Here is a 57,385-nt window from a genome sequence, read left to right on the forward strand (position 1 = left end):
CCGCTGTCCCGCACGGTGCCGACATAGTCGCGCTGCTCGGTGCTCAGGTCGGTGTCCAGCAGCAGGCCGGTCATGCCGATCACGGCGTTCATCGGGGTGCGGATCTCGTGGCTCATGGTGGCCAGGAAGGTCGTCTGCGCCGCGGTCGCCGCGATCAGCGCCTCGGTCGAGGCGTTCACCGCCTCCGCCATCCTGGCCAGCTCGGCCGGGCCGCGCACCGGCGCCCGGGTGGCCAGCTCGCCCGCGCTGATCCGGGTGGCCGCCGTGGTCACCGCGCGGATCGGCCGGGTGACCCGGCGGGTGATCCACCACGCGCCGCCCGCCGCCAGCACCGCCGCGGCCAGCGCGCCCCACGCGATGAACGACCGGGTGCGGTCGGCCGCGCCCAGGGTCGCCCGCTGGTGCTCGGCCAGCAGCCGCGCCTCCTCGTGCTGCATCGCGTTGAGCAGGCCCTCGATCTCGGCCATGTAGCTCGCGCCGACATCGGTCGCCACGACCAGCTCGGCCGCGGCGAAACCGGTCTGCCTGCGCAGGTCCACGGTCTCGGCGAGCTCGTCCAGCTTCTGGTGGACCGGCTCGCGCAGGCGGGTCAAAATGCGTTGCTGCGCCGGGTCGTCGAAGGTAGTTTCGGTGAGGGTGGTCAGGGTGCGCGGGATGGTGGTGAGCGCGCGCTCGTACGGCGCGAGGTAGTGCTCGTCGCCGGTGATCACGAATCCGCGCTGCCCGCGTTCGGCGTCCTGCAGCTGCGACCACAGGTCCCCGATCGACTCCAGCACGTGGTGGCTGCGGTCCACCGGCGCGTACTCGTCCAGGAGTGTCCCGATCCGCACGTACGCGGCGGCACCGATGGCCACCAGTGCGCCGATCGCCAGCACGTACCCGGCCGCGAGCAGCCTGCCGACAGTCCACAGTGGGACTCGGCGCGGGGTTCGGACTGGGCTGCTCACCGTCACGGTATCGGCACCACACACGCCTGGGTGAGTGGCGTCCGCGTTGCGGTCCGGTGGCCGGTGCCGCCGGCACGCCTCGGTTGCCGGGGCGGGCGGGGATGAGGGGCTGGGTGGCGGGACGAATCCACACTAGGATCCTGCGCGTGGACCGGTGCGAGGAATGCGGCTACGAGTACGACCCCGTGTGGACACCCGGGGCGGCCCGATCGATCGCGGAGGTGGCGGCCTCGGTCGCCGCGATCCTGCGCGGTGACGCGGACCTGCGGACGCGGCCCGCCGCCGAGGTGTGGTCCCCGCTGGAATACGGCTGCCACCTCCGGGACGTGCTGCTCGTCCAGCGTGAACGCCTGCTGGCCGCGCGCCGGGGTGAGCAGAGCGACATCGTCCCGATGGGACGCGACGAGCGAGTGGACCACGACGGGTACGGGGAGCAGGAACCGGAGGACGTCGCGCGCCAGCTGACGGACGCGGCGGCGTTGCTGGCCCGAGTGATCGACCGCCTGGAACCGGAAGACCTCGAACGAGTAGTGCGGTATCCCTACCCGGCGCCGGTAGAGCGAACGGTGGAGTGGGTCGTGCTGCACACACTGCACGAGGGCCGCCACCACGAACTCGACATCAAGCGTCAGCTGACCTAGAAGACACCCGCGCCACCTCGTCGAGAATCGCGACCGAGACCTCCGGATCGTCCATGAACGCAGGCGCGACCACATCCAGGTGACCGCATCGTAGGGCGGCCATCAGCAACTCATGTCGGTGGTCGGCGGACGCTGTGCGCGCGAGGTCGACCAGTGCTGCGGCGCGATCGTAGCTGTCGTCGATGCGGTCGACCAGGTTCATCGCGTCGTCGTACCAGCCCACGTCCCGAGCGCCCTGCGCGACTACGGCAATAACGCGGCCTCGGCCCGCTGAGCCTGCGGCCAAGTGGGCGGCGGTCACGCCTAGATGCAGGAAGTGTCTCGCGCGCCGGTCATCGCCTGCCCGCGCAGCCGCGCGCATCAGGGCCACCGTGGCACGCCCCCGGGTGAACGGGTCATCGATCTGCGCGGCGGTGGCCTCACCCTCGCTGAACAGTCCTGCTGTGGCTTCCAAGCGGACCTTGCCGTAGCGGACATCATCGACTTCAACCGGGCTCAGTGTCTTCGCCATCAAGTCATCTGTCTCGGCGAGGAGCGCCGAGAAGTCTTCGACACCCGCTCGCTTGCGGAGATCACCAAGGTGGGCGAGGGTATCCATCCGGGTGGCGGTGGAGACGATCTGGCGGCTGGCCAGCAGCGCCTCGACTGGGTCGAGTCGGTTCGCCGCGACGACCAAGTCCACGACATGGCGATCACTTGGCAAACCAGGGGTCCGATCGTAGAGGTTGCGAGCCTCGGCCAGCAGGCGCAGGGCGAACTGGCGATCGGCACATGACTCGGCAAGGACACCGATGGTGGCGGTCCGCAGGATGAATCCGCTCAGCACTCCCACCTGTTCGAGGAGGCGCACCATCCAACCAGGCCCGCCGACGGCGAGTATCGCTTTGATCAAGGTGGGCAGCCATGCGTTCGACCTCTGTGACAGCAGCTCCGCAGGTAGCGCGTCGGCCCCGGGAAACGTGCGAACCGTCGCGCACACCAGCGAGTACAGTTCGTTCGGCCTCGACTGGCCGGTTACGGTTGGCGGCTTTGCGAGGCCCGCTACTACTGTCGCCAGGAACCCGGCCGGGCCGGCGGGATGCGCGACAGCGGTGATCGCCTGTTCGAGTTCCTCGACCAGGGCAGCCGCTTGGTCGGCGGCCACATTGCGACAGGCCACCTCGACTACCGCGATGATCGCGGACAAGCGACGCGCATGGTCGAGCCCCGTGTCGACCAACGTCCAAGCCTCGTCCACCGACTTTACCTCGGCGACCAGTCTGACCAGGTCGACACTCCACGGTGGGTGTGCGCACAGGGCAGTGACCACCGGGCGCATCCAGTTGCGTAGCTCGGGCGCGGCGGTCAGGACCGCACTCAACTCGGCCGCCACATCCACGGCCAAGGGGTCGGATGAGATCGAACTGTCGAGGAACTTCGCGAGCTCCTCGGCTAGGTCTCGCGCCTGATCGGTCAGACCGATTGCACACAGGATGCCGGTCGCGGAGATGAGAATCTTTACGTGCGTCGCCGACGACCGCTCGTCATCCTGGTCGCCTACGACACGCAGGATGATCGTGTGCGCAAGACGGCGCTCATCGCGCGCCGCATGGATCCGGGCAATGGCGACCAGCGCTTCGGCACGAAGGCTGCTCGAAGTGATCTGTTCGCACATTGCCTCGGCTCGGGCCGGATCCGTACTGGTGGTTGCCAACGCCAGTCCTGCACGTCGACCTTCACCCGATAGAGGCAACCGGGACAGTAGTCCCTCCACATACTGTGCCTGGCCGGTGCGCATGGCGTGTTCGATCAGCTCTAGCACTACCGGTAGCCGCAAGTTGTCGTGCTGGATACTTCGGCAGACCCACATCGCACGCGGCAACGTGTCACATCGCCGGATCACCCCCGTCACGTGAGATAGCAGCCGTGCCTGGTCGTAAGGGCCGAGCGAACGTGCGCATATCGAGACCACCTCATTGACCGCGTCAAGCTCGGGCGCCACGGTGATCATGCTTGCCAAAGCCTCGGCCCGAAGCAGCGGCGTGTCGAAACCTGCCAACAGGTTGTCCGCGTGGTCTCGCCTGCCCACAGCCAGCCACAGACCGGCGAGTTCTGGCGGGATCTGGTCGCGGCGTTCGAGCAGGAGACCAGTGTGCAGCGCGAGCCTGGCCATCCGGGGCAGGTCGTTGACAAGAGCCTTGGCCAGGTTGATATCGGCCAGCGCGGCCGCACTGACGGCGATGCGGTGCAGCCATTCGTGGCGGAACTGATCGGTGGCCAGGCATACAAGGCGGTCCACGTCGTTCGTCTCCATCAACAGACGCGGGTAGCCCTCGGCCAGATAGTCCGGGGTGCTATCTGGCCATTCCGCCTCGCGGTACCGGTCGGCCCAGGTTTGCAAGCAGTGGAAGTACCCGGTCAGGGCGGCAGCGCCGATGAAGTCTTCGGCGCTGGCTTGGAGTGCTTCGTGTCCGAGGATGTAGGCCTTGTTGCCGCGCACCGAGCGTGGCATGAAGGTGCGACCCGCGACGCTGTCCAGGAGCTTTGTCGTGGTGCGGTGAGACCAGCCCGTCAACTCGACCAGGTCCGACACGGTAAGGCCGCTTCGAGCAGCGGTCAGCAGACCCAGCAGTTCCCGTTCCTGATCGGTTCCGCAGAGCAAGCGGTCCAGTTCGCGCTCCATGTCGCGGCGCACCACCTGGGCGCGTCGGGAAGGGAGCAGGTCATGGATGTCGCGACGTCTGCGCAGTGGGTGAAGGTCTGGGACATCGCCGGGAGTGGTCGGGTTGGGGCGGGTCGACACGATAACCCGCAGGTCCCCGGGTGGGGTGCTCGGCAGCAGAGCGGCGATGCTGTGTGCGCCGGGGTCGGTGGTGACCCCACGATCCTCGTCGAGGCCATCGACCACGAGTACCGCGCGATCACCCATTTCGGTGCACTTCTCGACGGCATCCGAGAGCATGCCCAGGAAATGTGCTTCCTGGGTGTACGGAGACAACGACTGCGGCAGTGGGCGCTCCAGGAAGTCGGCGAGTTGTTCGAGCAGGACGTGCAGGAAGCCGTCACGGTTGTCATGTCCGGCGAAGCGCCCGACGAAGAACGAGAATATTCGGGTGTGCGCGGGCGGACTCAGCACGAACGCTGCTAGCAGTGCCGTTTTGCCTGCCCAGGCAGGCGCTCTCCAGACCAGGTAAGGGCATGCCACCGGCTCCTGGCAGTGCGCTCGGAGCAGCCTGAGTTCGTTGTCGCGGTCCTGGAGCGGTTCTCGCGCCGCGATTTCGTCCACCCGCTCGGCATAGCGTGAGCGGGCGTTTCCTGGTGCGCCCACGTTGATGCCGCCGTGGACGCTGTCGGCCCGGATAGCGGTGGCGTGGACCGCGCCGACGATGGATTGACCATGGGTGCCCTGCTCTACCATCGCCTTCGCGTTCTCACGGGTCTGTGTCGGGTCAGAACAGCATCGGGTTTCCCCAGGCCAGTTCGGGAAGGCCCGCGGAGCGAACACCGGTTTCACCGGAACCCGGGCGTAGCGTACCGGGGCGGTGCATCTCCAGCCGCAGTCGTCGGATGCCCGCCAGTCGAACCTCGACGGTTCGCGGTTCGCCCGCGATGGCGCGGATTTCGGTGTGCCTGCCGCCGTCCAGGAAGACCTGGAAATGGCCGACCTGGAAGCTTTGCCGCGCGTCGTCGAGGACGCCGACCACGGCGGTCAGTCCGCGGTAGGCGTGCCCCAGGTCGACTTCCACGAAGCCGTGTTCCGGGGTTTTCGGGCGTAGCACCAGGCTGTTGTCGAGGGTGACGCCGTCGAGCACCGCCGCGGCGGCCGCCACCGAGGGACTGTGCGTCAACCAGGGCAGGGACGCGAGTGGCGTTCGGGTATCGGCGGGTGGGGTTTCCAATCCCTGCCGCCATTGTGCGCGCGGTGGACGGGGGTTGAGCGGTTTCCCGGTGATCGCCGAGATGAGGCCGGAGACACCGATCTCGGTGAAGGAGTCGATGTGGTAACGGGTGGTGGAGTAGGCGTTGAGGAAGTCGGGAATGTCCTCGACCGAGCCGCCCGGCAGGATGACCGGGAGAAACCTGCGGGTTCCCGCGTGCAGGTTCCTGGTCAGCTGGTCGCGGATTCTCGCCGCCTCGTATTGCGCGCCGTTGCCCACGTTCCACGGTGCCCGGCCCTCGGCCCGCCGCTTGTACTGCGGTGAGGCGATCACCAGGACGAAATCGGCCTCGCGCAGGTGGTCGCCCGCCCAGAGCGACCAGTCGATGCGGTGGCCGTCGGCCCACTGGTCGAGTTCGACCTCCAGGCCGATCGAGGCGTGCAGGTAGGTGGCGAACGCCAGCACCTGTTCGGTGTGGGCGGCGGACTCCTGGGCGTAGGTGATGAACACGCGCGGATCCGGGATGTCAGACATGGGCGTTCCTGGGGTGTGCGGGGAGCGGTTCGCCTCGCATTGTCGGGGAGGTGTGGCATCCCGCGCCCGCGTGTCAGGTTTCTGTCGCCCTTTTCCGCTCCACTGTGGAAGTGGACGGGCAACTGTCCAGGTTCTGTCGTATCCACGGCCTTTCCGGGTCGGGACGGCCGACTTACGATCGGCCCACCCGGGCGCTGGTTCGTGAGGGGAGCGATGGCACGCGTGTACGAGTACGACGTGTTCATCAGCTATTGCCGCCGAGGGTCGGTGATCGGGCAGTGGGTGCACACCCATTTCCACCCGCGGCTGTCGGAGTTGTTGGACGTCACGGTGGTGGAGGCGGTCAGCGTCTTCACCGACGACATGGTGGGCGGCGGCCAGTCCTGGCCGGAGCGGTCGCGCAGCGCCCTGCAGCGCAGCCGGATCCTCGTCCCGGTGTGCTCCCCGAAGTACTTCCGGGACGAGTGGTGCCTGGCCGAGTGGCACACCATGGCCGAACGCGAGCAGCTGTCCGGTCCGGCCACCCTGATCTACCCGGTGATCTTCAACGACTCGGAGAGCTTCCCGCCGTGGGCGGGTCTGCGGCGCATGCAGGACCTGCGCGACTACGCGCAACCGTACCCACAGTTCCAGGAGTCCCCGGCATACCTGGGGTTCCACAAGGAGATGGGGCGGATCGCCGACGAGGTCGCGGACCTGATCAAGCTCGCGCCCGAGTGGCGGTCGGACTGGCCGGTGCTCACCCCGCAACCCGGACCGCCGCCGATCGCACGGAAGCCGAGGTTGTGACCATGCCCGGGACGGTGCTCACCTTCTACTCGTACAAGGGCGGGGTCGGGCGCAGCTTCGCGCTGGCCAACATCGCCGTGCTGCTGGCCCGGTGGGGCCACAAGGTGCTGTGCGTCGACTGGGACCTGGAGGCGCCGGGTCTGCACGACTACTTCCGGCCGCTGATGAACGCCGAACCGGCCGGTGGCGTCATCGACCTGGTCGACGACTTCCGCGCGGGCCGGGCCGATCCGCCGAGTCACACCACCCGGCTGACCGGTGACGGCACCCTGGACCTGATCGTGGCGGGCCAGCATGATCCCGACTACACCAAGCGGGTCCAGGACATCGAGTGGGACTCTCTCTACGATCAGGGGTTCGGCGAATACCTGGAGCGATGCCGGGAGCGGTGGACGGCGGAGTACGACTTCGTACTGCTCGACAGCCGTACCGGTATCTCCGACGTCGGCGGGATCTGCACCGCGCAGCTGCCGGACCGGTTAGTCGTTCTCTTTACTCCCAACGTGCAGAGTATGCGCGGCGCAGTGGATGTTGCCCGTCGCGCCGATGCTGCCCGGGACAAGTTGCCGTTCGATCGCCCGCGACTGGTAGTGCTACCGGTGCTGTCCCGCTTTGACGCGCGTGAGGAGTACGCGCAAGCCGAGCGCTGGCGGTCGGACTGCGTCAACGAGACCAAGGGCCTCTACCACAACTGGCTGCACCAAGAGGTGTCGGTCGAGGTGATGTCGCGACACCTGACCGTGCCTTACGTCTCGTACTGGGCCTTCGGCGAGCAACTGGCGGTCAACGCCGAACGCGAGCCGACCGTGGACCAAATCAGCTACGCACTGGAGACCATCGCGGCCGTCATCGCCCAGGATCTCGACCGCACGGCACTGCTGGCCGAGAACCGGGACGCCTATGTCGCGGCCGTGCGTTCGGCGAAGCGGGAGTTCACCCACGACATCGTGGTCAGCGCGGCCCGGCCCGCGATGCACATCGCGGACGACCTGGTCGCCGCGCTCACCGAGCTCGGCCTGACGGTGCGACGTTCGTTGTCGGGCGACCGCGCGCGGCTGGCCACGACCGAGGACACCGCCCGGCACCTGTGCCTGCTCGTCGACGGGCGGCCCACGGCGTGGCAGTCCGCCGAGGCGGAGCTGTTCCTCTACCGCACCCTCGGCCAGGACCGCCGCGTCATCCCGGTGCTCACCTCGGGCACCCTCGTGCTCGCCCTGCCCGGCTACCTGGCCAACCTGCGCCACCTGCGGCTCGCCCCCGGGCACGGCCCGGCGGAGGTCGCCAGGTCGCTCGCCGACCAGGTCCGGGGCATCACGTCGATCGTCGACACCGACGGCCTCGATCCGGTCGCCCTGCTGCGCCAGGCCGCGCGCGCCGTGCTGCGCCCGGAACGATGGCAGCTCGTGGACGACACCGTGCACGACCTGCGCGACGCCGCAGCGGCCGGAGACAGCGCACGGTTGCGGGACTTCGCCGCCGACCTCGCCCTGGCGACCCGACCGCGTGCCCGGCAGGGGAAGCACGACCAGCGCGTGCCCGCGCCGGGTCGGATTCTGGCCGACATCGAGTTCACCATCGGCGTGCTGAACGCGCGCATCGGCGCCACCGGAACGCCACCGGTCGACAAGTGACCACGAAAGGACCCGCACATGCCCGATCGACTGAGCCACAAGCAAACTGCCACCATGTTAGCCCTCATGGCGCTCAACCGTCGGCTGTCCAACCCGGAATTGCACGATCTCCTCGGTTTCACACTTGTCGGTGACGACCGCACGGGACTCGTAGCGGCTGGGCTGATCACGAGCAAGCCGGAGGGTCGCCCATACGTGCATGAGCTGACCGATCGGGGGTGGGCGTGGTGCGGCGGCGAGATGGAGGCCGGCACACCGCCACCGCCCAGGCCGCGCAGCACACTCGTCCCGGCGCTCTACCTTCTTCTCGCCAGGTTCGGGCAGCTGATGCGGCGGGAGAAGCTGGTCCTGGCCGACCTTGTCACGGAGGACGTCGACATCGAGAGTCGGATCCGTGCCGCCTACCGGGAACTCGCGAGCTCGCCGCGTGGTTGGGTCGGGCTGGTCGAGCTGCGGCCGCTGCTCGGGGACGCGCCCACCGACGAGGTGGACGCCGTGCTGACCGAGCTGAGCCGGACCGGGCAGGCGCACCTGGTTCCCGAGTCCAACCGGAAGGCGCTCACCGAGGCCGCACGGGCGGCCGCCGTGCGGATCGGCGGCGAGGACAACCACCTGATCTCCCTGGTGGCGTCGTGATCGAGGACCTGGCCGCGCTCGCCACATTGCGCCTGGACTGGGCCGACACACCCGATCACATCTGGCGCGACTCGCCCTACCACGTGGACGGTCTGCACCTGGAGGCGCTGGGTGCCGTCGATGTCGGCATCCGCGATGCCACCGCCAGCGACGGGCCCAGCCCGATCGGGTTGGTGCTGCAGGGGCAGAAGGGGGTCGGCAAGACCCACCTGCTCGGACTGGTACGACGGCAGGTGTACCGGGCCGGTGGCTACTTCTTCCTCGACGACATCACGGCCGGGGACTCGTTCTGGGAGAACACCGCCGAGGCCCTGCGCACCGGTCTGTCCCAAATGGACGAGTCCGGCGAGCAGCAGGTGACGATGTTCGTGCGCCGGGTCTGCGAGCGTGGCACAATCGACCCTGGCGTGGCGAAGCGGATCGTCACCGGCCACGGGGTGGCGAGGAGCGACCTGGACGCGTTCGACGCCGGGCTGCGGGCGCTCGACCGTCAGCTGGGTCGCGAATGCGCGGACACGGCCCGCGCTCTCGTCCTCTACGCCAGCGAGGAACGGGACACCGGCAGTGTCGGGGACGACTACCTGGTGGGCGCGATCGAGCAGGCGGATCGACGGAAGTGGGGGATCGGCCGCCCCAAGTCCGCCGACAAGCTGGTCCGCGAGATCACCCGGCTGCTGGCCTTGACCGGGCCGATCGTCATCGCGGTCGACCAGATCGACACGCTGCTGGCCCGGTCCCAGCGCACCACCCAGGAGATCGGCCGCGACGGCGACGACGGTGTGCTGGTCGCCCGGATCGCGGACGGGCTGATGCGGCTGCGCGAGGTCACCCGCCGGACGGTGACCCTGTTGGCGTGCCTACCCGGCACCTGGGAGCAGATCCGCACCCAGGCGACGGATACGGTGGGGGACCGGTTCCGGGAGTCGTTGATCCTGGGGCGCGTCACCGACGCGGATGTCGGCCGTGCCCTGGTGGCCAAGCGGCTCGGGGTGGCGTACGCGGCGATGGGGTTCGTGCCACCGCATCCGACCTGGCCGGTGTCGCCTGCCGCGTTCGATGGCGCGTGGCACCAGTCCACGCCACGTGAGCTGTTGAAGCGCATCGGCGCGCACATCGACGTCTGCCTGCGCGCGGGCGCGGTCCGCGAGCTGACCACCTTCGACGCCCCCGAGCCCAGGCACACCCCGGTCCCGATCCCGGTGGCCGATCCGAAGCCGGACCGGTTCGCCGAGTTGGACGAGCTGTTCGCCCAGGAGTACGCGGCTGTCGATGTGCGGGCGCTGCTCGATCCGGACAACGAGGACGAGCTGATGCCGCGCCTGCTCGCGGCGGCCCTGCGCGGGTGGATCTTCGAGGTCGGCGACGACGATATGGAGTGGACCATCCACGCGCGTGCCGAGGGTGGCGGTCTGCACGCGTCGCTGACCCGCACGATCGACGAGGCCTCCGATCTGGAGGAGCACTGGGCGTTCCGGGCCATCGCGGCGACGCATCACCTGGCCGCGTTGAACCGCTTCCGCAAGGCGCGCGCGGCGGCCGGTCTACGCCCCGGTGCCGACAACTGCACGCTGGTGGTGCTGCGCAACACTGATTGGTCGCGCGGGACCAAGACACAGGCGGAGCTGAAGGCGTTCGAGGAGATGGGCGGGCAACAGCGGAAGCTGGCCGAATCCGATCTCCGCACGTTCTGGGCGCTGCACCGCCTGTTCGCATTGGGACCGGCCGACCTGCAGGACTGGCTGGTGCGCCGCACTCCCGCGACCCGGTCGGAGCTGCTGTCGAAGGTCTTGCCCGCGCCCGAGACCGAGTCGGGGACCCACCCGCCGCCCGAGGATGATCGGATACCGCTGGGCATCGAGATCGCCTCGGGCGAGCCGGTGCGGGTCGGGCTGCCGACGTTGCGCAAGCACGTCGCGCTGTTCGCAGGCTCGGGGTCCGGCAAGACTGTCCTATTGCGACGGATAGTGGAAGAGTGCGCGCTGCGTGGTGTATCGTCGATCGTGTTGGACCCCAACAACGACCTCGCGCGTCTCGGTGATGCCTGGCCGGAGCGACCGGACGCGTGGGGAGCGGGGGACGCGGACCTGGCCGAGCGGTACCTGGCCGACACGGATGTGGTGGTGTGGACGCCGGGGCGTGCGGCGGGCCGACCACTGGCGTTTCAGCCGTTGCCGGACTTCGCGGGCGTGCTCGACGACGAGGACGAGTTCGCCGCCGCCGTGGAGGTCGCGGTCGCCGCGCTGGCACCGCAGGCGCGGCTGACGGGGGCGACGGCGAAGGCGAGCATCGGCTTGGCCGTGTTGCGCGAGGCGGTCGGTCACCATGCCCGGACGGGGTCGCGCAGCCTGCCCGCGCTCATCGCCCTGCTGGAAGACCTGCCCGAGGGCGTGAGCCGGTTGAGCAACGACAAGCGGATCGCGGCGGGACTGGCGGAGTCGCTCAAGGCCGCCATGGTGAACGATCCGTTGTTCGCGGGCGAGGGCACGCCGGTGGACCCCGGGGAGTTGCTCACTCCTCGGGCAGGCAAGCGCGCCCGCGTGTCGGTGGTCAGCTTCATCGGCCTGCCCGCCGAGAGCCAGCGGCAGCACTTCGTCAACCAGTTGCAGATGGAGCTGTTCTCCTGGATCAAGCGCAACCCGGCGGGGGAGCGCCCACTCGGCGGCCTGTTCGTCATGGACGAGGCGCAAACCCTTGCGGCGTCGGGAACTCTGACCGCCAGCACGCGCAGCACGATCGTGTTGGCGGCACAGGCGCGCAAGTACGGGCTGGGGCTGCTGTTCGCGACCCAGGCCCCGAAGGGGTTGCACAACCAGATCGTCGGCAACGCGACCACGCAGTTCTTCGGCAGGCTCAACAGCCCGGCCCAGATCGAGGCCGCGAACGAGCTGGCCCGCGCCAAGGGCAGCCCGGTCGCCGACATCTCAAGGTTGACGCTCGCCCAGTTCTACGTTTCGAGCGAGACGTTCGGATTCCGACAGGTGACGACGCCGTTGTGCCTGAGCCACCACCCGTCCAGCCCGCTGTCGCCGGACGAGGTCCTGGACCGAGCCCGACGGGACCCGGGAGACGGATGACCTTTCCCCGAATTGCCGACGCCTGCTGACATGTAGGTGTCCGTAGTGACAGTCAGTGGACAATGTCACTTGCGGTGACCGATACCGCCTACTCTCGGACCCACTTCGGACGAGAGGAACAGCCGGTGTCAATGCCCTCGATCTCACTGGTGGTCGCGGACCATGCCGGAAAGCGGGTGGACGCCGGACCGGAAGGCGTGGGCATCGGTGCTCTGCGACTGTTGTGCTGGCAGGTCCACCGGATAGCCCCGACATCGGGCGAGTTCGTCGGGTCGGCGGCGTACCTGATCAAGGTGAACTACGAGCTGGACCTGGTCCCGGACCTGGCCCCGATGACCTGGTACGAGCTGGGCCTGACGGTCGACGACGCGACCATCGTCGACGCGGTGCCCCGCAGCTCGACCACGCCCCAGGCCGAGCGGTTGTTCACGCCCAGCCGGCGCCTCGAACTGATCCCGACCGAGGGAGAGGGCATCCGGGCCCCGGCCGTCGCGGAACGGGTCGAGGTGTTCGGTGGCGCGAGCGGGTCGGTGCGCTGGCGCCATTCGGCGGCGGAGGGAGTGCGCCCCGGATCCCGGTGGGCATGGCTGGTGCTGCTGGTGCCGGAAGGGCGGAATGAGCAGTCGTTCCGACTGTCGGTGCGCTACGACCTGCGGGCGGGTATGGGAGAGTCGTACTGGCCGCTCCAGGAGCCCGCCGACTTCCCCATCACCCTCCAGGATCCTGACCCACCCCTGACCGCCACGGCCGAGGGGCGGCCGGACCGGCCGTTGACCGAGGCGATCTCCGTGTTCGTCTGCTACGCGCACGAGTCGCCCAGGCACAAGGCGGATGTCAAGCTGCTCGCGAACCTGCTGCTGGAGTCCGGATTCGACGTGCACCTCGACCAGTTCGAGTCGGCGGTCCGGCGTGACTGGCACCAGTGGTCGGTGGCGATGATGAAGGAGTGCGACTTCACCCTCGTGATCGCCTCACCGACCTGCGCGGCGTTGGCGAACGGCTCCGCCGGGTCCGAGCGGAACCGGGGACTGCACCAGGAACTGGTCGTGCTGCGGACGCTTTACCAGCGCAATCCCGATTGGTGGTGCTACGTCCTCCCGGTGCTGGTCCCCGGCCAGACCACGAAGGAGGTTCCGCTCTTCCTCGGGGCCGAGGCGGAGGGTCGCTACTCGCTCGACGACCTCACTCGTCGGGGGATCGGCAACCTTGTCGCGGCGATGCAGGAGACCAAACGGCGTGACTGGCAACCGGAGTAGGGCATGACGCGCGTCCACGGGCTGTTCGTCGGCATTGATCAGTACCTCGATCCCGGGTTCAACGGCCTCCAGCACGCGGAGCAGGACGCGCGGGTGCTGCACGCGTTGTTCCTCGACACGTTCGGCGAGGGCGGCACGCTGTTGGTCGGCGAGGACGCCACCACGCGGCGGATCGAGCGGGAGCTGGCCCGGCTCGGTGCCGAGGAGACCGAGGCCGATGTCGTGTTCATCGCCTTCTCCGGACACGGCACGCAGTCACGCGAGCTGATCGCCTATGACACCGACCGGGATCGCCTGGACGAGACCGCCTTGCCGTTGGGTGGCTTCGTGCGGCTCGTCGAGCGGATCAAGGCCAAGCTGGTGGTCGTGGTGCTGGACTGCTGCTATTCGGGGCAGGCGTGGAGCGAGCACCTCAACCAGGCCGTCGTGACCCACCCGGCGAAGTCCTCGGCTCGCGACGACGACTACCTCAGCCGGTCCGCCGAGGTCCACGAGATCCTCGACCGGTTGGACGGCGAGAACCGGTTCGTCATCGCGGCCGCGCGCCCCACCGAACGGGCCTACGAGATCCCCGAGTTCGGGCACGGGCAGCTGACCTACCACGTGATCACCGGCCTCATCCGGGACGCGGTGGTCGACGGCCGGGTGGCGATGGCCAGGCTGATGACGCACGTCCTGGAGAATGTCGGCTGGACGCGTGGCGGAATCGGTGACAGGCAGCAGAACCCGGTGGTCGAGGGTTCGTTCGGCAACGCGTCCATGCCTGCCTGGCGGCCGGGGGAGCGCTACGCGGAGGTCGGCGGGAATATCCCGTCCGCGGTCAACTGGGGCCTGTCCTCGATGCACGGCCACGGCGTGCCGAAGCCGTTCACCGAGCGGCTGGCCGACTTCATCCCCCGGCTCAACGACCTGCAGATGATGGCGATCAATCAGGGCGGACTGCTGCGGGGCAAGTCGGTCCTGGTGAATGCGCCGACGGCGGCGGGTAAGACGTTGATCGCCGTGTTGCCTGTGATCCGGGCGTGGGGTCAGGGCAAGCGGAGCATCATCCTGCTGCCGAGCCGTGCATTGGTGCGCGAGCAATACACACGACTTCGGCAGTACGCGTCGATCGGGCTGCGCGCGATCCGGGTCACCGGGGATCTGCGCGACCAGCTGGGCGAGCTGTATCGCGGCGAGTACGACGTGGCGGTCCTGACCTACGAGAAGTACATCGGTCTCCTCGCCCGCCACCCCCGGCTGCTGACCGGCACCGCGGTCCTGGTGATCGACGAGATCCACCACCTGTTCGACAAGCACCGCGGCCCGGCCCTGGAATACCTGCTCACCCGGGTGCGCAGGCAGGCGCTCGTCGGGCCGGTGCCGCAGCTGGTGGGGCTGTCGTCGGTGCTCGGCGATCCGGACGGGCTGGCCGAGTGGCTGAGCGCGCAGCTGATCACCAGCTCGGCGCGGGCGGTCCCGCTGGTGGAAGGAGTCATCCGACCGGATGGTCGGTTCATCGGGGCGAACGAACTGGAACTGATGCCGCCCGCCGAGACCGCGTCACCCGACGACGTGATCACCGCGATCGTCCGGGCCGAGGTGGAGCGCGGGCATCGGGTGATCGTCTTCCGGAGCACCCGGCAGGCGGCTCAGGAGACCGCGTTGCGGCTGTCGAAGGAACTGGGGTTGCCGACCGCCGGGGTGAAGTTGCGCGGGCGGGATGTCGGACTCACGTATCATCGGCTGCGGGATTGCCTGGGTGGTGGCGTCGCCTTCCACATCGCCGATCTGACCGATGCGCAGCGGGCGGTGGTGGAGGACAACTTCCGTGCGCCCGACTCGACCATCCGCGTGGTGGTGGCGACGATGACGCTCGCGCACGGGGTCAACCTGCCCGCCGACACCGTGGTGATCGGGGAGCTCAAGCACCCGGGCGACGTCGAGTACTCGGTGGCGGAGTACCGGAACATGGCGGGTCGGGCGGGGCGGCCGGGGTCCGGGGTCGCCGAGGGCCGGTCGATGATCGTGGCCGCGGACGAGGCGGACGCGCGGGTGAAGCTCCGGCGGTATGTGCAGGCCGAGCCGGAGGCCGAGCGGTCCGCGCTGCGGTCGGAGTCGGTGGATCTCAGTACATTGGTGTTGACCGCGCTGGCGGCCGGTCGGAGCGATCGTGGGCACGAGGACGATGTGTTCGACTTCCTCGACCGGACATTCGCCGCCCGGCAGGCACGTCGGGAGGGAGCGCCGCCGCCCTTCTCACGGGAGCAGGTGCGGGCCGAGATCGTGGACCTGAAGTCGCGCGGTTTCCTGGAACATCGGGAGGCGCGGCTAGTGCCCACGGCCTTGGCGGGGATCGTGGTGGGCAGCGGCTTGGACGTGCCGTCCGTGGCGGCCATCGACGATGCCGTGGGGAACATGGAGGAGCCGACGGTCAACCGGTCTACGCTGGTGTGTCTGGCGCATCTCGCGCGGGAGGTGTGGGATCACCGGTTCGCGCGCAAGACCAAGAACCGCAACGCGCTCAAGGAGGCGCTGCGCGAGAAGCTGACCCTGTTGGGCGCGGATGAGCACGTTGTCATCCAGCTGCTGGCGGTGTCGGGGGACCACGGGTTCGCGGCGGCGCGGCAGGCGTTGGCGTGTCTGTATTGGATCGGGGGCAGTGAACTGTCCTGGATCGAGCAGGCGCTCGTGCGGGGGGATGAGCGGACGCGGATGAATCCGCCGGTGGCGCAGGCGATGCGACGGACCGCCGACGTCGTGGAGGCGGTTGTGCGCGTGGTGGACGGTCGATTGCCCATGGTGAACCTCGGGGATATCGCGGGCGTGCTGCCGGTGCAGTTGGAGCTGGGGATCATCTCCGGGCACGTGCCGGTGGCGCGTTATGTGGACCGTGACCTCGACCGGCAGGTCTACCTCCGGCTGGCAGGCGCCGGACTGACCGGCGCGGCGGCGCTCGCCGACGCGGGCGACGCGGAGCTGCTCGACTGCTGCGGTGACGTGGAACTGGTGTCCGCGGTCCGGCAGGCGGCGCGCGCCGCGGTGGTCGAGGAAGCCCGGTTGGAATGGCCGGATGTGCGGCCGCCGTTCGCCGAGCAAGGATGAAACCGGTGGTTGACGGACGTTGTCAAGCGTCTCTGCGGTTGATGAATAACTGCGTTCAGGCACCTGGATGAGCATTACTCAACTGCCGTACGACATTCGAAATGGTCGGTTTTCGGACATATAACCGCACGGTCGTGCGTGCTTTATCTCGCTGTTTGTGCAGGTCGAGACGGGTTGCCGACGGTGGTGTGCGGACCGTCCGCCGCCGAACGGGCGAAAAGGACAAAAGTCGGGGGCCGAATGGAGGTAGCGAGTGATCGTCCTGCGTATTCTGTCCGGGTAGTTTTTCTTGGCAGTGTGCGTAATGCCGGTATGCTTTCACCGGCGACGGTCGGGATGGGGGCCCGGAGCGCGGCAGTGTCGATGGCTTGGACACGGGGGCCGGATGAATACGGGACAGAGCGGGGTACGACCGGTGGATGTGCTGATCGCCGACGACCACCCGTTGTATCGGTCCGGGGTCAAGACGCTCCTGGAGAGCGCCGGGGCGTGCCGGGTCGTCGGTGAGGCCCGCACCGGCGGCGAGGCCGTCGCGCTGGCCGGTCGACTGCGGCCGCACGTGGTGCTGATGGACGTGAACCTGCCCGACATCAGCGGCATCGAGGCCACCCGCGCCATCGTCGGCCGCTGCCCGGACACGGCCGTGGTCGTGGTGACCATGTTGGAGGATCGCGACACCTTCCTGTCCGCGATGCGCTCCGGCGCGCGGGGATACCTGCTGAAGGGCGCGGACTCAAAGGAACTCAGACGAGCCATTGACGTGGTGCACGCCGGAAGCGTCCTGTTCGACTCCCATGTGGCCGATTGGGTGGTCGAGTACCTGACCAAACCGCCCGCGGCGCAGGACCCGTTCCCGGAACTGACCGCGCGGGAGCGGGCAGTGCTGGAGCTGGTGGCGGATGGGAAGGGGAACGCGGTCATCGCGCGGGAGTTGGGGCTGAGCGTCAAGACCGTGCGGAACTACCTGTCCCGCATCTTCGCCAAACTCCGGCTGGTGGACCGGACGGAGGCGGCCGTGTTGGCCCGCCGCGCAGGCCTTGGCCGTTGATGCTTGTCGGGTTGTCCACAGCCAAGATCGTTTCGACCTCTCCCGGACGGGCTTGCCCGGTAGGATTGGCATCGGGGGTTCCCGGCAGTTGTCCACAAGCCCTCGAAATCATCCACAGGTCCCGATCGAGGGATCTTGACAGCGGCCGTGATCGCCTAGCGTGTCTTTTGTGTGGCCCGCCCCCTGGTGGGGCGGGGCCTGTTTTGCCGCAAGTCTCTGGGCTGTGGGAGGCCGGGGGCGTGGGGTCGGGGTGGTGGGGGCCGGCTGGAGTTGTCCACAGGGTGTTCTGCTCATCCCCAGGTCTCGGTAAGGGGATCGTGTGGTGGATGTGGCCGCATAGGGTGGGGTGATCGCGGGCATGGCAAGGGGGCACAGGGGTTGCCCCGTGCCCCCGGATCGAGGTGCGGTCAGAGTGGCAGAGTGTCGGGCAGGGCGGCGCGGAGTTGCTTGAGCTGGTCGAGTTCCGGGGCGCAGGGCACCAGGATCAGTTCGTCGCAGCCTGCGTCCGCGTAGTCCTGCACGGCCTTTCGCACAGCGTCGCCGCCGATTGCGGTGCCTTTGACGACGGCGTCGGCGTACGGTGGGGCGAAGCCGTAGTAGTGGCGTAGGTAGGAGTTGGCCTGTTCTTCCGCCTTGTCGCCGAGGCTGAAGTAGCAGAGGGCGTGGAGGTCGGGCCTGCCCTGGCGGTTCGCCTCGTGCCAGGCGGTTCGGACGGCGTCGGCGCCGTGGCGGAACATCGTGAGGCCGCCGCTGCCGCTGATCCAGCCCTCCGCCCTCGTCGCCGCGCGGTGGACGGCGCCGGGGGCGTGGCCGCCGAGGATGAGGCGGGGGCCGGTGGGTTGGACCGGGCGGGGGCCGACGCCGCCTGCGAAGCCGCGGCGCTGGCCGGACCAGAGGTAGCGGAGTTCGGTGAGCTGGGTGTCGAAGCGGGGGCCGCGGCCCGCGTGTTCGGCGCCCGCGGCGCGGAAGTCGTCCGGGCGGGCGCCGACGGCCAGGCCCAGGGTCAGGCGGCCGCCGGAGAGTTGGTCGATGGTCGCCGTCTGCTTGGCCAGCAGCGCCGTGTTGGTGTGCAGTGGGGCGATGAGGATGGCGGTCATCAGCCGCGCTCGTTCGGTGACCGCGGCGACGGCGGCCAGGGTGGTGAGGCTCTCGTGGTTGTCGTAGACGAGGCGGTCGAGCGAGGCCAGGGTGCTGAAACCCGCGCGGTCGCCCTCGACCGCCCAGTTCAGCAGGTCGTCGGCCGACGCGCCGGGGATGCCGTTGGGCAGCCCGAGTCCGATCCGCACGGTGGCCTCCTCAGACCTGGGTGAGCGGCTGGTCGTGCCGTCGGTTGAGCACGCACTCCAGGGCCGAGTCGCGGAAGAAGGCGCGGGCGCCCTCGGGGGTCACCATGTCGCGCGGCCTGGCCAGGTGCTCCTCCAGCTCGCGTTCGAACGCGCGGACCTCGGGCTGCCTGCTCATGTGCGCGGCCACCACCGGCAGCGCGCCCTCGACCTCGATGACCCGGACGGCCATCTCCTTGCCCACGAACGCCATCGTGCTCAGCAACCGGCCGACGACCGTGCCCTCGCCGTCGCGCACGTCGAACTCCGGTCGGCCGCTGGCGCGGAACAGCTCCTTCACGGTGTCCTCGCTGCCCGGCTTGAGCGGGTAGAACAACGCGTGCCACGTGCCCATTCTCGACTCCTCGGTTGTGCGGTTGTTACTGGCTCGCCGTGACGCCGCCGTCGACGTACAGCACCTGGCCGGTGATGAACCGGGCCTGCTGGGAGACCAGGTACAGCACCGCGCTCGCCACCTCGTCCGGTTCGGCGAAGCGGCCAAGCGGGATGCGCCCGCGCACGCCCGCGAGGAACTTCGGGTCCCGGGCCGCGGTGGCCACGAACTCGGTGCGCACGAACCCGGGCGCCACCGCGTTGACCGTGATCCCGTGCCGACCCCACTCGGTGGCCAGCTGGCGCACCAGGAAGTTCACCCCCGCCTTGCTCGCCCCGTACGCGGTGAAGCCGTGCCGGTTGCCCAGCGCGCCGCGCACCGACGACAGGTGCACGAACGTGCCGCAGATCCCGGACTCGATCATGTGCGTGCCGACCGCGCGGGACAGCAGGAACGCGCCGGTCAGGTTGGCGTCCACGATCGCGCGGAACTCGGCCTCGTCGAACTCCTCCGCGGGCTGCGTCGCCAGCCTGCTCGCGCAGTTGACCAGGATGTCCACCCCGGACAGCTCAGCGGCAGCCCGCGCCACGGCCGCGGCCACGCTCGCCGAGTCGGTGATGTCCAGCTCGATCCCGACCGAGTCGACCCCCATGCCCCGCAGCCGCGCCGCCAGCTCCCCGGCCTTGTCCGGCGACCGGCCCGCCACCGCGACCGGCGTGCCCTGGGCGGCGAGCTGCTCGCAGATGACCGTGCCCAGGCCGCCGTAGCCGCCGACGACCAGTGCCCCGGCCATCACACACCGTCCAGACCGAACAGCGCCCGCGCGTTGTCGGCGCGGATGGCACTGTCCAAACCGGACACCAGGTCCAGGGCGCGGTCCAGCGGCGTCGCCAACGGCGGCGAGTCGGTGCCGAACAGCACGTGCCCCGGGCCGAACACGTCCACCGCCGCCCGGATCGCGTGCGCGTTCGGCGTCGCGCTGTCCACGTAGATCCTGCGCAGCTGCTCGCTGTGCCTCGGGCCCGCCGCGCCCGCGCGCTGGTGGGCGAGGTCGAGCTTCTCCGGCAGCAACGCCAGCGCCCCACCCGCGTTCGGCGCGATGAGCTTGAGGTCCGGGTACGTCGCCAGCCAACCGGCAGCCAGGATCGCCGCCACCCCGGCGGTCACATCGCACGGCCGCGCCACGTGCTCCACCAACCCTACATGCTTCCCGAACGCCGCCGCACCAACGGGTTCGGCGGGCGGGTGCAGCAGGATCGGTGCGCCGGTCTCGGCCGCGAGTGCGAACACACCTTCGGCTTCCGGCGCGTCCAGGTACTTCCCGCGCACACTCGTGTTGACGATCAGTCCCACGAACTCGTCCTGTGCCAGGCGTTTGCGCGCCCGGTCCAGCGAGTCGTCGGTGGCCAGCGGGTTGAGGTAGACGTAGCCGCGCAGGTGGTCCCGGTGCGTGCGGACGGTCTCGGCGAGCCAGTCGTGGAAGCCTTCCAGCTGGTCCACGGTCTGCGCGTAGTTGTCCAGGCCCGGCACCGGCAACATGGTCCCGGCCCCCACCGGGCTGCCCACGATCGTCAGCCCGATGCCCAGCGCCGCCTTGCGCTCGATCATCCCGGCGATGTCGCCCAGGCTGGGCGGCATCGGGAACCGCTTCAGCAGTTCCGGCGGCGTGACGTGCCCGTGCACGTCGATGGTCTCCACGCTCATGCCCCTCGCCCCTCCGGTCGGCCGGTCACGGGTTCGAGCTTGCGGGCGGGGGTATCCCGGGCACATGGGCTCACCATCACCGCCGGGCGGGAACGGGTCCCCGGGGCGGACTCAGTCGGCGACGTTGTGCCGTAGCTTGGTCAGCAGGCGCACCAGGGCGGCGGCGTCACGATCGGTCAGGCCCGCGCGCAGCACGTGGTCGAAGGCGAACGCGGCCGCGCGCAACCGTTCGAACAGGACTTCACCGGCCTCGGTCAGCTCCACTCGGTGCACTCGCCGGTTGGCCGGGTCGCGGCTGCGCGTGAGCAGCCCGTCGGCCTCCATGGCGTTGAGATGGTGGGTGAGGGTGGCGCCCTGGATGCCCACGGCGGCGGCCAGTTCGCGTTGGTTGGCGACCGGCTGGGTCTTGAGCGTGAGCAGGATCTGCCAGCCGGGCAGGCTGCCGCCCGCGGCCGCCATCGCCGCCTCCATGGCCCGGGACACGGCCTTCGAGGTCTGGGCCAGGACCAGGCCCAGCGGTGGCTCGGCGAGGTATCGCACGGGTCCAGCGTAGCAAATCGTTCGATATCTAACCGTTTGACTTCTTACGTTCACCCGATTAGCCTTCGGGACGACGCCAGTTCCAGCGACAGGGGAGAGAGATGAGCACCGAGAAGGAGATCCGCGAGCTTGTGGACCGGTGGGCCGCCGCCGAGGTCGCGGGCGATGTCGACACGCTGTCCGCGATCACCGTGGACGACTTCACCGTGGTCGGCCCGGTCGGCTTCGTGCTGCCCAAGGCGGCCTGGCTGGACCGCTACGCCAGTGGTTCGCTCAAGACCGCCAAGGTGACCGTGGACGAGCTGGCCGTGCGCGACCACGGCGAGACCGCCGTCGCGATCGGCAAGCACAGCGAGGAGATGGCCTACCAGGGCAACCCGACCCAGGGCGAGTTCCGCATCACGCACATCCTGGCGAGGCGGGACGGGGCCTGGCTGCTCGCGGGCCAGCACCTGAGCCAGATCCGCGACCCGCGCCAGCAGGGCTGAGCGGCCGTGCGCGTCGCCGTGTTCGGCGCGACCGGGGGAACCGGGCGCCGGTTCGTGGAGCGGGCGCTCGCCGAGGGGCACCGGGTCGTGGCGCTGGCGCGCAGGCCCGAGGCCCTGGCCATCCCGGGCGTCGACGTCCTCGCCGGTGACGTGCACGATCCGGACGCGGTCCGGCGGACGGTGTCCGGCGCCGAGGCGGTCGTCTCGGCGCTGGGCATCGGCATGCGCCGGTACGCCACCACCGTGTACTCGGCAGGCTCGGCCAACATCGCCGACGCCATGGTCGAGTGCGGGGTGCGCAGGCTGCTGGTGGTGTCCACGACCTCGCTGGAGCTGCCCAGCCGCAAGCGCTTCGCCGAGTGGGCTCTGGCCCGGTTCGTGCTGCACAACATCCTCCGCGCGCCGTACGCCGACATGGCGGAGATGGAACGCGTCGTGCGTGCGACCGGTCTGGAGTGGACGGTCGTGCGCGCCGCGCGACTGACCAACGGGCCGTCACGTGGTCGTTACCGGGTCGCCTACGACCGCAAACTGCCCGGCTGCTGGTCCATCTCCCGCGCCGACCTCGCCCAGTACCTGCTGACCAGCATCGGCGCGGAGAACACCGTGCGTCGCGTGGCGGAGGTCGCGTACTAGTGGTGCGACCCGGAACGTCGACCATGTCTCGACCCGCCCACGACGTGCCTGACGGCACCGCCGAAACGACCGAGTACATCCAGTACGAGGCCGTTCCGGCGACACCACCAGCCACGCCGTGGACCCGCCGATACACGGCCGACGTTCTGGGTCGCACCACTAGGCACAGTTCTCCGGCCCCGCACCCGACCTGACAGTCGCACCGCAGGCAAGGCCCCGGGACATCGCGGGACGGGCCACTACTTGTGCGGCACGGCCCAGGCCCAGGTTCGTCGGGACGGTCTCCCGGTGGTTCGGGACAGCGTCCGGGGCATCCCGGCGCCGGGCCGGGCCATGCTGGACCCGCTGTCCATCGAGGAGGCGAGCATGCTGGTACGACAGGTCCACACCCGCAACCAGGACGCGACCGACTTTCTCGCCGTGCGCGAGACCGAGCTGCCGGAGCCGGGGCCGGGCGAGGCCACCGTGCGCATCGAGGCCGCCGGGGTCTCCTACGGCGATCTATTGCAACAACGCGGTGTCATTCCGGGCACGCCCAAGCCGCCGTACGTGCCCGGCTTCGATCTGGTCGGTAAGGTGGAGCGGGTCGGGCCGGGCGCTGGTGGCGTCCACACCGGACAGCGGGTGGCCGCGCTGGTCCGGGTCGGTGGCTATGGCGAGGCGCTGAACGTGCCGGTCGAGCGGCTGTTACCGGTTCCGGACGGTGTCGAGCCGGTCTCCGTGGCTGCGGCGTCGCTCAACTACTTCATCGCGCACCAGATGCTGCACCGGGTCGCCCGGATCGAGCGCGGCGGCAAGATCCTGGTCCACGGTGCCTCCGGTGGTGTCGGGTTCGCGTTCCTCCAGCTGGCCGCCCTCATCGGCGGGGTCGAGGTGTGGGGCACGGCGTCGGCGATGAACGCGGACCTGCTGCGCGCGCACGGCGCCACACCGATCGACTACCGCACCGAGGACTTCACTCGCGTGGTGCCGCGCGGAATCGACGCTGCCTTCGATCCGGTGGGCGGTCGGCACTTCCGCGCCTCCCACTCGCTGCTGCGCCGTGGCGGGGTGATGGTCGGCTACGGCCAGAACGACGTCCTGCGCGGCGACAGGAAGAACATGCTCGTCGGGGCGGTCGGCTTCCTCGGCGGCATCGTGCTGCCCAAGCTCGTCCCCGACGGCCGCCGGACGATGTTCTACAACGCCTGGAGCCTGGAGAAGGCACAGCCGCACGCCTATCGGGAGGACCTGGCCGCCGTGCTGGGCCTGGTGGCGCGCGGGCTGGTCGGTCCCAAGGCCGTGACGGTGTTGCCGTTGGCGGACGCGGCCGAGGCGTTCGCGGCCTTGCGCGAGCCCGGTCATGGCAAGTTGGTTCTCACTCCCTGAAAGGCGCCCGGTCATGCGCATCAGCATCAACGTCACGAACTTCTCCTGGGAGACCGACCTCGCCGACGAGCTGGACGCGGTGGTGCGTGCGGCCGACGAGGTCGGGTTGGACACCGTGTGGGTGGGGGACCACCTGTTGCAGGTCGATCCCAACAGCTCACCCGAGGCCGCGATGCTGGAGGCCTACACGACGCTGGGGTACCTGGCCGCGCGGACGTCGCGGGTTCGGTTGGGGACGATGGTCACCGGGGTGACCTATCGGCCTGCGGCGTTGCTGATCAAGGCTGTGACGACGTTGGACGTGCTGTCGCGGGGACGGGCGTGGTTGGGGATCGGGGCCGGGTACTCGGAGGTCGAGGCTCGGGCCATGGGGTTGCCGTTGCCTGCTGCCGGGGAGAGGTTCGCCCGGTTGGGGGAGACGTTGGAGCTGGCTCGGCGGATGTGGGTCGGGGATGACTCCGCGTTCGTCGGGCGGCACCTGTCGTTGGAGCGGCCGGTGGGGAATCCGTTGCCGGTGGGGCGGGTGCCGGTGTTGATCGGGGGGATGGGGGAGGGGAAGACGCTGCGGTTGGTGGCGCGGTATGCGGATGCCTGCAACCTGTTCGACATTCCGGATGGTGGGGCCACGTTGCGGCGGAAGTTGGGGGTGCTGGGTGAGCATTGTGACGAGGTGGGGCGGGATGTTTCCGAGATCGAGAAGACGGTCAGCACTCGGTTGAACGCGGGGGAGAGTGCCGAGGGGTTTTTGGAGAGGGTTCGGGGGTTGGGGGAGCTGGGGATCGGGCATGTCGTGGTGATTCGGGGGGAGCCTTGGTCGGTGGGGGCGGTGGAGACGTTGGGTGAGGTGTTGGCTGCTTGGTGAGGGTGGGTGACGAGGCTTCGCGATCGTTGTCGCTGTGGGTGCCTGTTCTTGACGGCCTACCTTCGGCCTGTGCCTGGATCTAGTGGGCCCTTCTCTTTCGATATTGCTCAGGATTTCCAGGACGAGAGGTGAGTGGGGCGCGAGCCCCACTCACCTCTTTTTCATTGACGGCCCGTCGGGTTGCTGGGGGCGAGGAGGCTTGCCGCTCCTGTGGGGATCGGGTCGGCAGGCTGTGGGAGGTGTTGGGTTCTCACCTGTTGGGGTGAGCTTCGGTGAATCCCAGCTGTGATGGGACCTGTGCCCCATGACTCGTGGACCGGTTGCTTGCGATGGTCGGGGTCCGAGTCGGTCGCGGGGTGGAGGGGGTGGGCGTGTGTGCCGGATCTACGGGCATGTCAACGCTGCGGTGTCTCGGTGTGAGTTGAGGGGGGTGGCGGCGCTTCAGCGGCATGGGGGGCCGGATGGGCATGGCAGCTTGGTCGGGGATGGGTATGCGTTGGGTGGGAACCGGCTGGCGGTGATGGATCCCGGTGGGGGGAGGCAGCCCTACCGGCTCGGGGACATCCACGTCGTGTTCAACGGGGAGATCTACAACCATCGCGAGTTGCGGGCGCGGTTGCGCGGGCGGGGGTACACCTTCCCCGACGACTGTGATGGGTCTGTGTTGCCCGCGCTCTATCTTGAGTATGGGGAGCGGTTCGGGGAGCAGCTGGACGGCATGTTCGCTGTGGCGGTCCTGGATCTGCGGGGAGAGCCTCGGCTGATCCTGACCACGGACCCGGCCGGGATGAAGCCGGTGTACTACAGCTGGGACGCTGCCGCGAAGGTGCTGCGCTTCTCCTCGGAGATCGGTTCGCTCCTGGCCTTCCCCGGGGTCTCCACCGAACTGTGGACGCCTGGGCTGGATGCCTATCTGGCGACGCGGACCCCCTTCGGGGAGCAGACGATGTTCGCCGACGTCAAGGTCCTGCCGCCGGGGGCCGTGGCTACCTGTGGTCGAGGTGCGGGGTTGCGGATTGCCCGGCTGGCGGTGCCCGAGGGTGCGGGTGGCGAGCTGGGGGACGTGCTGCCTGAGCAGGTGCGGAACCTGTTGGTCGCGGATGTTCCGGTTGCCACGATCACCTCGGGTGGGCTCGACTCCAGTCTGGTCACGGCGCATGCGGCGCGGGCTCGGAGCGGGGTGCACACGTTCAACATCGCGTATGTGGGGCGGTGGCCGGGGGATGAACGGCACTTCGCGCGCGAGGTGGCTGAGCATGTCGGGGCCACCTATCACCAGGTCGAGCTTGATCCGGCCGACTTTCCCGGGCTGCTCGATGACGTGGTGTGGCATCTGGGGCAGCCGAACGCCGATCCGATCACCTTGAGCACGTTCGCGCTGTTCCGGGCGGTTCGGGAGGCGGGGTTCACCGTGGCGCTCACGGGGGATGCCGCCGACGAGGTGTTCGGTGGCTATGACCGGATGCGGGACGCGGTGGCCGATGAAGGGGCCGGGCGGCCATGGATTCAGTCCTATGTCGACAGTCTGGCGGTGTTGCCCCGGGAGCGTCGGCGGGCGCTCTACACCGATGAGTACGCGTACGAGGTTCGGGATGTCTCCGGGTTGCCCGAGGAGGCAGAGGAGGACCTGAGGTCGGGAGGTTCCGCTCTCGCCAGGATCACCGCGTTCGAGCTTGCGTATCGTTTGCCCGCCTACCATCTGCGCCGGGTCGATCATCTGAGTATGGCTCACTCGATCGAGGCTCGTCTTCCGTTCTGTGAACCGGCTATCCTGGCTGTGGGGCGGGGGCTTGCCGATTCCGAGCGCGTTCGGGATGGGCAGGTGAAGCGGGCTCTCTACGCGGTGGCCGACGGGCTGGTGCCGGATGCCGTGCTGCGGCGGCCGAAGCAGCCGTTCACATTGCCGATCACCGCGATGCTGGTGCCGGGGCAGCCGCTGTGGGGTTTCGCGCGGGATGTGTTGGGGCGGGCGGATCTGCGGGCCGATGGGCAGGTAGACCCGGTGGCGGTGGAGGCGTTGTTCTCCGCGCAGGCGGATCGGCCGGACGCACGGGTCGCGTTGGCGTTGTGGGCGCTGGTGATCCATCAGGTGTGGCGGGCCCAGTTCCGGGTGCGGCTGCCTGCCGCCCAGGACTCGGAGTTGGTCGCGTGATCGCCCACCTTGCCTATGCCGCCGGTAGCCCGTGCCCGACGTTGGTGCTCGACTCCCGCTATCTGCCCGTGGACGACGGGCCGCTGCTGGCGGCCCTCGCGGGGGCGCGGCGGTGGCTGATCGACGCTGGGGCCGGGCATGTGCTGAAGATCGCGTTGGTGGCACCGTCGGCGCATCCGATGTTCGATCTCGACTATCGGTTCATCCAGGCGCTGCCGGACGGGCCGGAGCGGTTCGACCTGCGTGGGTCGTGCGGGCACTCGGTGCTGTCGTCGATCATGGCGGCGGCGGAGACCGGGATGGTGCCTCGGCTGGGGTGTGGTGATCGCATCCGGGTGAACGTGCTCAACAACGGTGACCACATGGTGTGCGAGGTCGACGAGATCAGCCGGACCACCGCGTGCTTCACCGTCCACTTCGTGCAGTCGCCGTCGCGGCCGGTGAGCTCGTTGTTGCTCACCGGGTCGCCCCGGACGGTGTTGGCGGTCGATGGCGAGCCGGTGGAGGTGTCGCTTGTCTCCGCCGGGAATCCGTATGTGTTCGTCGGGCATCGGGCGGCGCGGGTGAGTACGCGGGAAGAGCTGTTCGCGGATGATCCGGAACTCTTCGCGCGGTTGTCCCGGGTCCGCACCACGGCCGCCGAGCACCTCGGGTGGTCGCCGGATGGGGCGTTTCCCAAGGTGGCGGTGACCTTGCCGGTCGAGGGCGGGCTGGCGGTCCGGGCCATCTCCGTGCCCTCCTGGCACCCGACCCTCGCGCTCACCGGGACGGCCTGTCTGGGCGCGGCGACCGGGGTGCCGGGCACCGTGCCGTGGTTCGCGGCCCGGGTCGCGGGGTGTCCCCGGGGGCCGTTGACCGTGTACACCCCGGGCGGCCGGGTGGCCGTCACCGCCGCCACCACGTTCCCGGCCGAGGGGGAGCCCCGGCTGGACTGGATCACCATCGGCGGCAAGGGCGTCACCTTCCACGGGTCCTTCCTGCTCGAACCCCTGGCCCATGTCCAGCGCAAGGAGATCTCGGCATGTCTGTGGCAACCGGTGTGACCGATGTGGACAGTGCGGACCTTGAGCTGCTGCGCGAGTCGGCGGCCAGGACGGCGGTGAGCGGCGAGCCGGACCAGGCCGCGTTGCTGGTGTTGCGGTCGTCCGGGTTGCTCGGCCTGCCCGTACCCGCCGCGCACGGTGGGCACGGAGGTGGGGCGCGGGAGATCAATCGGGTGGTTTCCCGGGTGGCCACGGCCAATCCGTCGCTGTCGATAGTACTGTTCCAGCATTGTGCCGTGGCGGCGCGGATCGCGGAGTGGGGCACGGTCGAGCAGCAGGAGCGGTTCCTGCCCCCGATGGCGCGTGGCGAGGTCCTGGCCGCGTCGGCCTGGAGCGAGACCGGGGTGGGGGCGGCCAAGAAGCGGCTCGGCACCACCGCGACCCGGCAGGCGGACGGTGGCTGGCTGCTGGACGGCGCCAAGGCGTTCACGACCGGGGCGGGGATCGCCGACCTGTACCTGGTGCTCGCGCAGACCTCGGCCCCGGTCGATGATCCGCGCAGTACCTATGGCTCGGTCGGGCAGTCGTTCTTCCTGGTGGACGCGCGGGCGGCGGGTGTGCATCCGGACCTGAGCCTGGACCTGGTCGGCATGCGCGGTTCGGCCACCGGGTTCCTGTCGCTGCGGGAGTGCGCGGTCGGGGCGGACGCGTCGCTCGGGCCGATCGGGGAGGCGCCGAGGATCATCGCGGGCGTTCGGGCGACCGGGGCGACGTTGGGCGCGGTGTCGGTGGGTATCGCTGAGGCGGTGCTGGAGCTGACCCTGCGGCACCTCGACAGCCGGGGGTTGCTCGCGGCGCACGCCACCCGACATCGCATGGTGGAGCTGGGGTCGCGGGTGGAGGCGGCGCGGGCGATCGTCGAGCGGGCGGGGGCGCTCACCTCGGCGGACCCGAGCATGACGACGTTGCACAGCAAGCTGTTCGCGTCGGCCGTGGGCGAGGAGGTGGCGCTCGATGCGGCGCGGCTGCTCAGCTCGGCCGGGTACGTGGCGGGCCACCAGCTCAACTCGTTGCTCGCCGATGCCCGCGCGGTCGCGCTGATGGGGCCGACCGATGAGCTCTGCCGGGAGTTGGTGGCGGCGCCATGGGCCTGAGCGACCTGGCGGTGACCGGGCGCGTCGTGACTCCCGAGGGGGTACGCGCCGCGACCGTGCACGTCACCGACGGCAAGATCACCGCGATTGTCGACGAGCCCGGCGAGGCCGTGCGCACGATCGACGCGGGTGGCGCGTATGTGCTGCCCGGGTTGATCGACTCGCACGTGCACTTCCGTACGCCCGGGTTGGTGCACAAGGAGGACTGGGCGCACGGCAGTCGGGCGGCCGTGGTGGGTGGGGTCACGACGGTGATGGACATGCCCAACACCGTGCCGCCCACGCTCGACCCGGGCACGGTCGCGGCCAAAGCGGCGTTGATCGAGGGGAGCTCGCTGGTCGACTACGCCTTCCACATCGGGGTCGATCCGGAGCGGCCCGAGCTGTTGGCCGAGCTGGATCCCGCTGTCGCGGTGAGCGCGAAGGTGTTCATGGCCGGGCACCACACGGCACCCACGGTCGTGCGCGATCCGGGTATCCTGGAGAAGGCGTTCGTGGCAGCGGCGGCCGGGGGAGTGCTGCTGGTCCTGCACGCGGAGGACGACGGGCTGTTCGAACTGCTCGACAACTGGCGTGGCCCGGTCGGTGCCTACGCGGACTATGAGCGTTGGCGGCCGCGCAGTGGGCCGATCTCGGCTGTCGCGCAGGTGATTCGGCTGGTCCAGCGGCATGGGACCAGGGCACACATCCTGCACCTGTCCACGGCCGAGGAGGCCGACCTGGTCACCGCGGCTGCGGCGTCCGGGTTGCCGTTGACGTTCGAGCTCACCGGCCACCACCTGACCTTCACCGACGCGGACACCTGCCGTGTCGGCGCTCGCACTCGACTCGCGCCTGCCATTCGGGGGCGCGCCGACCAGGACCGGCTGTGGGCGGCTCTGTTCGCGGGCGAGGTGTCCACACTGGGGAGTGATCACGCTCCACACACTGTCGAGGAGAAGACCCGGCCTATCGCGGAGGCGCCGCCGGGTTTGCCTGGCGTGCAGGAGCTGGCGACGGCGGTGTGGACGGGCATGCGGCGTCGTCGGCCCGATGAGCCTGCCGACGTCGCGATCACCCGGCTGGTCCGGCACCTGTCGACGGTTCCCGCCGAGCTGTTCTCACTGCCTGGTAAGGGAAAGCTGGAAGTAGGCGCCGACGCGGACCTGGTGGTCTTCGATCCGGACCACCGCTGGATGCTCTCCGCCGCCGACGTCCGCGCCAAATGCGGCTGGTCCGCCTACGAGGGCTTCACCATGACCGGCCACGTCACCCACACGATCCGCGTGGGCACGTCGGTCTGGAACGCCGCCACCGGCGAGTTCGGCCAACCCACCGGCCGACGACTGGTGGTCCGGTGATGCGCGCACTCACCGAGACCCTGGATGTGGTGTTGGAGCGGGATCCGTCGGTGTGTTCGCGTGCGGAGGCGTTGTTGCATCCGACGGTGATCGCGGTGTTGGGACATCGGGTCGCGCATCGGCTGTATCGGCGGGGGAGGCGCACGGCCGCGTTGGCGGTGGCCGCGGTGGCGCGGTTGCTGTCCGGGGGGATCGAGATCCATCCCGGGGCGCGGATCGGGCGGCGGTTCTTCGTCGACCACGGGTGCGGTGTCGTGATCGGGTCCGCGACCGTGATCGGCGATGACGTGACCGTGTTCCACCAGGTCACCGTGGGTGCGATGGGGACGGGTGGGCACCCCCGGCTGGGTGACCGGGTGGTCGTCGGGGCCAATGCCACGGTGACCGGGCCGATCACCGTCGGGGATGACGTGCACATCGGGGCGAACGCGCTGGTCTGTGTGGATGTACGGGCCGGGGCCACGGTGTTCGCGCCGCGGGCGCGGGTGCGGCCGCGGGTGGAGGCGTCGACCAGGAGGACTGATGGAGCCGAATTGGACGGACGGGCCGCTTGGGCGGCGCGGTCCGGCTCGCCGACCGACGCGGGAGGACTTCGCGCTGTGGGAGACCGAGTTGAGCACCGACGAGGCGCCGACCGGACCGCCGTGGTGGTGGTGGGCGGCGGGATCGCTGGCCTGGCCCTCGGTGTTTCCCTGGGACTGGCGGGGCGACCCGTCACGGTGATCGAACGCGCGCCCCGGGTGCGGGCGGGTGGTGCCGGGCTGGTGCTGTATCCGAACGGGGTGGCCGCGTTGGACGCGGTGAGCCCGAGGCTGGGTGCCGCCGTGCGCGCGGCCGGGCATGTACCCGCGCCGGGGGAGGCGCGGCCGTTGGTGACTCCGGCGGGTGAGGTGTTGTCCGCGGATCCGGTCGGCTCGTTGCGCGACCGGTTCGGTACGCCGCAGGTGTGTGTGTTGCGGTCCGCGTTGCAGGACGCGCTGCTCGCCGAGGCCGAGTGCGTCGGCGTCGAGTTGCATCGGGGGCAGGCCGCGGTCGGGTACGCCGATCATGGCGACCACGTGACGGTCGCCCTCGCCGACGGCGAGACCCTGGGCGGCTCGGTGCTCGTCGGCGCGGACGGTGTCAACTCCCGGGTCCGCCGGGCCCTGCTGGATGATGGCGCGCCCACCTACCGTGGCTACACGTCCGTGCGCGGTCGTTCCCCCGCGCCCGCGCCGTTCCCGCACGGGGTCACGGTCGCGGGCCAAGGCATCGACGTGTTCTGCGCGCCGGTCGGCGGTGGCGAGGTGTACTGGACCGCCAAGATCACCGCGCAGCCCGGGGCATGGCCTGCCAAGGACCCCGACACCGCGCGGGCCGACCTGCTCGACCTGGTCGCGGGCTGGCACCCGGCGCTGGTCGGGATGATCGCCGACACCGCGCCCGGCCTGGTGGTCACCGACATCCACGACCGCGACCCGGTCGCCGACTGGTCGGTCAACCGCGTCACCCTCGCCGGGGACGCGGCCCATCCGATGTCGCCCGCCATGGGGCAGGGGGCCTCGATGGCCCTGGAGGACGCGGTCGTGTTGGCCGCCCACCTGCTCGACACCCCCGACCCGGTTACCGCCCTGACCGACTACTGCGCTCGTCGCGCTCCACGCACCGCGCAGGTCGTGCTCGGTTCCCGCCGCAAGGGCGGGGTCGATGAGCAGGCTGATGGTGCGCGGGGGGATCGGGCCGCGCACGAGTTCACCACCGAGGGCGACGCCTTGGCCGGCTTGTTCGGTTGGCGCCCGGAGGCGCCGGTGCGGCAGGGCGGAATGTCGTGAGTACTGCGGGCTGCCGATGGCCGCACCACTGGCTGAGTGTTCGGAGATGTCGAGATGGGAGGATGCGATGACCGGCACATGGGCGCCCGCGCCGTTGCGGGTGGCGGAGTCGATGGACGACCTGGTCGGTGAGACGCCACTACTGCAGCTCGCGTTGCCAGGGGCGCGCGAGGACGTGCGGGTGTTGGCGAAGCTGGAGATGTTCAACCCGTTGGGCAGCGTCAAGGATCGGGCCGCGCTGTACATGGTGCGGCAGGCCGAGCAGAGCGGTGAGCTTCCGGCCACCGGCGGGGTCGTCGTGGAGGCGTCCTCCGGCAACACCGGGATCGCGCTCGCCGCCATGTGTGCCGTGCGTGGGCATCGGTGTGTGATCATCCTGCCGGACAACGCCACCGCGGAGCGTCGGTCGATTCTCACGGCGTTCGGGGCCGAGATCGTGTACTCGCCGTTCCAGGAGGGGCTGGCCGGGGCGATCGTGCTGTCCGAGCAGGTGCAGCGGGACATCCCGGGGTCGTGGTTGGTGCACCAGGACAGGAATCCCGGCAACACCGCCGCGCACTACGAGACCACCGCTCCCGAGATCTGGCGCGACACCGATGGCGAGGTGGATGTCTTCGTCTGTGCCGTCGGTACCGGCGGCACGCTCTCCGGTGTCGCCCGCTATCTCAAGGAACGTCGGGACGTGCACGTCGTCGCCGTCGAGCCCGCCGGGTCGCCGGTGCTCTCCGGTGGTGAGCGCGGACCGCACCGGATCCCGGGGATCGGTGGGGGGTTCGTCAACGACGTCACCGACCGGAGTGTGATCGACGAGATCATCACGATCACCGACGAGGACGCCGCCGCCGCCACCCTTGAGCTCGCCCGGGGCTTCGGCGTGTTCGTCGGTGTCTCCTCCGGGGCCGCCGCGCACGGGGCGCGGCTGGTGGCGGGGCGGGAGCGGTGGGCAGGGCGGACCGTGGTGACGGTCCTGCCGGACACCGGGGAGCGTTATCTGTCCATCTGGGACGGACTGACCGAGGAAGGCCAGCCATGACCGAGACTTTTCAGAACGATACCGGCAGCAGGACGCACTGGAACGACGTCGTCATCGACTACGACAAGGTGCTCGACACCGACGAGTCGAACGTCGTGCTGCTCGCCACCGCCGTCGACCGGCTGCCGCGCACCGCCGCGGAGATCCTGGACATCGGCTCCGGGACCGGGCGGCTCACCTCGCTGTGCCGGAAGGCGTTGCCTGCGGCCGCGATCGTGGGCGTCGACCCGGCGCCGACCATGGTCGCGGCGGCGGAGAAGAAGTTCGCGGGCGACGGGAACATCCGGTTCCTCGAAGCCATCGCCGAGGACCTGTCGGTGTTCCCGGACGCCAGTTTCGACGTCGCGATCAGCAGTTTCGCCCTGCACCACATGGAGCTCGACGCCTACGACACCGCCGCCGCCGAGATCTTCCGGGTACTGCGGCCCGGCGGCAGCTTCGTCAACGCCGACCAGTTCTGCCGCGTGATGGGGCCCGCCGGGAGTCCGGAGCGGGCCACGGACGTGCTCGACCTGCTCACCGCCAAGGCCCGCCACTACCTGCGCGAGGCCTGCTTCGAGCGGATGCTGTTGCAGGTCGACCTGCTGCCGCGGTTCATGCGCGAGGACGGCGAGATCCTGACCACCCCGGAGTACTGGCGCGACGCCCTCGTGCGCGCGGGATTCTCCCAGGTGGACATCGTGGAGACGCCGCCCGCGGAGCTGATGAACCGGGTCATCGTCGCGGTCAAGTAGGGCACAGCGGTGGGCCCCGGAGCGATTCCGGGGCCCACCTTCCCTGTTGTTCCCTCTTCGCAGAGGCTCTACCGGCCGGTCTTCACCGGCTCCTGGGCGGTAACCTGTGGTGCCTCCGGCTGCCGCCGCGGCCTGCTGCGCGGCAGCAGGAAGGCCACGGCCACGATCCAGAGCATGCCGGTGAACCGGCCGATCGGGATCAGCATCGCCACGTCCTTCGACAGCAGCGTGAGCAGCGACAGCACCCCGATCGCCGCGATGACCACGCCCACGATGCCGAACCAGCGCGGCACGGCGCGCAGGAACAGCGCGGTCACCGCGATGCCCGCGATCAGCAGGGCCAGGCCCGCGGTGTGCGCGGGACCGCCCAGGGCGAAGAAGAGGTACTGCAGCGCCCGCACCAGGGTCGGGTCGTCGGTGACGCCTGCCTGGCCGAGTGTCCACTGGAGCAGGCCGTTGAGGCCGAGGAACGCCGAGGCCAGGATGCCGCCGATCCCGCCGATGACCGGGCCGGGCACGTTCGGCGCCAGGTAGCGCATCCGGGAGACCGACACCGCGGTGAACACCGCGAGCGCGATCGCCGCGTCGAACTGGAGGAAGCCGTTCACCTGCAGGGCCGTGTGGCTGCCGGTGAAGTAGTCCTGCACGGTCTGCGGGTCGGAGAACGGGGACGGGGTGGGGCCGGTGCCGAGGATGGGCCCGAGCACCAGGCTGGCGACGAACAGCAGCAGGAACGCGAGCGCCGGTGCGGCCAGCGGCGGCCCGACGTGCCGGGCCGCCGAACGGCCGGGGGCCTCCTGCGGGGCAGTGGTCATGATCGTCCTTCCGCCGGGCTGGCGAGATAGTTACATGTGTTGAATGATTCTATCGCTGTCAGTATGCACCCATCCGCGGGATTGGCAAGACCTACACGCCGAAGGCCAGGAGGACGGTGCCCTTGTTGTCGGTGGGATAGAAGGGGTAGTACCCGGCCTGGACGTACAGCATCCCGTCGACGACCACGGCGCCGCCGTTCGCGCCGATGGCCCGGCCCATGCCGACCTGCCCGTTCACACCCTGGAACGTCTGCACGGCATCGAACTGCCAGAGGAGCTTCCCGTCGGCGGCGGAGAAAACCCGCATCTTGCCGTCCGCGCTGCCCTCGTAGACGAGGCCCGGGGTGGCGGTGACGGCGGACGGGTAGGCGCGCTCGCAGAGATCGGCGAACTTGGCGGCACCGCCGGTGCCGCAACCGTCCGCCGGGTGCACGGACTTCCACTCGATCCGGCCGGTGCGCGCGTCCAGGGAGAAGAGAGTCGCCGGGTTGCCGCGCCAGGTGGCCACGTAGATGTGCTTGCCGTCGAAGCTGCTGCCCCACGGCACACCCGCGCTCCCCGGGTCCTCGTGCGCCATGTTCGGTGTGGAGAGCCGTGTCTGCCACACGGTCTGTCCGGTGCGCGCGTCCAGGGCCCAGAACACGCCTGCCTTCTGCGCGATGCCGAGGACCGTGCGGTTGCCGATGCGGAACAGGTTGCCGGTGGCCCCGAAGTCGAAGTTCTGCGCGGTCCCGTCGTAGTGGGAGGGGCAGTACTCGGCCGGGTCGGGCCAGGTGCACGACTGGTTGTGCACGTCGTCGAACACCATCTGCCGCTTCCACCTGATGGTGCCCCGGTCCAGGTCGACGGCGAGAACGGCGTCGATGTTCTCGGTCTTCTCGGCCCCGGTGCCGATGTGCGCGTTGCCGGTGCCGACGTAGAGGGTGCGGGTGGCCTCGTCGATCACCGGGCTGGACCAGATCGCGGCACCCGCCGGTCCGAGCTTGGGTGCGCCGCTGGGCCAGGTGCCGATCTGCTTGGCGGGCGGCATCAGCGGCAGCTTCCAGACGACGGCCCCGGTCCTGGCGTCGAGGGCGTCGACGTGGCCGCTGAAGGAGCAGCAGGCGTAGTCGGGCCTGTTGGCGGAGCCCGCCTCGTTGGAGGAGACTCCGATGTAGACCTTGTCGTCGAAGACCATGGGGGAGCTGGTGAGCCAGGTGGCGGCGTGGGTGTCCACCTGGGTCGACCACCGGTGTGCGCCGGTGTTCTTGTCCACACCGTAGACATAGCCCCGGCTGTCTCCGAAGTAGACGGTGTCGCCCGCGACGGCGGCCCCGTCGCGGATCAGGTTCGGGTTGTCGGCCGTGCCGGGGCCCGCGGGGAGGTCGTAGGTCCATTTGGTGGCGCCGGACCTGGCATCCAGGGCGCGGAACCTGCCGTCGGGGCCGCCGACATAGAGGACGTTGCCGACGACGGCGGGCTGACTGCCCATGCGGGCGTAGGGGACATAGGGGTAGGTGTAGGCCCATTTGAGCTTGAGGTTGCCGACGGTGGCGGGCGTGATCTTTTTCTCCGCACCGTTGAACCGGCTGCCGGACATGTCCTTCTGCCAGGTGGGCCATTCGGCCGTGCGCGACCCCAGGGCGGCCACCTCCGGCTCGGCGGCAGGCGTGTTCAGGACGGCCCGAACCCCGATCCCCACCGGAACGACAAGCGCCACGGCCGCGACCACACCCGCGATCCGCCATTGATTTCTGTTGATACCCAACGAGAACACCCCTCACATAGGTGATGGCGTGGGAGACCGGAAAACGGGCCCCCACGCCATCCGGCGAAAACGAGTCAGCCCACCGGAACGCCGCGCACCGCGGCCAGCATCGTCTCCCGGCCTGCCCCGGGCAGCTGCGGCGGCGGACCACCGGCCAACGCCTTCCCGACCCGTCCGCGAATCTCCTCGTCCGCGTACAGCTCTCGCGGCTCGCGAAGCATCATCATCACGTTCGCCACCCGCCGCCAGACCTCGGCGTCCTTGCTCGCCGCGGCCACCGCGGTCCCGAACGTCACCATTCCCGCTGGCGGCCGCATCGGCGCACGTCCCTGGACGGTCGCCTCCCACAGCCCGGCCCGGCCGCGATCGTTGGCCACCGCCTCCTCATACCAAGGCCGCACCAACGCCTCACTCCGCGCGGCGAACTCCTCGGCCTGCGCGGCATCCACCACCGGATGCGAGGCCAGCAGATCGGCCAGCACATACGCGTGCCGCAGCCCCAACGACACCCCGCGCCCATAGGACGGGTTCGTCGTGCACACCGAGTCCCCGACCGCGAAGAAGCCGGGCACGCGAGAAGGCGTCCGCAGCGAGTTGTCCAGGCCGCCCATCGAATACACCGGCGAGATCGGCTCCGAGTTCCCCGGCGCCACCCAGCCTGCCAGCAACGGGGTGGCCCGAACCGCCGCCGTGAACGCGGCCTCCTCGCGCAGGGACTTCAGGGCCGTGTCCTCGGGCAGCACCCCGAACGAGATCGAGAACGTGTCGTTGTCGCCCAGGAACAGCACCGCCGTGTAGTGATCCCACAGGCCACCGGCCCCGAACCCCCGGTTCAACGGCCCGGGCGGCACCGGGGACAAACGCTTGTAGTACCGCGTGTAGTAGACGATCCGGCAGCTCTCACTGACCACTTCCCGAGCGGGTGACCCCGCCTCGGCCAACCACGTGTCGGCCGCCGTCTTCCGACCGGTCGCGTCCACGATGATGTCGCCGGACACCGTCTCGCCGTCCTCCAGCCGCACCCCGACGACCCGCCCACCGTCCACGACCAACCCGCGCACGGTGGCCCCGGTCCGCACGGTGACACCCGGCCGCGCGAGCACCCGCGACCGAAGTACCAATTCGAACGTCGACCGTCGGGTCAGCACCATCCGCAGGTCGTCATCGGCCGGGACCCGCTCGAAACCGTCCAAAGTAGGCGGAGGCGTGTCGGCCAGGTTGATCTCACGCGCCCCGATCGCCAACAGTCCGTCGTAGACATCACGAGCCCGGTCACGCAGCAGATTGCACCCCAGTGAGGCAAACGCGTGCGACTGCAACCCCTGTGGGACAGTCGGACGGTGCCACTGGGCCGCTTCGTCCACATCGGACGGAAGCGTCTCCGGTGAGCGTTCCAGGACCAGCACCCGATGGCCCGCGTCGGCCAGGGCCAGGGCCGTGCCCAGGCCGAGGACGCTGCCACCGACCACGATCGCCGTCAGACCCATCGTCCGCCCCCTCACGCGTTCCAGAACTCGTCGATGGCGTACAGGTCGTCCGGATAGGTCCAGAACTCGGCGATCTTGCCGTCCTCGATGCGGGCCACGTTCACGAACGGCATCTCCAGCACCCGGCCGTTGCGCTCGTAACGGGTGTGCAGCAGCGCGAACGCGTGGTTGTCCGACGCGCCCAGCTCCAGCACGTCCATCTGCAGCTTGCCGTCGGTCAGCTCGAACATCTTGGTGGCGAACGCGATCGACTCCTGCAGGCCGTGGTGCTCGCCGGACAGCGGGCTGCGGCCCGGGTAGTGGTGCACCGCGTCCTCGGTCCAGTAGGAACCGGCCTTGTCCACGTCGCCGACCCCGAAGGCGTCGTAGACCTGGCGCATCAGCCGCACGTTCGGGTGGTCGATCATGATGCTCGCTCCTGTTCGGCGTAGGGGACCGTGGCGCGCACGGCGGCCACGACTTGCCCGGCCGAGGGCGCGTACGCGTCCTCCAGCACGGGGCTGAACGGGGTGGGCGCGTGCGGGGCGGTGACCGTCCGCACCGGGCCGCGCAGCGCGTCGAAGGCGTGTTGGGCGACCAGGCCCGCGATGTCGCTCGCGGCGCCGCAGCGCGGGTTGGCCTCGTCGACCACGACCAGGTGGCCGGTGCGGCGGACACTGGCGTAGATGGTCTCGGTGTCCAGCGGCGAGATGGTCCGCGGGTCGACGATCTCGCACTCGACGCCGGTCCCGGCCAGCTCGGCGGCGGCCTCCTGGGCCACCTGGACCATGCGCCCCAGGGCGACGATCGTGCAGTCGGTGCCCGGCCGGACCACCGCGGCCTGGCCGAGCGGGGTCACGTACGGCTCCTCGGGGACCTCGCCGCGGCTGAAGTACAGCATCTTGTGCTCGAAGAAGACCACCGGGTCCGGGTCCTGGATCGCGGCCGCCATCAGGCCCTTCGCGTCCGCCGGGCTCGACGGCAGCACCACCTTCAGGCCGGGGATGTGCGCGAACACCGGGTACAGCGCCTGCGAGTGCTGGGCGCCGCGCCGCAGCCCCGCGCCCCACATCGCGCGCAGCACCAGCGGCGCGCCCGCCCGGCCCGCTGCCATGTAGCGCAGCTTGGCGGCCTGGTTCAGGACCTGGTCGAACGCGACCCCGGCGAAGTCGACGAACAGCAGGTCGGCCACCGGGCGCAGACCGGTCGCGGCCGCGCCCACCGCCGCCCCGACGAACGCCGCCTCGGTGATCGGGGTGTCGAACACCCGGTCCGGGAACCGCTCGTGCAGGCCCTGGGTCGGGCCCCAGGCGTGGCCGAGGGTGCCGTCGCAGCCGGTGCCGCCGATGTTGTCCTCGCCGAACACCACCACGGTCGGGTCCAGGCCCATCTGCTGGGCCAACGCCTCGCCGATCGCCTGTAGGTAGGTCAGTACGCGGGTCATGTGCGGGTACCTCCGCTCTCGTCTGGGATTGGGGAGGAATCAGACGGCCGCGTAGACGTCGGTGAGCAGCTCGGCCGGGTCCGGGTCGGGCGCGGACCGCGCGGCGGTCACGGCGGCGTCGACGAGCTCGGCCACCTCGGCGTCGACGGCGGCCAGCTCGGCGGAGCCCGCGGTGCCGTCGGCGAGCAGCCGTCGGGTGTGGATGGCCAGGCAGTCGTGTTCGGAGCGCAGCCGGTCGACCTCGCCCGCGCCCCGGTAGCCTTGCTGGTCCCAGCCCTCCATGTGGCCGAAGAACCGGTGCGCCTTGCAGTCCAACAGCGACGGCCCACCGCCGGAACGCGCCCGCGCCACCGCCTCCGCCGCCGCGTCCCGCACGGCGATCACGTCGTAGCCGTCGACCACGACCGACGGGACGCCGACGGCCTCCCCGCGCGGGGCGACGTCTCGACCGTCGAGGTGGAACCGCGTGCCGGTGGCCTGCGCGTAGCCGTTGTCCTCCACCACGAACACCACCGGCAGGTTCCAGACCCTGGCCAGCACCAGGGACTCGGCGAACGCGCCCTGGTTGGCGCCGCCGTCGCCCACGAACGCGACGCTGACCTGGTCCGTCCCGCGCACCTTGGCACTCAGCGCGGCACCGGCGCTGAGCGGGACCCCGCCCGCGGCGACGCCGTTGGCGCCGAGCATGCCGCGGTCGAAGTCGGCGATGTGCATGGAGCCGCCCTTGCCGCCGCAGACCCCGCCCGCCTTGCCGTGGATCTCCAGCATCATGGCCGTGACGTCGCAGCCCTTGGCGATGGCGTGCCCGTGCCCGCGGTGCGTGCTGGCCACGTAGTCGTCGTCGGCCAGGGCGGCGCACACGCCCGCGGCGATCGCCTCCTGGCCCGCGTACAGGTGCACGGCGCCCGGGACGCCACCCGCCGCGAACTCGGCGTGCAGTCGCTCCTCGAAGACGCGGATTGTGCGCATTGTCCGATAGATCCGGATTTCCGGGTGGGTGGAATCGCGCTGCGGCATGTGCTGGCCCTTCGACGGTCCCGGCGCGGTGCTCCGGTCGGGTGATCGGCCGCACGGCGGTACCCGGCGCGTCGGGCGGGACCGTTCGCGTGCGTTTCTCGCCTGGATTTCGCGTAACCGCGCGGATTTCGCGGTAATCGACGGTCGGCGGTGGTGTTCGGTGCCCGAATCTATCCGTGGCATGCGGTGACGGCAACCATCCCGATATTGCTCCATGCGGGGCACGGGACCGTTGTGGAATGACCGGTCCCGGGTCCCGGATGGACCGACGCGGCCCGCTGTCCACGCAGGACAGCCCGGGTGTCGACGGCGCCGAGCAGCCATGATCACTCCGCGTGGCTGCCCGGGGTTCCCGGACCGTACCGGGACGGGCGGCCCCGGAATACCAGGTGGATTTCCTCGTCGGCTGGGATCGTCCGAACGCACTCGCGGTCCCCGAGTGGACATACCGCGAACAGGCAAGATTCGTGACAGATAGTGGACTGCCGTTCGGCCGACATGGTTGTCTCGGGCCCGTCGGTGCAATTCGGAGAGTTGCTGAGCCGGGTCGGACGCGACTATGTTCGGTTACTGTCCGACAGCATCGATGCTCAGCTGGTGACCCGCGGTCGAGCCACTGTTGTTGGGGGAGGCTTCACCTCATGGGAATACTCGATCGGTTGACCTTGAGCGCCCTGGTGCTGGGGCGCCTCACCGGCGACAGCAACCCGCACGGCACGGCACCGAGAACGCCCGCGCAGCGGGTCTGGTACCGCTTCGCCACCGAGCTGGCGCGGGCGGGCAGGCCGGAGCCGGTCGAGGCCGAGGCGCCGTTCGACCGGCTGCTGAACCTGGGCAAGACCACCGACGCCGTGCTCCCGACCAACTCGATCAACGCGGCAGGCTCGATCAACGCGGCCCACCCGACCCACCCGACCGGCGAGCCGAACCCGCGCGCCACCGATGGCCACCGCGCGGCGGGCCGGGCCTGGACCGAGTCCGCCCGCGCCGACGCGTCCCGCCCGGACCTGGCCAAGGCCGAGGCCCCCGCCGCGTCGGCCCGACCGCGGGCCGAGAGCCGCGCGGGCACGCGCACGGACACCGCCGAGACCGCGCCCGCCCCACGCCCCGGACCCGGCGGCGACCGCGGCCGACCCGGGATCGGCCGGGACGAGCCCGGCTGCGGCCCCGCCTGCGGGCACCACACCACCCTGGTCCGATTACGTCGCGACCTGCACGACCAGGTGGGGTCGTCGCTGGTGGGCGTGGCCATGCAACTGGAGGTCGTGCAGCAGCTGCTGGGCGCCGACCCCGAGGAGGCCACCGAGCTGCTCGCCGACGTGCGGTCCGAGACCTCCGCCCTGGTCGCCCAGGTCCGCCGGTTCGCCTCGGCGCGTGACGAGCCGCCGCGGCCGCAGCCCTGCGGGTCGAGTGTGGCCACCGCCGTCTCGACCATGATCGACCGGATGAACCGGGTGGTGGGGGACCGGGTCCGGATCGAGCTGTGCCTGGACCGCGAGGTCGACCGGGTGCCGAGGGACCGGGCCGCGGCCGCCTACTGGATCCTGCGCGAGGCGGTCACCAACATGCTCAAGCACTCCCGCGCCCGGCACTGCGCGGTGTCCTTCACCGTCGCCGAGGGCGCGATCCGGGTGGCCGTGGTGGACGACGGCGTCGGCATCCCGGCCGCGCGCATCCCCTTGCCCCGCCGCAGCGGCCCCGCCCCCGAGACGTCCGGCAGCGGGTTGGTCAACATCGCCGACCGCGCCCGCGAACAGGGCGGCTGGTGCAGGCTGGAACCACGCGAACCGAGCGGTCTTGCCGTGCTGGCCGCCATCCCCCTGTCGGACGACCCGGGGAGGCGGCCGTGACGGACCTGTCAGCGTGGACCCGCCCCGGGCCCGCCCGCGAACCCGCGCCGGACCGGGTCGACGTGCTCATCGCCGACGACCACCCGGTCTACCGCTCCGGGCTGCGGCTGCTGCTCGACGGCCTGCCCACGGTCCGGGTGATCGGCGAGGCCCGCACCGGCACCGAGGCGCTGAGCCTGACCTCCCAGCTGCGGCCGCGGGTCGTGCTGATGGACGTCAACCTGCCCAGGGTGAGCGGCATCGAGGCCACCCGCACCATCGTCGGCAAGTGGCCGGACACCTCGGTGATCATCGTGACCATGCTGGAGGACCGGGACACCTTCTTCGCCGCCATGCGCGCGGGCGCCCGCGGCTACCTGCTCAAGGGTGCGGCCAGCGACGACGTCAGCCGGGCCATCGACACGGTGTGCTCGGGCAGCATCCTGTTCGACCCGCTGGTGTCCGGCTGGGTGGTCGAGCACCTGACCAAACCGGCCGCCTCGGGCAAACCGTTCCCGGAGCTGACCGACCGCGAACGCGCGGTGCTGGAACTGGTGGCCGACGGGCGCGGGAACGCGGCCATCGCGCGTGAGCTGGGCCTGTCGGTGAAGACCGTGCGCAACTACCTGTCCCGCATCTTCGCCAAGCTACGCCTGCTGGACCGCACCGAGGCGGCCGTGGAGGCCCGCCGAGCAGGCCTGGGGCACTAGAGCTATTTCCTCCCGCCACCCACCCCCTCATCCCCGCCCGGCATCGTTCCCGGCTTCGGATGATCTCCGCCGGGCATCGTCCCCGGCTTGTGGGGATCCCTGCCGGGCGTCGTTCCCGGCTTGGTGGGGTCTCTGTCTGGCGTCGTTTCCGGCCTGGCAGATGCGTTGTCGCCGCGGTGTCCGAGATTGTCGTGGGTCTGTGGACCAGGCGAGTGGGTTGTCGTGGGCTTGTGGACTCGGTGCGTGCGGTAACCCGGCCGGGTGGGGTGCCCGGCCGGGGTCGCTCACGCGGGGGACAGACGGACGACCGGGATGTCGCGGTCGGTCTTGTTCTGCATGGTGTCGTACATCCGGTACGCCTCGACCAGCCGCGGCCACAGCTCCCGCTTCTCGTCCGGGCCGACCACGCGCGCGGTCATCCGGTGGGTCGTGCCGCGCAGTGACAGCTCCACCTTCGGGTCGGCCAGCACGTTGCGCACCCAGTACGGGTGGTTGGCCGCGCCCGCGTTGGTGGCCACGATGAGCCGGTCCGCGCCGTCCGGGACGGTGATCACCGGGTGGCTGCGCGGCCTGCCGCTCTTGCGTCCGGTGGTGGTCAGGATGCCGATCTCGTTGCCGCCCATGCGGGACATGACGCGGCTGCCGGTCAGCTTGAGGATGTTGCGGTGGGTGCCGGTGAAGAACTTGGCCAGCAGCCGGTCGAAGCCGCTGAGCTGCTTGCCGCGCTTGCCCTCCGGTGACAGGCGGGCGGTTCCGCTCACGTGTCCCTCCTTGGGTGTCGGGTTCGGGGCGGGTCGCTGGTTCCGCCTCCATTGTCCCCGAGTCTAGGGACCACGCGCGTCGGCAGAAGCGTTTCCTTCGGCCCCTGAAAGAAAGCACCGTGCAGGCGACCAAGGTCCACCCGATGCGGGGGAGAAGGTCGCACCCGCACCCCGGCCAATCGTCCCATCGCCCGCAGGACAGCCGGCTCACGACGGTGGGACCGGCGCGGGGTGAACTCGTCCTGAGAGGTTTCACAGGAATGTTCGGAACGGCCGTCCGGTGTGGAATGACCGCCGGAACCCGTTCCACCACAACACAAGTACGAAGTCGAGACACGGGAGGACTCTTGAACCGGTCGCTGATTCTCGCCAAGATCGCCCCGGACGCCGACCGCGAGGTGGCGCGGATCTTCGCCGAGTCCGACGAGACCGACCTGCCGCGCGTCGCCGGGGTGCTGCACCGGTCGCTCTACCGGCTGGGGGACCTGTACGTGCACCTGCTGGAGACCGAGGAGCTGGGCCTGCAGGCCGTGGAGACCGCCCGCAGGCACCCCGAGTTCACCCGGGTCAGCGAGCGGTTGCGGCCGTTCATCACCCCGTACCTGTCGACCTGGCAGTCCCCGCGGGACGCGCAGGCGCAGTGCTTCTACACCTGGGAGCCGAACGGGGGCCGGTCGTGACCACCGCGCGCGTCGAGTCCGATACCGGCTCCTGGTCGCGCTGCGCCGGTTGCTCGACCATGCACTACGCCAAGAAGCTGGCCCGCACCCTGGGCGTCTGCCCGGACTGCGACCACCACGGGCGGCTCACCGCCGCCGAGCGCGCGCGCCAGCTGGTCGACGACGGCGAGTTCACCGCCCTGGCCTGCCGGGTGCTGGCCACGGACGTGTTGGGCTTCACCGATTCCCGTCCCTACCGGGACCGCCTGGTGGACGCCCGCCGGGCGACCGGCCTGGGCGACGCGGTCCTCTGCGGCACCGGCGCGATCGGCGGCGTCGGGGTCTGCCTGGCCGTCATGGACTTCCGGTTCATGGGCGGCAGCCTGGGCGCGGCGGTCGGCGAGCTGATCACCCGCGCCGCCGAGGTGGCGCTGCGCGAGCGCAGGCCGCTGGTCGTGGTCACCGCCTCGGGCGGGGCGCGCATGCAGGAGGGCGTGCTGGCGCTGATGCAGATGGCCAAGGTCAGCCAGGCGCTGGCGGGCCTGCGCGCGGCGGGCGTGCTGTCGGTGGCCGTGCTGACCGACCCGACCTACGGCGGTGTGGCGGCCTCGTTCGCCACCAGCACCGACGTGGTGGTGGCCGAACACGGCGCGCGGATGGGGTTCGCCGGACCGCGGGTGATCGAGCAGACGATCGGGCAGCGGCTGCCCGAGGACTTCCAGACCGCCGGGTTCCTGCTCGACCACGGCCACGTGGACGCCGTGCTGCACCGCCGCGACCTGCGCGGCTGGCTGTCCCGGCTGCTCGCGGCCACCCGCCCCGGCCCGGCGCCGGACGGCGTGCCGGACGCGTTCGCCTGCGACCCGGGCGACCTGGCCCCGCTGGACCCGTGGGACGTCGTCGCGGCCGCCAGGGACACCGGCAGGCCGACCACCCTGGACCACATCGCGGGCCTGGTCGACGGGTTCGTTGAGCTGCACGGCGACCGCGCGCGGGCCGACTGCCCGGCGGTCGTGGCCGGCTTCGGCCTGCTGGACGGCACGCCGGTGGCCGTCATCGGACACCAGAAAGGCCACCACACCAAGGAGTTGCTGGCCCGCAACTTCGGCATGCCTCGTCCCGAGGGCTATCGCAAGGCGCTGCGCGTGATGCGCCTGGCCGCCCGGCTCGGCGTGCCCATCGTGACCCTTGTGGACACTCCGGGCGCGTATCCCGGGAAGGACGCGGAGGAGGGTGGGCAGTCCCTCGCCATCGCGGAGAACGTGCTGGCCATGTTCGAGCTGCCGGTCCCGGTGGTCACCGTGGTCACCGGCGAGGGCGGCAGCGGCGGCGCGCTCGCGCTGGCCGTGGGCGACCTGGTGCTGATGTTCGAGCGGGCCACCTACTCGGTCATCAGTCCCGAGGGCTGCTCGTCGATCCTGTGGGGCACGGCGGAGTCCGCCGCCGAGGCTGCGCGGGCGTTGCGGATCACCGCCCGCGAGCTGCTCGGAATGTCCGTTGTGGACGGTGTGATCCCGGAGCCGGACGGTGGCGCGGCGGCGGATCCGGCCGCCGCCACCGCGAACCTGGGCGCGGCCCTGCGTGCGGGTCTGGCGGAGCTGTCCGCGATGGACCCGGACGACCTGGTGCGGGCGCGGCGCGCGCGGTTCCGCGCGTTCGGCACCGCCGGACTGCTGCGCGACGCGTGACCCGACCCGGTCCTGAGGAGCAGACGATGACGAGCACAGAAGGCGAGCGACCCGGCCCGGACCTGCTGGCCGAGTTGCGCGAGCACACCCGCAGGCTGGCCGAGGACCTGTCCGGTCCGCTGCGCCGGGTCCGGGTGCGCTCCGGCGAGACCACCATCGAGGTCGAGTGGCAGCCCGAGGCCGTGGCCGCCGCGACCCCGGTGTCGGCGGCTCCGGCGCAGCCCCCCGCGTCGGAGCCGCCCGACCCGGCCCCGTCGACCGAGACGGCCGACGACGGCTACGCGGTGGTGGACTCGCCCATGGTGGGCACCTTCTACCGCGCGCCCGGCCCGGACCGGCCGCCGTTCGTCGAGGTCGGCGACCGGCTGGCGGTGGACCAGACGATCGGCGTGATCGAGGCGATGAAGCTGTTCAACCCGATCGGCAGCGAGCTGGCGGGCGTCGTGGTCGAGGTGCTCGTGCCGGACGCCGCCCCGGTCGAGTTCGGCCAGCCGCTGCTGCGGATCGCCCTGGAGCGGGCGGCCGAGCCGGTCGCCGCCGGAAGGGGGTAGCGCCGTGTTCGCCAAGGTGCTCATCGCCAACCGGGGCGAGATCGCGCTGCGCGTCGCCCGCACCTGCCGGGAGCTGGGCATCGCCACGGTCGGCGTCTACTCCACAGCGGACCGGGATCCCCGGGCGCTGCGCCACTTCGACGAGGTCGTCCACATCGGACCGGCCGCGGGCAGGCGCAGCTACCAGCACATCCCGTCGGTGGTCGAGGCCGCGTTGCAGACCGGCGCCGACGCCATCCACCCCGGCTACGGGTTCCTGTCCGAGGACCCGGACTTCGCCGAGGTGTGCGCGGCCAACGGGATCACCTTCATCGGACCGGAGCCGGGGCTGATGGCCGCGCTCGGCGACAAGTCGTCGGCTCGAAAGATCATGAGCGAGGCCGGGCTGCCGCTGCTGCCCGGCAGCGTCGCCCCGATCGGCACGGCCGAGGACGCGGTCACCACGGCGGCCCGGATCGGCTACCCGGTGATCGTGAAGGCGGTCGCGGGCGGCGGCGGCAAGGGCATGGCCATCGTCACCGCGGCCGACGAGCTGGTGGAGACGTTCCTGCGGGCGCGCGCCACGGCCCGCGCGGTGTTCGGCGACGACCGCGTCTACATCGAGCGCTACCTTGCCCGCGCCCGGCACGTGGAGGTGCAGGTGCTCTGCGACGGGCACGGCAACGGCGTGCACCTGGGCACCCGGGACTGCTCGGTGCAGCGCCGCCACCAGAAGCTGGTGGAGGAGGCCCCGGCGCCCGCGCTCACCCCGGCCACCACCGCCGCGATGACCTCCGCCTCGGTCCGCGCCGCGCTCGCCGTCGGCTACACCGGCGTTGGCACCTTCGAGTTCCTCGTCGACGAGGCCGAGGACTTCTCCTTCATGGAGATCAACACCCGGATCCAGGTGGAGCACACCGTCACCGAGGCGGTCACCGGCATCGACCTGGTCCGCTGGCAGCTGCTCGTCGCCGCCGGGCACCCGCTTGGCCTGACCCAGGACGACATCGTCCTCAATGGAGTGTCGGTCGAGTGTCGGGTGAACGGCGAGGACCCGGACCGCGACTTCGCGCCGACCCCGGGCCCGCTGACCTGCTTCGACCTGCCCGGCGGCCCGTTCACCCGGGTCGACACGCACGCCTTCACCGGCTACGTGCTCGGCCCGCACTACGACTCGCTGCTGGCCAAGGTCGTGGTCTGGGCGCCGGAGCGGGACCAGGCGCTGGACCGGATGGACCGCGCGCTCGGCGAGTTCGACATCGCGGGCGGCGGCGTCCGCACCACGATCCCCTTCCTGCGACGGGTGGTGGCCGACCCGGAGTTCCGCAAGGCAGGCCACTCGACCGCCCTGGTCGACCGGTTGCAGGCATGGCAGAAGGAGGCTTGATGACCACGCAGAGGTTCGACACCGCCGAGCTGGGCCGGGAGGTCGAGGACATCCTGGTGCGCAGCGCCGGGCTGGCGCCGAGCGCGTTCGCCGACACCGGGGGCACGCTGCTGGAGCTGGGCCTGGACTCGCTGGCGTCGATGGAGCTGCAGGCGGTCGTGCTCGACCGCTACGGCGTCCACATCCCCGAGGACGCGCTGGAGATGCGCGTGCAGGAGATCGCGGACTTCATCGCGGAGAACGCGGAGAACGCCGTGAACCGGGAGGTGGCGTGACATGGCCGGGCACACCGAGCAGAGCATCCTCATCGACGCGCCGTTCGAGTCGGTCTGGGACATCACCAACGACGTCGCCAAGTGGACGGACCTGTACTCCGAGTACGCCAGGGTGGAGATCCTCGACAGCGCGGCGGGCCCGTACGGGGAGACCGTGGTGTTCCGGCTGACCATGCACCCGGACGAGAACGGTCGCGAGTGGAGCTGGGTCAGCGCCCGCACCGGCCACGTCGACACCCGGCAGGTGCACGCGCACCGGGTGGAGACCGGCCCGTTCGAGTACATGCGCATCTTCTGGACCTACGCCGAGGAGGACGGCGGCACCCGGATGACCTGGATCCAGGACTTCCACATGAAGCCGACCGCGCCCGTGGACGACGCGCAGATGACCGACCGGATCAACCGGAACTCCGTGGTCCAGCTCGACCTCATCAAGAACAAGATCGAGGCAGGCCGGACCGCGCCCGCCCGTTAGCCGCGTCTCTCCCTTTTGGACAGGACCGACACCAGGAGCCCGCAGATGACCACGACGCACAAGACCGTCGCCCGTGCCGACATCGAGCCCAACCGCCGCCGCGGCGCCGAGATCCGCGTCCTGCTCGGACCCGCCACGGTGGGCAGCACCTCCGGGTTCATGGGGGTGGCCACGCTGCTGCCCGGCGAGAGCATCGCCGAGCACTACCACCCCTACAGCGAGGAGTTCGTCTACGTCACCCGGGGCACGCTGACCGTCGACCTGGACGGCGAGCCGGTGGTGCTCGGCGTGGACGAGGCCGTGCTGATCCCGGTCGACACCCGGCACCGGCTGCGCAACAACGGCACCGAGGAGGTCCGCGCGGTCTTCCACCTCGGGCCGCTGGCGCCGCGGCCGGAGCTCGGGCACGTGGACACCGAGACCGCCGAGCAGTCGGCCGCCTTCACCGCGAGCGCTCGATGACCGGCATCCCCCGACCCGGGTTGGGCGAACGCCGCACGGTGGTGACCGGTGTCGGGGTCGTCGCGCCCGGCGGCGTGGGCGCCAAGGCGTTCTGGTCGCTGCTCACCGACGGCCGCACCGCGACCCGCCGGATCAGCATGTTCGACCCGGCGCCGTTCCGCTCCCAGGTCGCCGCCGAGGTCGACTTCGACCCGGTGGAGGCCGGTCTGGGCGCCAGGGACCGGCGCCGGGGCGACCGGTACGTGCAGTTCGCGCTGGCCGCGGCGGCCGAGGCGGTGGCCGACAGCGGGCTGGAGTTCGACGACGAGCGGCTGTCCGAGCGCACCGGCGTGGTGCTGGGCTCGGCGGTGGGCGGGACGACCGCGCTGGAGGACGAGTACGTGGTCCTCTCCGACACCGGCCGCGACTGGCTGGTCGACCCGCACTACGCGAGCCCGTTCCTCTACCAGGCCCTGGTCCCCAGCAGCCTGGCCGCGGACGTGGCCGTGCGGCACGGGGCGACCGGGCCGGTGCAGGTCGTGTCCACCGGCTGCACCTCCGGCATCGACGCCATCGGCTACGCCCACCAGCTCGTCCAGGACGGCGAGGCGGACGTGGTGCTGGCCGGGGCGTCGGAGTCGCCGCTGTCCCCGGTCACCGCCGCGTCCTTCGACGCGATCAAGGCCACCACGCCGGACAACGACGACCCGGCGCACGCCTCCCGCCCGTTCGACCGCGACCGCACCGGGTTCGTGCTCGGCGAGGGCGGGGCCGTGCTGGTGCTGGAGGAGCTGGAGCACGCGCGGCGGCGCGGCGCGTCGATCTACTGCGAGGTCACCGGGTACGCCGCGCGCAGCAACGGGTTCCACATGACCGGCCTGCGCCCGGACGGCGTGGAGATGTCGCTGGCCATCGACGAGGCCATGCGGCAGGGGCGGCACGACCCGGACGACGTGTCCTACATCTGCGCGCACGGTTCCGGGACGCGGCAGAACGACCGGCACGAGACCGCCGCGTTCAAGCGGTCGCTCGGCCCGGCCGCCTACCGGGTGCCGATCAGCTCGATCAAGTCCATGATCGGGCACTCGCTCGGCGCGATCGGCGCGCTGGAGATGGCCGCGTGCGCGCTGGCGATCCGCACCGACACCGTGCCGCCGACGGCGAACTGGGCCAACCGGGACCCGGAGTGCGACCTGGACTACATCCCCAACACCGCGCGCGAGCTGCCGGTGGACGTGGCGTTGTCGGTGGGCAGCGGGTTCGGCGGGTTCCAGTCCGCGATGATCTTCGCCGGGCTCCGGGAGGCGCTGCGGTGACGGCGGTGATCACCGGGGTCGGGGTACTGGCGCCCAGCGGTTCCTCGCTGGCCGGGCACTGGGAGACGGTCACCGGCGGCACCTCCCGGGTCGGGCCGATCAGCCTGTTCGACGCCTCCCGGTACCCGACCAGGCTGGCGGGGGAGGTGCGCGGGTTCGACCCGGCCGGACGGGTGGACGGGCGGCTGCTGGTGCAGACCGACCGGTGGACGTGGCTGGGCTTCGACGCGGCCGAGCAAGCGCTTGCGGACGCCGGTCTCGATCTGTCCACACTGGATCCGTACGACGTGTCGGTGGTGCTGGCCAGCTCGTCCGGCGGCAACCAGTTCGGGCAGAAGGAGCTGCAGCGGCTGTGGAGCCAGCCGTCGCGGACGGTCGGTGCCTACCAGTCGATCGCCTGGTTCTACGCGGCGACCGTGGGGCAGCTGTCCATTCGGCACCAGGCCAAGGGGCCCAGCAACGTGCTGGTCGCGGAGAGCGCGGGCGGGCTGGACAGCCTCGCGCACGCGGTCCGGATCATCCGCCGGGGCACGCCGGTCGTGCTGGCAGGCGGGCTGGAGGCGCCGTTGAGCCCGTACGCGCTGGCCTGCCAGATCCGCAGTGGACGGTTGAGCACTCTTGACGACCCGGAACGGGCGTACGCGCCGTTCGATGTGGACGCCGCCGGGTACGTGCCGGGGGAGGGCGGGGCGGTGTTCGTGGTCGAGGACCGTGAGCACGCCCGCGCTCGCGGGGCCACGATCTATGCCGAGATCGCGGGCCACGCGTCCACACACGACGGTGTGCATTCCGTGGAGGGCGAACCGGTGCCGTCCCGTCAGTACGAGCGGGCGATGCGGGTGGCGCTGGAACGGGCCGAGGTGGAGCCGGGGGAGGTCGACGCGGTCCTGCCGGACGCGGTCGGCGTGCCCGCCGCCGACCGGGCCGAGGCCGAGGCGATCACCGCCGTGTTCGGCGCCTGCGGGGTGTCGGTGACCACGAGCAAGCCCCTGACCGGGCGGCTCTACCAGGGCGGCGCGGCGTTGGACGTGGCCACCGCGCTGGCATCGATGCGTGCCGGTGTGCTGCCCGCGTCCAGCGGGACACGGGTGCGGGCGCCGGGGTGCGAGCTGGACCTGGTGCCCGCCAACCGGACGTCCGATGTGGACACCGTGTTGGTCGGTGCCCGGGGGTTCGACGGCTACAACAGCTCGGTGGTGCTGCGCGCCCACCGGCCGAGGGAGGCAGCGTGACCACCGTCCGAGAGATCCGAGAGGCCGGGGAGTCCAAGGCCAGGGTCGTGTTCCTGGTCCGGGTGCCCCAGGCCAGGACCGACGACTTCCTGGCCGCCTACGAGCAGATCCGCTACGAGGTCGCCGACGGCGTGCCCGGCCACCTGGTCGACCAGGTCTGCCAGGCCCCCGGCGACCCGGAGCAGTGGCTCATCACCAGCGAGTGGGAGTCGCTGGCCGACTTCGAGGCGTGGGAGGCGAGCCCGGACCACCGCGTCCTGGTCCGGCCCCTGCGCGAGTGCATGACCGAGGCGCGGTCGCTGCGCTTCGCCGTCCGCGCCCAGACCACCCGGCGCGGCGCGTCGGACTGAGCGCCCTGTTGGAGGGAACGCGATGAACGGAACGGTTGCCATACTCACCCTCTGGGTGCTCGCCTCCTCGGGCATCCAGCTCGGCACGCTGTGGATCATGAAGACGTCCATCCTGCCGATGCTCAACTCGCTGCCCTACGACCGGTACGTCACCGTCTGCCAGCTCATCGACATGCACGTGTTCCACCCGATCGCGGTGTGGAACGGGGTGATCGCGGCCGGGCTGGGCGTGTGGGCGGCGTTCCTGGTGCCCTCGCCCGCGGTGGCGGTGCTGTTCGTGGTCGGCTCGGTCGGCATGGTCGTGGTCGGGCTGACCTCGGAGGGCTTCAACCGGCCCATCTGGCGGCAGATCGAGAAGTGGAGCCCGCAGCGGGTCGCGGCGGACTGGGGCCGCAAGCGCAGCCGCTGGTACATCGCCCACGAGGTCCGCACCTACGGCGCCATCGCCGCGGTCGGCGCCTACATCGCGGCCTTCGCCGGCCAGATCGCCTGAGGAGGGGTTGGGATGCGGATAGCGGTTCTCGGCGCGACGGGCCGGATCGGCCGGGTCGTGGTGGACCGGGCCCTGGCCGACGGGCACGAGGTGGTGGCACTGGCCCGGCACCCGCGCGGGCTCCGGCACGAGCGGCTGGTCGAACACCCTGTCGATGTGTTCGACCCGGACACGCTGTCGGTGTTGGACGGTGCGGACGCCGTGGTGTTCGCGGTCGGCAAGCCGGGCCGGTCCACCACGGTTGTGCGCAGCACCGGGATGGCCAATGTGGTCGCGGCGGCGGACGCGTACGGGATCAAGCGGGTCGTGGCGGTCTCGCCGAGCGCGGTGGAGATCGGCCGGGGCGCCACCCTGGCGCGCAAGGCAGCGCTGAAGTTCTTCTGGCACAAGCTCAACCGGAACCCACTGCTCGATGTGGAGCGGATGGAGGACGAGCTGCACCACAGCGATCTGGATTGGATTGTCGTCCGCACGACGCGGCTGCGTGATCGTGTCGGTGGCCGTTACCGGGTGGTGCAGGGGACGGTTCGCGGTCCGGAGCGCCCGATGGCCCTGGCGGACCTCGCGGAGTACGTCGTGTCCCATCTGGACGACGGCGAACTGCACCGCGCGGTGGTGACGCTGACGGGCCAGCGGTGAGCCGGGGCCGCAAGGGCCTGGTCACCCTGCACGTCCTGGGCTCGACCGTGAGCGTGGGCATCACCGCGGTGATGCTCGTGCTCACTGTCGCCGCTTTCGCCACCGCGTCTGTCGAGGCCGTGCACATGCTCCGGCTGTGCCTGGTGGCCGTGGCCATCCCGGCGCTCGGCCTCGCCCTGGTCACCGGGGTGACGGTGGCCCTGATGACGCCGTGGGGCCTGCTCCGGCACACCTGGGTGATCAAGAAGCTCGGGCTGCTGCTGGCCACCGGCGCGTTCGCGATGATCCTGCTGCTGCCGTGGGTCGGCGACCTGGTGACCGCCGTGGAGACGCGCGCGGACCCCGGCCTCACCGGCTGGCTGGTGGTCGGCGGGCTGGTCGCGCAGCTGGTGAAGCTGGTCCTGATCACCGCCCTGTCGGTCTACAAGCCGCGCGGCCGAGTCCGCGCTTCCGTGCTCGTGAACGCCTGAGAGGAGCCTCCGATGCCACTCGACCGACGCCGCTTCCTCACCGCGGCCACGGCGGTCTCGCTGAGCGGGGTCGCCGTCCCCCGAGCCCTCGCCGCGGCCGCGGTGCCCGCGGGCCGCCCGGACTGGGGCTGGGTGCGCGACCAGTTCCGCCTGAACTACGACATCGTCCACATGGAGACGTTCCTGCTCTCCTCGCACCCGGCCCCGGTCCGCCGCGCCATCCGGGAGTTCTCCGAGAAACTGGACGCCGACTGCCACTGGGCCGCCGACGTGGTCTTCGACGCGACCCCGGCCGAGGACCCGGTGGGCGACACGAAACGCGCCCTCGCTCGCTATCTGAGTGCTGCGCCGGAGGAACTGGCGTTGGTCCCGAACACGACCACGGGCCTGGCTCTGGTCTACAACGGACTGACCATTCGTCCTGACCAGGAGATCCTGCTCACAACGCACGATCATTACTCGCATGTGGAATCCGCTCGCCGGGCCGGGGAGAAGAAGGGTGTTCCGGTCCGGTTCGTCACGCTGCACGACGACGCCGTGACTGCCCGACCGGAGCAGCTGGTGTCCCGACTCCGCGCCGAGATCGGGCCGCGGACGCGCGCGGTGGGGATCACGTGGGTGCACTCCAGCAGCGGCCTGCGGATGCCGATCGCGGAGGTGGCGGACATGATCGCCACCATCAACGAGGGGCGGTCGGCGGCCGACCGCTGCCTGCTGATCGTCGATGGCGTGCACGGGTTCGGCGCGTTGGACCTGGATTTCGCTCGCAGCGGGGTCGACTTCCTGGCGACCGGCGCCCACAAGTGGCTCCATGGGCCCCGGGGCACGGGGGTCGTCTATGGGCGCGCGGACGCGTGGCCGCATGTGCAGCAGACGGTGCCGACGTTCGAGGTCGAGGACGGGCTGTTGCAGATCTCGTTCAAACACCAGCCCTTGCCGCCGACCAAGGCCCACTTCGTTTCCCTTGGCGGGTTTGTCGCCTATGACCATCTCTTCGCGCTCCCCGCCGCCGTGGAGTTCCACGAGCGGATCGGCAAAGCCGCGATCGAGGCGCGCGTCCTGGAACTCAACGGGGTGTTCCAACGGGAGCTGCCCAAGATCAAGGGGGTGATCCCGCGTAGTCCTCGGTTGACTTCCTTGCAGTCCGGCATCGTGTCGTTCGATCTGGAGGGCAAGACCGCGGACGAGACTGTCGCGCGGCTGCTGGCGGAAGGGATCCGGGCCAGCACGTCGCCCTATGAGGTGCCGTTCGCCCGGGTGTCCGCGGGCATCATGAACACCCCGCGGGAACTGGACCGCACCCTCACCGCGATCCGCAAGGTCGCCGCCTCCTGACGCCCGGCCTCGTGCCCTGCCGGCACGATGGGGGCCATGACCAGGCCACGTCCGACAGGTCCGTGCAGTTCGTCCCGCGACGCTTCCCGGGGAGGTGGTGGCGGGAGCGATGAGACGCGCCGCATCGCCCGTCGCATGCACGAGCTCCTGGAACCGATCTGCCTGGTCACCTTCCTCGCCGACGAGTGCAACGAGGAGCTGGCCGCGCTCGGCCACCCGACCTACTGGGACGGCTACTTCGCCAGCCGCGCCGCCCCGCTGGGCCGGGTGCCCGCCGAGGTCGTGCACGCGGCCTTCTACAACTTCGCCGAGGGCGAGGCCGCCCGCCACATCCCTCGCGCGTGGGAGACCATCCCACCCGAGGCGTCCGTCGCCGCCCGCGAACGCGGCAGTGCCGCCTCCCTACGCCGAATCCTCGGCGACGACCTGGCCGACTCCCCGGGCCTGGCCCGCGCCGCCGACCTGACCACCAAGGCCGCGACGAGCGCCCCCACGGCAGGCCGGATGATGTACGCCGGAATGCGCACCCTCCCGATCCCCACCGACCCGGTCACCCGCCTCTGGCACTCCGCCACCACCCTCCGCGAACACCGCGGCGACGGCCACATCATCGCCCTCGCCTGCGCCCACATCGGCGGCACCGAGTCCCACATACTGTCCGCCCTGGACATGGATATCCACCCCCCGGAGTCCTTCGGCCGCGTCCACCACCTGCCCAAGACCCGACTCGCCACCGTCATGGCCGGTCTCCGCGCCCGCGGCCTCGTCGACCCCGACGGCCACTTCACCACCGCGGGCCGCGAGACCAAGGCCCGCGTCGAAGCCCTCACCGACGAACTCGCCGCTCCACCCTACGACGCCCTCACCCCGACCGAACTCGACGAACTGACCACTCTCCTCGACCCCATCACCACCACCCTGGTGGCCGCCGGGTCCCAGTGACACCCACCGCACAACGAAAAGGGCCAGGGCATCAGCCCTGGCCCTTCGACGACCAGGCAACCGCGCACTCAACCCGGCAAGCAGTCCACGGCGGCCGGGGCTGTCACCTCTGCCCCCGCCGGTATGTCCGTCGTGACCAGTGACTGCGGCCCGATCACCGCGTCATCACCGAGCACCACCGGCCCCAGCACCGTCGCGTTCGGTCCGATCCACACCCGGTTCCCCACGGTCGGGTGACGTGCCGCCCCGGGTGGGCGGTTGTTGTCCCGCCACCATCCGACCGCGCCCAGGGTCACCTGCGGTCCGATGACCACGTCGTCACCGACCCGTGCCGTCTCGCCCACCACCGTGCCCGTCCCGTGTGCGAAGAACACCCTCCGGCCGAGCACCGCGCCAGGATGGATCTCGATGCCGCCGGATGCCAGACGGCCTGCCGCGCTGATTATCCGGGCGAGCAGGCGGAATCGCGGATGCAGATGGTGCGCAATTCGATGGGCCCATATGGCGGGAATCGACGGGTGCAACAGAGCCGCGAAATCACCGCAGCCCGTGTGGCTCGCGATCAAGCGGAGATCCTCGGCGGGACGACCCAGGAAGGGCCGTCCCGCCAGGCCGGACATCAGGATCGCTCCACCTGCAACAGCACGGCCGCGCAGTCCAGATCGCCGTGACCGGCGGACTCGGCGGCAGTCAGGACTTCCAGGCTGGCCGCCGTCGCCGGGAGCGGGACGTCGAGCTCCGCTGCCTGGTCCACGGCGAGCTGTAGGTCCTTGCGCATCAGGGACAGCCGAAAATCGGGGCGGGTGAAGTCGCGTCGGGACATCACGCCGCTCTTGAAGCGCATGACCGGGGAGCTGTAGCCGCTGGCCGCGATCATGTCGATGAGTTGGCCGCGGTCCAGTCCGGCGGCCTCGCCCAGGACCACGGCCTCGGCCAGAACCTGCATCTGGACGCCCATGATGAGGTTGAGGGCGATCTTCGCGGTGGCGCCCTTACCGCTCGGGCCCAGGTGCACGATCTCTTTCGACAGCACTTCCAGCACCGGTCGCACACTGTCCACATCGGACGCTCCGCCGCCGATCATGAACCGCAGCTCGCCCTCCTCCGCGTGCCGCGCGTTGCCGAGCACGCACGCGTCCAACGCCCGACGACCCGCCGCCTCGATACGCGCGGCAGAAGCCTGGGCGGCGGCAGGCGAGACCGTGCTCATGTCCGCGACCACCGCACCCGGATTGGCGGCGGTGAGTGCCCCGGACGTGAACAGCAGTTCCTCGACCACGTCCGCCGTCGCCAGGCTCAGCAACACGACGTCGGCGCCCGCCAGGGCCTCGGTCGGCGACGCGGCCACGGTGGCGCCGTGTGTGCGCAGCGCCTCCGCCTTGACCGTGGTCCGGTTGTAGACCGAC

Annotated in this window: 53 protein-coding genes (2 of these 53 only partly in view); 36 read left to right on the plus strand and 17 right to left on the minus strand. The window is 70.5% G+C overall.

Annotated features, from left to right (window positions below):
• A protein-coding gene (locus C503_RS38400) for a CHASE3 domain-containing protein (protein ID WP_169514508.1) crosses the window boundary here: on the minus strand, nucleotides 1-947 show its start. 1,378 nt of this gene lie to the left of the window's left edge; only the first 947 of its 2,325 coding nucleotides appear in the window; the start codon lies at nucleotides 945-947; its stop codon lies off the left edge, out of view.
• A 146-nt stretch (nucleotides 948-1,093) separates the two neighbouring features.
• Between C503_RS38400 and C503_RS0107170 the strand changes: the two genes are divergently transcribed.
• Entirely contained in the window at nucleotides 1,094-1,588 is a 495-nt protein-coding gene (locus C503_RS0107170) for a DinB family protein (RefSeq protein WP_018681505.1), read from the plus strand.
• Here C503_RS0107170 and C503_RS43090 read toward each other — a convergent pair.
• Nucleotides 1,569-4,985: a P-loop NTPase family protein gene (locus C503_RS43090; RefSeq protein ID WP_156893045.1), complete on the minus strand. Its 3,417-nt coding sequence runs from the start codon at nucleotides 4,983-4,985 to the stop codon at nucleotides 1,569-1,571. The genes C503_RS0107170 and C503_RS43090 overlap by 20 nt on opposite strands.
• Before the next feature lie 31 nt (nucleotides 4,986-5,016).
• Nucleotides 5,017-5,979 (minus strand): SEFIR domain-containing protein, encoded by a 963-nt coding sequence (locus C503_RS0107190; RefSeq protein WP_018681508.1) that lies wholly within the window; start codon nucleotides 5,977-5,979, stop codon nucleotides 5,017-5,019.
• Between the two features lie 213 nt (nucleotides 5,980-6,192).
• On the opposite strand from C503_RS0107190, the gene C503_RS0107195 reads away from it, so the two are divergent.
• The 7 genes from C503_RS0107195 (at nucleotide 6,193) to C503_RS0107225 (ending at nucleotide 17,497) form a co-directional block, all read left to right on the plus strand.
• Nucleotides 6,193-6,768, plus strand: coding sequence for a TIR domain-containing protein (locus C503_RS0107195; protein WP_156893046.1), 576 nt, complete (start codon nucleotides 6,193-6,195; stop codon nucleotides 6,766-6,768).
• A gap of 2 nt (nucleotides 6,769-6,770) precedes the next feature.
• Nucleotides 6,771-8,399 (plus strand): CATRA system-associated protein, encoded by a 1,629-nt coding sequence (locus C503_RS0107200; protein ID WP_033400325.1) that lies wholly within the window; start codon nucleotides 6,771-6,773, stop codon nucleotides 8,397-8,399.
• 54 nt (nucleotides 8,400-8,453) lie between these two features.
• Nucleotides 8,454-9,035: a hypothetical protein gene (locus tag C503_RS0107205; RefSeq protein WP_245572422.1), complete on the plus strand. Its 582-nt coding sequence runs from the start codon at nucleotides 8,454-8,456 to the stop codon at nucleotides 9,033-9,035.
• A complete protein-coding gene (locus tag C503_RS0107210) occupies nucleotides 9,032-12,109 on the plus strand; it encodes an ATP-binding protein (RefSeq protein WP_018681512.1) in 3,078 nt (1,025 codons plus the stop codon). The genes C503_RS0107205 and C503_RS0107210 overlap by 4 nt, the downstream gene beginning before the upstream one ends.
• A 131-nt stretch (nucleotides 12,110-12,240) precedes the next feature.
• Nucleotides 12,241-13,365 carry a toll/interleukin-1 receptor domain-containing protein gene (locus C503_RS43100; protein ID WP_018681513.1) on the plus strand — a complete coding sequence of 375 codons (1,125 nt, stop codon included), beginning with the start codon at nucleotides 12,241-12,243 and terminating at the stop codon, nucleotides 13,363-13,365.
• A gap of 3 nt (nucleotides 13,366-13,368) precedes the next feature.
• Nucleotides 13,369-16,449 (plus strand): DEAD/DEAH box helicase, encoded by a 3,081-nt coding sequence (locus tag C503_RS0107220; RefSeq protein WP_018681514.1) that lies wholly within the window; start codon nucleotides 13,369-13,371, stop codon nucleotides 16,447-16,449.
• 415 nt (nucleotides 16,450-16,864) lie between these two features.
• A complete protein-coding gene (locus C503_RS0107225; RefSeq protein ID WP_018681515.1) occupies nucleotides 16,865-17,497 on the plus strand; it encodes a response regulator in 633 nt (210 codons plus the stop codon).
• A 407-nt stretch (nucleotides 17,498-17,904) separates the two neighbouring features.
• On the opposite strand, the gene C503_RS0107230 is transcribed toward C503_RS0107225, so the two are convergent.
• The 5 genes from C503_RS0107230 to C503_RS0107250 all read right to left on the minus strand — a co-directional run bounded on the left by C503_RS0107230 (nucleotide 17,905) and on the right by C503_RS0107250 (nucleotide 21,397).
• A complete protein-coding gene (locus tag C503_RS0107230) occupies nucleotides 17,905-18,783 on the minus strand; it encodes an LLM class flavin-dependent oxidoreductase (protein WP_018681516.1) in 879 nt (292 codons plus the stop codon).
• A gap of 10 nt (nucleotides 18,784-18,793) precedes the next feature.
• Nucleotides 18,794-19,174: a SchA/CurD-like domain-containing protein gene (locus C503_RS0107235; protein WP_018681517.1), complete on the minus strand. Its 381-nt coding sequence runs from the start codon at nucleotides 19,172-19,174 to the stop codon at nucleotides 18,794-18,796.
• Between the two features lie 25 nt (nucleotides 19,175-19,199).
• Nucleotides 19,200-19,946 carry an SDR family NAD(P)-dependent oxidoreductase gene (locus C503_RS0107240; protein WP_018681518.1) on the minus strand — a complete coding sequence of 249 codons (747 nt, stop codon included), beginning with the start codon at nucleotides 19,944-19,946 and terminating at the stop codon, nucleotides 19,200-19,202.
• Nucleotides 19,946-20,857: an amidohydrolase family protein gene (locus tag C503_RS0107245; RefSeq protein WP_018681519.1), complete on the minus strand. Its 912-nt coding sequence runs from the start codon at nucleotides 20,855-20,857 to the stop codon at nucleotides 19,946-19,948. The genes C503_RS0107240 and C503_RS0107245 overlap by 1 nt, the downstream gene beginning before the upstream one ends.
• A 111-nt stretch (nucleotides 20,858-20,968) precedes the next feature.
• Nucleotides 20,969-21,397, minus strand: a complete 429-nt coding sequence (locus C503_RS0107250; protein WP_018681520.1) for a MarR family winged helix-turn-helix transcriptional regulator — start codon at nucleotides 21,395-21,397, stop codon at nucleotides 20,969-20,971.
• A 101-nt stretch (nucleotides 21,398-21,498) separates the two neighbouring features.
• Here C503_RS0107250 and C503_RS0107255 point away from each other — a divergent pair, with 101 nt between their 5' ends.
• The 11 genes from C503_RS0107255 to C503_RS0107310 all read left to right on the plus strand — a co-directional run bounded on the left by C503_RS0107255 (nucleotide 21,499) and on the right by C503_RS0107310 (nucleotide 33,958).
• Nucleotides 21,499-21,885: a nuclear transport factor 2 family protein gene (locus C503_RS0107255; protein ID WP_018681521.1), complete on the plus strand. Its 387-nt coding sequence runs from the start codon at nucleotides 21,499-21,501 to the stop codon at nucleotides 21,883-21,885.
• Between the two features lie 6 nt (nucleotides 21,886-21,891).
• Nucleotides 21,892-22,521, plus strand: coding sequence for an NAD(P)-dependent oxidoreductase (locus C503_RS0107260; protein ID WP_018681522.1), 630 nt, complete (start codon nucleotides 21,892-21,894; stop codon nucleotides 22,519-22,521).
• 288 nt (nucleotides 22,522-22,809) lie between these two features.
• Entirely contained in the window at nucleotides 22,810-23,889 is a 1,080-nt protein-coding gene (locus tag C503_RS0107265; RefSeq protein ID WP_018681523.1) for a zinc-binding dehydrogenase, read from the plus strand.
• Nucleotides 23,890-23,902: 13 nt separating this feature from the next.
• A complete protein-coding gene (locus tag C503_RS0107270; RefSeq protein ID WP_018681524.1) occupies nucleotides 23,903-24,751 on the plus strand; it encodes a TIGR03560 family F420-dependent LLM class oxidoreductase in 849 nt (282 codons plus the stop codon).
• Nucleotides 24,752-25,124: 373 nt separating this feature from the next.
• Nucleotides 25,125-26,903, plus strand: a complete 1,779-nt coding sequence (asnB, locus tag C503_RS0107275; RefSeq protein ID WP_018681525.1) for an asparagine synthase (glutamine-hydrolyzing) — start codon at nucleotides 25,125-25,127, stop codon at nucleotides 26,901-26,903.
• Entirely contained in the window at nucleotides 26,900-27,946 is a 1,047-nt protein-coding gene (locus C503_RS0107280) for a PrpF domain-containing protein (protein WP_018681526.1), read from the plus strand. Before asnB ends, C503_RS0107280 begins: the two co-directional genes overlap by 4 nt.
• Nucleotides 27,925-29,040, plus strand: a complete 1,116-nt coding sequence (locus C503_RS0107285) for an acyl-CoA dehydrogenase family protein (RefSeq protein WP_033400327.1) — start codon at nucleotides 27,925-27,927, stop codon at nucleotides 29,038-29,040. The genes C503_RS0107280 and C503_RS0107285 overlap by 22 nt, the downstream gene beginning before the upstream one ends.
• The gene (locus tag C503_RS0107290; protein ID WP_018681528.1) at nucleotides 29,031-30,380 is read left to right on the plus strand and encodes a dihydroorotase; all 1,350 of its coding nucleotides are present in this window, start codon (nucleotides 29,031-29,033) and stop codon (nucleotides 30,378-30,380) included. Before C503_RS0107285 ends, C503_RS0107290 begins: the two co-directional genes overlap by 10 nt.
• A complete protein-coding gene (locus tag C503_RS46720; protein ID WP_018681529.1) occupies nucleotides 30,380-32,191 on the plus strand; it encodes an FAD-dependent monooxygenase in 1,812 nt (603 codons plus the stop codon). The genes C503_RS0107290 and C503_RS46720 overlap by 1 nt, the downstream gene beginning before the upstream one ends.
• A gap of 67 nt (nucleotides 32,192-32,258) precedes the next feature.
• Nucleotides 32,259-33,224, plus strand: coding sequence for a PLP-dependent cysteine synthase family protein (locus C503_RS0107305; RefSeq protein ID WP_018681530.1), 966 nt, complete (start codon nucleotides 32,259-32,261; stop codon nucleotides 33,222-33,224).
• Nucleotides 33,221-33,958 (plus strand): class I SAM-dependent methyltransferase, encoded by a 738-nt coding sequence (locus tag C503_RS0107310; protein ID WP_018681531.1) that lies wholly within the window; start codon nucleotides 33,221-33,223, stop codon nucleotides 33,956-33,958. Before C503_RS0107305 ends, C503_RS0107310 begins: the two co-directional genes overlap by 4 nt.
• A gap of 68 nt (nucleotides 33,959-34,026) precedes the next feature.
• Here C503_RS0107310 and C503_RS38425 read toward each other — a convergent pair whose 3' ends face one another.
• The 6 genes from C503_RS38425 to C503_RS0107340 form a co-directional block, all read right to left on the minus strand.
• Nucleotides 34,027-34,773 (minus strand): hypothetical protein, encoded by a 747-nt coding sequence (locus C503_RS38425; RefSeq protein ID WP_018681532.1) that lies wholly within the window; start codon nucleotides 34,771-34,773, stop codon nucleotides 34,027-34,029.
• 91 nt (nucleotides 34,774-34,864) lie between these two features.
• A complete protein-coding gene (locus C503_RS0107320) occupies nucleotides 34,865-36,520 on the minus strand; it encodes an outer membrane protein assembly factor BamB family protein (protein ID WP_245572424.1) in 1,656 nt (551 codons plus the stop codon).
• Between the two features lie 74 nt (nucleotides 36,521-36,594).
• Complete coding sequence (locus tag C503_RS0107325) at nucleotides 36,595-38,007, minus strand: FAD-dependent oxidoreductase (protein WP_018681534.1); 1,413 nt, start codon at nucleotides 38,005-38,007, stop codon at nucleotides 36,595-36,597.
• 11 nt (nucleotides 38,008-38,018) lie between these two features.
• Nucleotides 38,019-38,414 carry a nuclear transport factor 2 family protein gene (locus C503_RS0107330; protein ID WP_018681535.1) on the minus strand — a complete coding sequence of 132 codons (396 nt, stop codon included), beginning with the start codon at nucleotides 38,412-38,414 and terminating at the stop codon, nucleotides 38,019-38,021.
• A complete protein-coding gene (locus C503_RS0107335) occupies nucleotides 38,411-39,430 on the minus strand; it encodes an alpha-ketoacid dehydrogenase subunit beta (protein WP_018681536.1) in 1,020 nt (339 codons plus the stop codon). The genes C503_RS0107330 and C503_RS0107335 overlap by 4 nt, the downstream gene beginning before the upstream one ends.
• Nucleotides 39,431-39,469: 39 nt before the next feature.
• Nucleotides 39,470-40,447 (minus strand): thiamine pyrophosphate-dependent dehydrogenase E1 component subunit alpha, encoded by a 978-nt coding sequence (locus C503_RS0107340; RefSeq protein WP_033400328.1) that lies wholly within the window; start codon nucleotides 40,445-40,447, stop codon nucleotides 39,470-39,472.
• A gap of 641 nt (nucleotides 40,448-41,088) precedes the next feature.
• On the opposite strand from C503_RS0107340, the gene C503_RS0107345 reads away from it, so the two are divergent.
• Nucleotides 41,089-42,297 (plus strand): sensor histidine kinase, encoded by a 1,209-nt coding sequence (locus C503_RS0107345; RefSeq protein ID WP_018681538.1) that lies wholly within the window; start codon nucleotides 41,089-41,091, stop codon nucleotides 42,295-42,297.
• On the plus strand, nucleotides 42,294-42,986 hold the full coding sequence (locus C503_RS0107350) for a response regulator transcription factor (protein WP_018681539.1): 693 nt from the start codon (nucleotides 42,294-42,296) through the stop codon (nucleotides 42,984-42,986). The genes C503_RS0107345 and C503_RS0107350 overlap by 4 nt, the downstream gene beginning before the upstream one ends.
• Nucleotides 42,987-43,270: 284 nt before the next feature.
• On the opposite strand, the gene C503_RS0107355 is transcribed toward C503_RS0107350, so the two are convergent.
• Nucleotides 43,271-43,747, minus strand: coding sequence for a nitroreductase/quinone reductase family protein (locus C503_RS0107355; protein WP_018681540.1), 477 nt, complete (start codon nucleotides 43,745-43,747; stop codon nucleotides 43,271-43,273).
• Nucleotides 43,748-44,094: 347 nt separating this feature from the next.
• Between C503_RS0107355 and C503_RS0107360 the strand changes: the two genes are divergently transcribed.
• The 15 genes from C503_RS0107360 to C503_RS0107430 all read left to right on the plus strand — a co-directional run bounded on the left by C503_RS0107360 (nucleotide 44,095) and on the right by C503_RS0107430 (nucleotide 55,979).
• Nucleotides 44,095-44,427 (plus strand): TcmI family type II polyketide cyclase, encoded by a 333-nt coding sequence (locus tag C503_RS0107360; RefSeq protein ID WP_018681541.1) that lies wholly within the window; start codon nucleotides 44,095-44,097, stop codon nucleotides 44,425-44,427.
• Nucleotides 44,424-46,094: an acetyl-CoA carboxylase carboxyl transferase subunit gene (locus tag C503_RS0107365; protein WP_018681542.1), complete on the plus strand. Its 1,671-nt coding sequence runs from the start codon at nucleotides 44,424-44,426 to the stop codon at nucleotides 46,092-46,094. Before C503_RS0107360 ends, C503_RS0107365 begins: the two co-directional genes overlap by 4 nt.
• Before the next feature lie 26 nt (nucleotides 46,095-46,120).
• Nucleotides 46,121-46,645, plus strand: a complete 525-nt coding sequence (gene accB, locus C503_RS38430; RefSeq protein ID WP_018681543.1) for an acetyl-CoA carboxylase biotin carboxyl carrier protein — start codon at nucleotides 46,121-46,123, stop codon at nucleotides 46,643-46,645.
• A 4-nt stretch (nucleotides 46,646-46,649) separates the two neighbouring features.
• Nucleotides 46,650-48,011 carry an acetyl-CoA carboxylase biotin carboxylase subunit gene (locus C503_RS0107375; protein ID WP_018681544.1) on the plus strand — a complete coding sequence of 454 codons (1,362 nt, stop codon included), beginning with the start codon at nucleotides 46,650-46,652 and terminating at the stop codon, nucleotides 48,009-48,011.
• Nucleotides 48,011-48,286, plus strand: a complete 276-nt coding sequence (locus C503_RS38435; protein WP_051114767.1) for an acyl carrier protein — start codon at nucleotides 48,011-48,013, stop codon at nucleotides 48,284-48,286. The genes C503_RS0107375 and C503_RS38435 overlap by 1 nt, the downstream gene beginning before the upstream one ends.
• 1 nt (nucleotide 48,287) lies before the next feature.
• Nucleotides 48,288-48,761 carry an SRPBCC family protein gene (locus tag C503_RS0107385; RefSeq protein ID WP_026316054.1) on the plus strand — a complete coding sequence of 158 codons (474 nt, stop codon included), beginning with the start codon at nucleotides 48,288-48,290 and terminating at the stop codon, nucleotides 48,759-48,761.
• 45 nt (nucleotides 48,762-48,806) lie between these two features.
• Nucleotides 48,807-49,223: a cupin domain-containing protein gene (locus C503_RS0107390; RefSeq protein ID WP_018681545.1), complete on the plus strand. Its 417-nt coding sequence runs from the start codon at nucleotides 48,807-48,809 to the stop codon at nucleotides 49,221-49,223.
• Complete coding sequence (locus C503_RS0107395) at nucleotides 49,220-50,518, plus strand: beta-ketoacyl-[acyl-carrier-protein] synthase family protein (protein WP_018681546.1); 1,299 nt, start codon at nucleotides 49,220-49,222, stop codon at nucleotides 50,516-50,518. Before C503_RS0107390 ends, C503_RS0107395 begins: the two co-directional genes overlap by 4 nt.
• Nucleotides 50,515-51,750 (plus strand): beta-ketoacyl synthase N-terminal-like domain-containing protein, encoded by a 1,236-nt coding sequence (locus tag C503_RS0107400; RefSeq protein ID WP_018681547.1) that lies wholly within the window; start codon nucleotides 50,515-50,517, stop codon nucleotides 51,748-51,750. Before C503_RS0107395 ends, C503_RS0107400 begins: the two co-directional genes overlap by 4 nt.
• Nucleotides 51,747-52,100: an antibiotic biosynthesis monooxygenase family protein gene (locus tag C503_RS0107405; RefSeq protein ID WP_018681548.1), complete on the plus strand. Its 354-nt coding sequence runs from the start codon at nucleotides 51,747-51,749 to the stop codon at nucleotides 52,098-52,100. The genes C503_RS0107400 and C503_RS0107405 overlap by 4 nt, the downstream gene beginning before the upstream one ends.
• Before the next feature lie 22 nt (nucleotides 52,101-52,122).
• The gene (locus tag C503_RS0107410; RefSeq protein WP_018681549.1) at nucleotides 52,123-52,593 is read left to right on the plus strand and encodes an anthrone oxygenase family protein; all 471 of its coding nucleotides are present in this window, start codon (nucleotides 52,123-52,125) and stop codon (nucleotides 52,591-52,593) included.
• 12 nt (nucleotides 52,594-52,605) lie between these two features.
• The gene (locus C503_RS38440; RefSeq protein ID WP_018681550.1) at nucleotides 52,606-53,232 is read left to right on the plus strand and encodes an NAD(P)-dependent oxidoreductase; all 627 of its coding nucleotides are present in this window, start codon (nucleotides 52,606-52,608) and stop codon (nucleotides 53,230-53,232) included.
• Nucleotides 53,229-53,702: a hypothetical protein gene (locus C503_RS43110; protein WP_018681551.1), complete on the plus strand. Its 474-nt coding sequence runs from the start codon at nucleotides 53,229-53,231 to the stop codon at nucleotides 53,700-53,702. The genes C503_RS38440 and C503_RS43110 overlap by 4 nt, the downstream gene beginning before the upstream one ends.
• Nucleotides 53,703-53,714: 12 nt before the next feature.
• Entirely contained in the window at nucleotides 53,715-55,037 is a 1,323-nt protein-coding gene (locus C503_RS0107425; RefSeq protein ID WP_018681552.1) for an aminotransferase class V-fold PLP-dependent enzyme, read from the plus strand.
• 135 nt (nucleotides 55,038-55,172) lie between these two features.
• Entirely contained in the window at nucleotides 55,173-55,979 is an 807-nt protein-coding gene (locus C503_RS0107430) for an SCO6745 family protein (protein ID WP_018681553.1), read from the plus strand.
• A gap of 68 nt (nucleotides 55,980-56,047) precedes the next feature.
• Here C503_RS0107430 and C503_RS38450 read toward each other — a convergent pair whose 3' ends face one another.
• Together C503_RS38450 and C503_RS0107440 are read right to left on the minus strand one after the other, a co-directional pair.
• Nucleotides 56,048-56,599: a serine O-acetyltransferase gene (locus C503_RS38450; protein WP_018681554.1), complete on the minus strand. Its 552-nt coding sequence runs from the start codon at nucleotides 56,597-56,599 to the stop codon at nucleotides 56,048-56,050.
• A protein-coding gene (locus tag C503_RS0107440) for an NAD(P)-dependent oxidoreductase (RefSeq protein WP_018681555.1) crosses the window boundary here: on the minus strand, nucleotides 56,599-57,385 show its 3' portion. It continues 83 nt past the right edge of the window; the window shows 787 of its 870 coding nt (coding positions 84-870); the start codon falls outside the window, past its right edge — the gene reads right to left on this strand; its stop codon occupies nucleotides 56,599-56,601. The genes C503_RS38450 and C503_RS0107440 overlap by 1 nt, the downstream gene beginning before the upstream one ends.

It is taken from the genome of Actinokineospora enzanensis DSM 44649, from assembly GCF_000374445.1.
In the GTDB taxonomy this organism is placed as follows: domain Bacteria; phylum Actinomycetota; class Actinomycetes; order Mycobacteriales; family Pseudonocardiaceae; genus Actinokineospora; species Actinokineospora enzanensis.

Coding starts and splice junctions, on each gene's coding strand:
- C503_RS43090 (WP_156893045.1), bottom strand. CDS start 4,985: ATGGTAGAGCAGGGCACCCATGGTCAATCCATCGTCGGCGCGGTCCAC.
- C503_RS0107190 (WP_018681508.1), bottom strand. CDS start 5,979: ATGTCTGACATCCCGGATCCGCGCGTGTTCATCACCTACGCCCAGGAG.
- C503_RS0107195 (WP_156893046.1), top strand. CDS start 6,193: ATGGCACGCGTGTACGAGTACGACGTGTTCATCAGCTATTGCCGCCGA.
- C503_RS0107200 (WP_033400325.1), top strand. CDS start 6,771: ATGCCCGGGACGGTGCTCACCTTCTACTCGTACAAGGGCGGGGTCGGG.
- C503_RS0107205 (WP_245572422.1), top strand. CDS start 8,454: ATGTTAGCCCTCATGGCGCTCAACCGTCGGCTGTCCAACCCGGAATTG.
- C503_RS43100 (WP_018681513.1), top strand. CDS start 12,241: ATGCCCTCGATCTCACTGGTGGTCGCGGACCATGCCGGAAAGCGGGTG.
- C503_RS0107220 (WP_018681514.1), top strand. CDS start 13,369: ATGACGCGCGTCCACGGGCTGTTCGTCGGCATTGATCAGTACCTCGAT.
- C503_RS0107235 (WP_018681517.1), bottom strand. CDS start 19,174: ATGGGCACGTGGCACGCGTTGTTCTACCCGCTCAAGCCGGGCAGCGAG.
- C503_RS0107240 (WP_018681518.1), bottom strand. CDS start 19,946: ATGGCCGGGGCACTGGTCGTCGGCGGCTACGGCGGCCTGGGCACGGTC.
- C503_RS0107245 (WP_018681519.1), bottom strand. CDS start 20,857: ATGAGCGTGGAGACCATCGACGTGCACGGGCACGTCACGCCGCCGGAA.
- C503_RS0107255 (WP_018681521.1), top strand. CDS start 21,499: ATGAGCACCGAGAAGGAGATCCGCGAGCTTGTGGACCGGTGGGCCGCC.
- C503_RS0107270 (WP_018681524.1), top strand. CDS start 23,903: ATGCGCATCAGCATCAACGTCACGAACTTCTCCTGGGAGACCGACCTC.
- C503_RS0107285 (WP_033400327.1), top strand. CDS start 27,925: ATGTCTGTGGCAACCGGTGTGACCGATGTGGACAGTGCGGACCTTGAG.
- C503_RS0107290 (WP_018681528.1), top strand. CDS start 29,031: ATGGGCCTGAGCGACCTGGCGGTGACCGGGCGCGTCGTGACTCCCGAG.
- C503_RS46720 (WP_018681529.1), top strand. CDS start 30,380: ATGCGCGCACTCACCGAGACCCTGGATGTGGTGTTGGAGCGGGATCCG.
- C503_RS0107305 (WP_018681530.1), top strand. CDS start 32,259: ATGACCGGCACATGGGCGCCCGCGCCGTTGCGGGTGGCGGAGTCGATG.
- C503_RS0107310 (WP_018681531.1), top strand. CDS start 33,221: ATGACCGAGACTTTTCAGAACGATACCGGCAGCAGGACGCACTGGAAC.
- C503_RS38425 (WP_018681532.1), bottom strand. CDS start 34,773: ATGACCACTGCCCCGCAGGAGGCCCCCGGCCGTTCGGCGGCCCGGCAC.
- C503_RS0107325 (WP_018681534.1), bottom strand. CDS start 38,007: ATGGGTCTGACGGCGATCGTGGTCGGTGGCAGCGTCCTCGGCCTGGGC.
- C503_RS0107330 (WP_018681535.1), bottom strand. CDS start 38,414: ATGATCGACCACCCGAACGTGCGGCTGATGCGCCAGGTCTACGACGCC.
- C503_RS0107335 (WP_018681536.1), bottom strand. CDS start 39,430: ATGACCCGCGTACTGACCTACCTACAGGCGATCGGCGAGGCGTTGGCC.
- C503_RS0107340 (WP_033400328.1), bottom strand. CDS start 40,447: ATGCCGCAGCGCGATTCCACCCACCCGGAAATCCGGATCTATCGGACA.
- C503_RS0107345 (WP_018681538.1), top strand. CDS start 41,089: ATGGGAATACTCGATCGGTTGACCTTGAGCGCCCTGGTGCTGGGGCGC.
- accB (WP_018681543.1), top strand. CDS start 46,121: ATGACGAGCACAGAAGGCGAGCGACCCGGCCCGGACCTGCTGGCCGAG.
- C503_RS38435 (WP_051114767.1), top strand. CDS start 48,011: ATGACCACGCAGAGGTTCGACACCGCCGAGCTGGGCCGGGAGGTCGAG.
- C503_RS0107385 (WP_026316054.1), top strand. CDS start 48,288: ATGGCCGGGCACACCGAGCAGAGCATCCTCATCGACGCGCCGTTCGAG.
- C503_RS0107390 (WP_018681545.1), top strand. CDS start 48,807: ATGACCACGACGCACAAGACCGTCGCCCGTGCCGACATCGAGCCCAAC.
- C503_RS0107395 (WP_018681546.1), top strand. CDS start 49,220: ATGACCGGCATCCCCCGACCCGGGTTGGGCGAACGCCGCACGGTGGTG.
- C503_RS0107410 (WP_018681549.1), top strand. CDS start 52,123: ATGAACGGAACGGTTGCCATACTCACCCTCTGGGTGCTCGCCTCCTCG.
- C503_RS38440 (WP_018681550.1), top strand. CDS start 52,606: ATGCGGATAGCGGTTCTCGGCGCGACGGGCCGGATCGGCCGGGTCGTG.
- C503_RS0107425 (WP_018681552.1), top strand. CDS start 53,715: ATGCCACTCGACCGACGCCGCTTCCTCACCGCGGCCACGGCGGTCTCG.
- C503_RS0107430 (WP_018681553.1), top strand. CDS start 55,173: ATGCACGAGCTCCTGGAACCGATCTGCCTGGTCACCTTCCTCGCCGAC.
- C503_RS38450 (WP_018681554.1), bottom strand. CDS start 56,599: ATGTCCGGCCTGGCGGGACGGCCCTTCCTGGGTCGTCCCGCCGAGGAT.